The following is a 57671-nucleotide window of genomic DNA, read 5'->3' as shown; positions in this document are numbered from 1 at the left end:
TGTTTGTTCCAAGTCATGCCTCCGCCTTTCGTCCAGAGTTCCCAGTTGCCGCGAGGGCTTAGGTATAAAGCGAAGCCATCTTTTTCACGTGCATAAAACACAGCACGGTATTTTCCGTCTTTTTTGATGTCTGATTTTGCATGCGCAAGGAAACTAAAGGATTCGCTATTGAAGTCCTCGTGTGGAGTCACAAGAAGCATCGTGTCTTCTGTGCCATTAAATTGTGCAGCGTATTTAGTTTTTTCGTCAAAGCCTTTTTTGCCAAACTTAGCAGCTTCACCAATCATCTTGAGTGGATGTTGACCTGAACTGTAATCATCAAGTTTACGTTTGCTACTATCAAACTTCCAGCTTGCAACTGGGCTTGCAAGAACTTGAATGCTCAAACTCGCAATGAGTAAAGTAATTAGATAGAATTTCATTATTCGTCTCATGTTTGTGATTTGTTATATAAAATGTTATTCGTATATAAATACGAAGCTCAAAAAGTAATCTTTCTCGATAGATCAAGAAATGTTAAATTTTTTTTAATAAATCAAATATTTCTCATAAAATCATCTCTCCTTCTTTCCATTTCCTCTTTAAACCTTTTCTACAGCTAAGTATATCTATGATCTATTATTGATCAAAAAGAGTTTTGTAAGAAAAAAGTAAAAAGATAGTTAAGAATCTGAAGTGTATAAGCAGACAGAGAGCGAACTTACGATTTTTGATGAAAAAAACGTAAGAGATTTAGCTCTAGGGATGATGAGGCTTACTAGTCAAACAATGAGCATGCAGTCGCCGTAACTAAAGAAGCGCATTTTTTCTTCAATCGCCTGTTCGTAGGCTTTTAGGACTTCCTCTCTTGGGAAAAAAGTCGATATGAGCATGAGTAGTGTTGATTTTGGTAAGTGGAAATTAGTTAAAAGGCAGTCAGTGACCTGTGGTTGTTTGGGCGGGTAGAGAAAAATCTGAGTTTTTCCTTGGCCTGAGCTGATAAAGTTTTTTGGATCTGCACAAGTCTCAAGAGTTCTTACTGAAGTGGTACCGATAGCAATAATGCGTCCACCATTCTTTTTCGCTTGGCGGATTTTTTCAGCTGTGACAGAGTTTAACTCGTAAAATTCACTGTGCATCTGGTGCTCAGATAAATCTTCACATGACACAGGCTGAAATGTTCCAATGCCAGTATGTAGTGTAACATCGGCAAAATCAGCTCCGTTTTTTGCGCATTCCGCAAAAACTTCATCAGTGAAGTGAAGTCCAGCGGTAGGAGCTGCGACTGCTCCTGGTTGATCTGCGAATACAGTTTGATAACGCTTACGATCTTCGGCGTCGTCCTCTCTATTCATATAGGGTGGTAGAGGAATATGGCCAAACTGGTCGAGAATATGAAGTACGTCAGGATTGGAGAATTGGATTAGATAGGTGCCATCTGCGAGTTTTTCTGTGACAGTAAAGTATTCAGTTGCCGAGTTTTCTATGAGCACTTCAGTTCCAGCACGTAAACGACGACCTGGCTTAAGCATAGCTTGCCATAGACCTGTTTTGCGCTCTTCGCAAAGTAGAGCTTGAACTTTTCCGCCAGAGTCTTTTTTGGTGCCGAAGAGACGAGCTGGAATAACTTTGGTGTTATTGCGAACGATAAGGTCGCCTGGCTTTAAAAAACTGGGAAAGTTTTCAAAGGGAACAATTTCTCTTGACGATTTTTGTCTATCAATGACCATCATTCGAGATTGTTGGCGTTGCGCAGGAGGGCGCTGAGCAATGAGTTCCTCTGGTAAATTGAAGTTGTAGTCGCTGAGCTGGGTACTCATAATCTAATCAGTTCCAAACCATTCATTTTTGAATTTCTTCTCATAAATCTCAATGAGTTCTGGAACTGGAGTTTCTTCTAGGCTTTGAGTATCAATTAAACGCGTATTTTTGAGGCAGTCGATTATTGCGTCATTTGCATTGTAGCGGCGTTCTTGATCTTCGAGAAGCCTAGGGTTTCCGTTTGTCGCGGGTTTTCCTGGTGCGAAAGTTGTGCATGAGTCGGAGCACTGAATGTTGGAAACGTCAAAAGTTCCGGCTTTTTCAGCAATAGCAATGACTTCATTTTTATCCATACATACCAGGGGGCGCAAGACAAGGGTGTTGGTCGCTCGGTTGATGGTGTCCATATTGGCGAGTGTTTGAGAGGCCACTTGCCCAACAGCTTCGCCAGTTAAAAGAGCTTTTGTTTTTAGGTGTTCTGCGACAACGGTTGATACACGCATCATGATTCTACGGTAGAGAATGGTGCGGAAACGTTCAGAGCAATCGTCGCGAATCATTTTCTGTGACTCTGCCATGTTACATGCGTAGAATTTGGCTGGATGATCTTGGAACTTATCTAAGATTGTTTGAAGCTTAGCTACTTTATCAATGAGTTCGGGCTGAGTATAAGGGAAACTTTCAAAGGTGATTGAGTTGACATGACTTCCTCTTTGCATGGCTTTGAAGGCCGCAACAGGTGAGTCAATCCCTCCAGAGAGCAGGCATAAAACAGGGGCACTTGAACCAACGGGGAGTCCTCCGAGGCCTTTGTGATCTTGGAAGTGAACAAAAGCAATGTCAGGACGAATTTCAACGCCTACAGTTAGGTGAGCTTTTTTTAGATTGACTTTGAGGTCATCATGATTTGGGAGTATTTTTTCAGCTATTTCCATTTCCATTTCTTTTGAAGTGTAGGGGAATTTTTTCCAACTTCTTCTACAGCGAACGCGAAAAGTATAGTCCTGGAGGGGGAGTAGTTGGTTCTTACCAATTTGGTAAGCTGTCTCAAAGTGTTTAGCTATGAGCTCCAAGATGGTATCTGCGTCAGGGTCAGTAATGATGCCAGGCGCGTACGATTCTAAACCAAAGGTTCTATCGAGAGCTTCGCTAGCTATTTTTATTTCTTTAGGGGAGAAAAAGCTGTTATCTCTTTTTTTGAGGGCAAAGCGTCCTTGGTCACGGTAGTAATTAAACTCACTTCTATTAGTGAGTTGGCGAGAGATGTTGTTGAGTAATTTTTGTTCAAATTGCCAACGATTTTTGCCTTTTGTACCTATTTCATTGTAACGAAGTAGAAAGCAGTTTACGGGAATGTTTGACATAGGATTAATCCTTAGAGGTTCATTAAATTCGCGAAATATAGTCGCATCTATTTAAAAGAACAGTGGGGATTTTAAGTCTATGTAATAACTAAGAGGCGGCAGGGCTTTTTTCATTTTCGAGCGCTAATTCAGGTGGAGGTTCTGAGGACTCTTTGTTGGAAAAAAAGCTTTTGTATATCCTTGGTGAAAGGTACTTGATAATGGAAGCTGCGGGGACACCAAAGATCGCTCCACCAATACCTGCAGTAATACCACCAAGAAGAACAACAATGATGGTTTCAAGTAGAGTGAGTCCGAGAGAAGCTCCTACGAGTTTCGGGTAAAGGAAAAAACCTTCCAGCAAGGTGACAATTAAGAAGTAAACCAAGGCTAAGCCTAGGTAAAAGGCTGGGTCAGTTATGCCATTGAATAGACAAATGACAAAAGTAAGCGCAATAGCGATAATGGGTCCTAGGAATGGTAGCAGAACCTGTAAGCTAGAGATGATGGCGAGAGGGATAGCGTAGGGGACACCCATGATACTGAAGATGATCAAAAATATCGGGAGTTCAACAAGAATGATAAACATACAACCGCGAACCCAGCGTTGCATTTTGTCGATCACTACATCTAAGATAGAGATAGCTTCTTGTTTGGTCTCTTGGTTAAGTGTTGGTGTCCACGTACTATTAAAGATGCCGTCAATTATGTATTGCCCTGTTGATTGGCCTCCTGAAACGAGTTGGAATAAGGCCATTTTCTTAAGGAAAAAGATAAAAAAGAACAGGCCCATAAAGATATCTAAGACAATGTTAATGAAGGTCCCTGCCATAACTTGGAGGGTGCCTAAAAGCCCGCCAGAAGCTTTCGTTAATTTTGCGGCAATTGTATTGAGGTTATCCTTGTCTTCAAGTGCTAGGGCTAATTGTGTAGTGAAAGCGGATAGGACTGGGAACTCTTTAAGTTTTTGTTCTAATTCCTTAACCTCTTGGCGGATCCAATTGACATAAGTTTCAGAGGCTTTCGGAGCCTCGTTTTCAATAGTGCTAGGGTCACTTGGTTCATTATTCTCTTCTATGACCGAGTCAGTCTTTGGTGAGTCCTCAGCAATTTTAGGGTCGTTGGGCTCTGCTAGTTTTTCGTCTGCGACTTTGGGACTATTAGTGTTTTCTTGAATTTGATGATGCTCAAAACGTTCTTGCTTGATATCCACAATTTTTTTCTGTGTATCGCGAAGAAAGCTATAACTAGCTGTGGTGAATAGGCTAATCACAAAAATGAAACCTAAGAAGACAGTGGCAATGGTTAGATTGCAGGCGATGTTCATTTTTTTATTTGCACGTTTTTCAAGAACTTTGTTGTCATCAAGGCTTCTGCGCTGAGGTTTAAGCTCCATAATGCGTTGAACGGCCTTATTGGTCATGAACTTTTTTAGGTAAAATTGCTGAAGTGGCAAGAAGAAGTAGGCAAGTGCCACGCCAATTAGAACTGACTTTAAGTAGATAGCAGTAATGATAAAGAGGATGGAAACTAGGAGGATGGCTAGAAGGCCTGCTAGAGAAAGTGCGCGTTTTTTCTTTTTGTCTTCAGACTCAAAAACTTCTTCTTCAATATGTTTATGCTTAGATTTTGAGACTTTGAGGTGCTGAGCAAGTTTTTTAATGAAAGATTTTTCTTCCGTGGGGTAAACCCCTTCGGAATAAGCGATTTTGATAAAAGACTTGAGTAAGTTAAGTCTGTCCTCGCTAGAAAAAAGTAAAAGTGGTTTACAGGTTTCGTTCCAGTCAAGGTCGTGCTCACGAGTGATTTCTTGTGAGAATTTTTGCAATGCGGCTTCACCAAAACTTTCGTGCAAATAGCTTCGCACAAGTTTAATTTGACTGAGGCGACTGCGTTTTGATTGCTTCATTAGCTCAGCAGCTAAAATAATTACTGAATTAATCGCATCAGTATGTTCCTGGTCGCCAACGGAGTGAAAAGCCAAGGAGTCAAAACTAGCTTCTATGGCGTGGGCGAGTGGCGATGTGAACTTATTGAGTAAATCTGGTTTGTTTTTCATGATCTCAGTTGCAGTGTGAGTCCCTCGCGGGCCCAGATGACCTGCATGGCTGGGGTTAATGATTCGTATTGATTCATGTACTTATGTGACAAATCTTCCAAAATACTATCAGTATGCATGGGATCATGGTGATATATGATAAGATTTTTCACTCCAGCTTGATGAGCAATTTTGTGAATGAGGCTTAATGAAGTGTGACCCCATCCAACTTTGTCGAGGTATTCTTCGTCAGTGTATTGTCCATCGGCAATGAGGTAGTCGACTTCAGAGATGAATTTTAAATAACGTTCACCCATTTTATCTTTTGGAGAGCCATCGCGGTGAAACTGCAAGTCTAGCTCGTTGTCTGTAGCGTAAACTAAAGTGCGCCCTCCGTCTAAGCTCGCTTTGAAAGCTGTGGATCCACCGGGGTGGTTTTGGTCTGTAGACGAGACTTTTACGCCACTAATGTCTAGCGCTTGGAGATCTACATGTACGTTGAGTTCTGAACTCAATTGAGACATTGGGACAGGGAAGTAGACTGAGTTCATTTGGCCAGAAAGTGTTTTTTCTAGCATGTCATCTTTCTTTTCAGAGCCATAAATGTTGAGCTTAAATCGAGAGTCGTATGCAGGTTGAAAGAAGGGTAGCCCTTGTATGTGGTCCCAGTGAGTGTGACTAAGAAAGATATTAAGTTCAATCACATTGCCGTCATAGCTTTTTTCGACTAATTCCATAAGCTCAATACCGAGTCCACGGATTCCTGTTCCTGCATCGAAAATGAAATAAGATTCGTCATGCTTTAAGCACACACATGAGGTGTTTCCACCATATCGTTCAGTTGATCTGCCAGGCGTGGCAATCGAGCCTCTGCTTCCCCAAAAAGTTATTAGTGCATTCTTCATTAGTTAAGAAATGAGCTCTTCACGTTCGTAGTAAAAGAGGTGAGTGTCTCCGATTTCAATGACATCATTGGGATGTAAAACACATTTGGCAATACTAATGCCATTAACGTATGTGCCATTAGTAGATTCTAAATCTTCTATAGAGTAAGTTTCATTTGAAAAAGAGATTTTTGAATGGTGGCGGGAAATGTTTGGGAAAGCGAGTTGGATGGAATTGTCCTTGGTTCGTCCAATGATCGTATCTCCTTCTTTGAGTTTGTAAGTTTGGACTTGTTCGTCAAGTCTTTTGATATCAAGAAAAGCTACGCGATGCTTCTTTATGCCCTTCATGACACTAGATCGAGATATCGCTAAAGTCCTTACGTCGCCTTCTTGGTGATTTGAACCACTCATGTTTATCCCATAATTAAATATCAAACTCTCACTTCTAACTATACACAGGCAGTATTTTAAAATCAATGATATAGCTTGGGGCATATGATAAAATATTGTGAAATATTACTTGCGCACTTATGTGAGAGGCCGGTAGGCGTTGTGAAACGAGTTTTTCCTTTTATCTTTTTGTACATTAGAAAAATGCCTAGCCAATGAGACAAGATCACTTTTTGATTTAACTTGAAGGCAATAATTTAGTATAACTAAGGAAATACGATTTAGTGGATAAAGAACAAAACGTTGAACGCTTGAGTTTTGGTGATCGCGAAGTGATCCTCATTGGTACAGCACATGTATCAAAAACGAGTGCGGAACAAGTGACGCGTGTGATTGAGGAAGAACAACCTGATGCAGTTTGTGTCGAATTATGTGAATCACGCTATCAGAAAATCAAAGATCCAGATTCATGGAAAAATATGGATTTGGTGAAAATCCTTAAAGAAGGCAAGTTGATGTTGTTTATCATTAATTTGATTTTGGCTTCACATCAAAAGAAGATTGCTGAAAAAATGGGGATTAATCCAGGGCAAGAAATGCTGAATGCAATTTCGTCTGCAGAGGAAAATGAGATGAGTTTAGAACTCATTGATCGCGATGTGAAGACGACTTTAAACCGCACCTGGGGACTGATGTCGTTGAGCAATAAAATAAAATTGCTCGCTTCCATGTTGGGGACGATGACTATAGTCGCTTGGTTACTGTCCTTCATTTTATTCATTGTTCATCAATCTAGCCAAATATTTGAGGGCCATGATAAAATTATAAACATCGTCATTGTGGCTTTATTTTTAGTGCCTTTCTTTTTGCCCGAGGGAAATAATAAAGAGGAAGAAGTGACAGAAGAGAGTCTAGAGAAGTTGAAAGAGCAGGATATGCTTGAGAATCTTCTACAGGAAATGGGGGATAACTTGCCCGATGTAAAAAAGCGTTTGATTGATGAACGCGATTTATACATGGTGAAAAAGCTTCAGCAATGTGAATCAAAAAAAATGGTAGCTGTTGTGGGTGCAGGGCATGTTCCAGGTATGTTACGTCACTGGAATGATGAAATCGACTTAGCTGCTTTGGAGGAGTTGCCTCAGCCCGGGATATTATCGAAGTGCTTTAAATACGGTTTCCCTGCAGTTTTAGTGCTTGTGGGAGTGGCCGGCATGTTCTTTTTAGATTTTGATAAAATTAAAGACTTAATCATTTCGTACATTATCATTACTGGTGGTGGAGCAGCTATTGGAGCTGTAGTGGTTTTGAGCCATCCGTGGTCAATATTTCTCGCTTTTATTTCTGCACCTATTACCATTCTTCACCCGGCTTTAGGCGTGGGCATGATAACGGGTGTAAGTGAGGCTGTAAAAAGAAAGCCGACGGCAGGGGATTTTGAAACTTTATTAGATGATTTCGGTTCAGTAAAAGGCTGGATAAAAAATCGTGTAACTCGTGTACTTTTGACTTCAGTGGCGAGCTCGATTGGGGCGATTTTAGGCTTGTTATATTTCTGCCACAAGCACAATGTAACAGGTTTTTTTAAATCGTAGATTCTTTGTTGCAAATGGCGATAAAATTATCGTAAGCATTCGCTAGTTCTGTCCTGATAGGGTCGGCGATTTTCTTTAAACGGTGCTGTTCACTAATGTACTTCTCTCGCCCTTGACTTGTGTCCACAGCGATGGGCTCCATCTTGAATTCACTCATGTCGTATGGAGAGGCTTGCATGTCCAAATATCTACATTGGATAGCTAGCTCAAAGCAGCGTAAAAGTAGGTCTCCAGTCATAAAAGGGTAGAGTTTATAGGCCCATTTATAGAGGTCCATGTTTGCATGGAGGCATCCACTTTGTTCGTATTCTTCCTGATTCTCTCTGCTTAAAGGGTGTTGGATGAGTGGGCTGGCATCATCTGTAAAAAAACGATAGGCATCAAAGTGGGTGCATTGACAAGGGGTGCTTTCAACAAAGTTATCAAGAGTTTTTGTTGACACTCGTAAAGGAAGTTGCTCGTGTCTTTTGGAGTCTGATTTGTAAATCATAGACCATTCGTGAACGCCATAGCAGTTGAAAACCGGAATTCTTTCACTTGTCTGCTTGAGTAGCTGACTGATCCATTTAAAGTTTTTAAGTCGTTGCTTTGGATAGCGCTCTGGGTTGAGTTGACAATGCTTTTTGGATTGTGAGTAATGGCCAAAAAGAAGTGATCCATCATGCTCACCTTCTAATGTTATATCCGGGCCAGGACTCCATAGCCGTAGGCGATTGATTTTTAAATTGTAGTATGAAAAGAGAAAATCTAAAGTGGGGTGTTTCTTGCCAGATGCGCTATATTGTCGCCACTCAGTTGTAAGGTGGTCTACTTTTTCTTGATGTGCTTTGGCGTGTTGCCGCCATGTCGATTCATTTATTAGCAATATTTTCATTCCGATTTCTAATAAGAGTGCGCGCTATTTTTGCACATTCATTTGCTTTAATACTGTAACTTCCTGAGGGAGTTGCATAAGCTAAAGAGATGCCCACAAATTCCCCATTGATAAGGCATATGGGGCCGCCGTGTTGGTTGTGTGCCAGCGGTATGTCGTGTTGAAAAACCATCCTTTTAGGTAAGGTGTTGTATTCTTTAGCTTTTTGGGGTTTGTAGGCGGTTTTGAAGATTTTGCCTTTGCGAATAATGTCGACTTGGATTTTTTCATTAATTCTTAGTGAACGTAATTTTTCAAGAGTGTCACGACCGCTGAACATGAGGTCGCCATTAATGGAGTTGATGATATCTCCAGGTTTTAGGCCCGCCTCTTCTTCAGGTGAATTGGGTTCGACATATAAGATTTTTGGACGAGCCTCAAGGGTGAATCGTAAGCTGTGATAAAAATTACTTTGTATGGCCTCGTAAGGCGCTAAAGAAACAATGCCAAAAGATATCGCACGAGACGAATTAACTGCAGTGAGGAATTTCCCAGTATTAATTTTAGAGCTTCCATATGTTAGAGGAGTGAGTTTGAAAGGAGCGCGTAGTACAGTTAGGTGACTTTTTCTGTCAGTGCCGATCAATTCAACTGGGAAGAGGCTTCCTTTTGAGTCTTTAATTAAAATGCCTTCTTCAAATTTATCTAATGATGTTATGAGAAATCCTCCTTCAGTAAAGGCGCAGGCCAACGCAATTTGTTTATCTTTTAAATGAAGACTAAAGACGGATTTTTGAGTCGGTAAAGTTTTTTTACTTAATATGGGTAGGAAGTTTTCGTCTACCAAAGGAGGTGTGGCCACAGCAAAGCAATTCACTGTAAAAGCCATCAAGAGTAATAAACGTTTAAGCATCAGGCTCTCGCTGGACGGTATTGTTTTCTTAATTCACCTTGGTAAGGACTGGCTTTAATCTTGATAGAGCCAGTGCCAAATATTTCGTTCATTTGATTGATGAAATTCCAGGTGGGAAGGAAGTTTTTGTTTTTGGAGGGTTCCAGCCAAATGTCTTTTTCGTCGGCAGTTAAAACACGAATATAAAGGCGGTGAGTAGATCGAATTTCTTTGAAGAATTGAAGTAATTTTCTTTTTTGATCCTCTTGAAGGAGCGTGTTTTGATTGAAGGTCGCAAATTCAGCCTGAGTTAGAAGCTTTTCTAATTGGAGACGGTTGGAGTTTTGCAGGAAGGTATCCCTAAGATATTTTTCAAATTTTGGGATGAGATCTTTCTGGCTTTTATGAACCATGCGTAAAGCTGTTTGAGTTAAGAGCCTTTGCTCATAATCATTGACGATTCCGATATTTTTAGAACAGAGTTCTTTAAATTGGCTTTCTTTTTCTTGGTCGAGTTTACTCTCGTCTAAAATAATTAAAGTTTGTTCAGTGTGTGCGGATACAGATTCGTGAATGGGGATGGCGTTACGAACAATTAATTGAGTTCGTGGTTCTCGAGAAAATTCAGCTTCTATGAGAATGGTTGAATTGTCTTTAAGGGCCTCGCTATTTTGATCATAATCCCAACAGATACATTCTATGCCATCACTCAAATCTTCGGCATTAAATGAAGCAAAGGTTTTTCCTTTTTTTGTTTTTCTCAAATTGAGGTTGCTGATCATTACACCAAGTCTTGCGACGGCACGATCTTCACTTTGTTTTTTTAAGCCAGTAATTGAGTTTGAGCTAAATTTTTTGATGAGTTGTTTATGTTCTCCAACAGGGTGACCAGTCGCATAAAAACCAAGTAAGGTTTTTTCCATGTCAAGCTTATAGCGCAGATCCCATTCGGGCATGGAGTCATCGGGAGAGATTGTGTTGACTTCTTCCACTTCTGCGAAGAGGCTCATTTGTCCCATGGCTAAATCGTTGGCCTTGGAACTTGAGTGTTCAAGAGCGCGATCAATGAATTGAGTGAGGGCAGAGCGCTTATTTCCAAATTCATCCATGCCACCTGAAGCAATGATGCCTTCAAGAACTTTGCGGCTTACATTGGTATGGCCGACGCGTTCACAAAGGTTCATAAAGCTTTCATACTCGCCTTCCTTTCTAATTCTTACAATAGTTTCGGATGCCGAGGTGCCGACACCTTTAATAGCGCCCAGCGCAAAACGAATGGCGCCATTTTCTACAGAAAAGGTAACTTTACTTTTATTGATGTTCGGAGGAAGAACTTTGAGTCCTAGGTTACGACATTCTTCGAGGAAGAAAGTGACTTTATCTGCATTGCCAAGTTCGGAAGTCATTACAGCTGCCATGAATTCGGCTGGATAGTGTGCTTTAAGGTAAGCTGTTTGGTAGGCGACCCAAGCGTAACAAGTTGAGTGCGATTTATTGAAGGCGTAGGATGCAAATGCTTCCCATTTTTCCCATGTTTCTTCAAGTTTTTTTCTATCGTGGCCGTTTCCTTCACCTTGGTCTAAAAATTTAGGTTTAAGCTGAGCAAGTAAATCCATCTTCTTTTTACCCATGGCTTTACGCAGTGTGTCGGCTTCGCCTTTAGTGAAGTTGCCAAGTTTCTGGGATAGAAGCATTACCTGTTCCTGATAAACAGTAATACCATAAGTTTCTTGAAGATATTCATCCATGCCTTCGCAGTCATAAGTGATTTCTTCGCGGCCGTGTTTCCGTTCAATAAAGGAAGGGATGTAGGCGATCGGGCCCGGGCGATAAAGAGCGTTCATCGCGATGAGGTCAGGGAAAACTGTAGGTTGCAGTTCTTTCATGTATTTTTGCATACCAGCAGATTCGTATTGGAATACAGCAGTTGTTTTACCTTCTTGGAACAGCTTATAGGTTCTTCTGTCATCAATTGGAATGGCTTCGATGTCGATCTCGATGTCGTGATTCTCTTTGATGAGACCTAGGGTGTCTTTGATCAAGGTCAGAGTTCTCAAGCCTAAAAAGTCCATTTTGAGGAGGCCTAAATCTTCGCAAGGACCTGCAGAAAACTGTGTAACAACTTCACCATTAGCACCAGAGATCAGCGGGATGAGGTTGGTGAGTTCCTGGTCACCAATGATGACACCACAGGCGTGGATACCCATATTTCGATTGAGGCCTTCAAGAGGCATGGCGTTATCGATAATTTGTTTAACCCATTCTTCGCTATCGTTAAGCGCAATGAGCTCTTCGCTTTTGATTTTTGGATCAAACAAAGCTTTATGTAGAGTGATCTTGAGGTCTTCGGGAATCAGCTTTGTTATTTGATCGGCACGAGTATGCTCGTAGCCAAGTGCACGAGTCACGTCTTTGATAACCGCTTTCGCTTTCATGGTACCATAGGTGCCGATCTGAGCTACTTTTTCACTGCCATATTTCTTCCTTACGTAATCAATAACTTCGGGTCTGCGACGTTCGCAAAAGTCAATATCGAAATCCGGAGGAGAGATACGTTCAGGGTTTAGGAAACGTTCGAAAAGAAGGTTGTATTTGATGGGGTCAATATTGGTGATCCCAGTTAAGTAAGCGACAATGGAGCCTGCGCCCGACCCGCGGCCAGGTCCGACAGGGATATCGTTTGTTTTGGACCAATTAATAAAGTCCCAGACAACCAAAAAGTAGGAGTCGTATCCCGATTTATGAATCACCCCTAGCTCAAAGTCAGTTCTTTCAACGATTTCTTTCTCGCGTTGATCTTTAGGGTTTTTGTGATCGAGTCCATAGCGTTCTTTGAGGCCACCAACACAAATTTCTAACAAGAATTGTTGCTGAGTACGATCGTCTGACATGGGGTAGACAGGGTAGTGCTCGCTGGTGTCGAATGCTACATCGCATTGATTGGCAATTTTTCTGGTGTTTTCGAGAGCTTCGGGCACGTCAGAGAATAATCCCTCCATTTCTTCTGGCAGATGGAGGTAGTAGTTTTTTTCAGGAAATCGCAATTTCTGAGGGTCATGGACTGTTTTTTCACCTACGCAACATACGATATCGTGGGGGATTGCCATTTTTGCTTCTGGATAATAAACTGTTTGAGAGGCAACTAATCCGATCTCATTGTCTTTAGCAAGCTGAAGAACGAGCGGGTATTTTTCGTCGTCGCCTTCACGCTTGTGTTTTTGTATTTCAAGATAAAAATTTTCTTTGCCAAAAATATCGACATAGAAATTGAGCGCATTTGTGGGGTCAATATTTTTGCTAAGATCAGACGCGATATCACTATCATGAAATGGGGCAATAGCAATGATGCCTTCTGAGTACTGGCGTAAAAAAGAGCGATCAATGCGGGGTTTTATATGAAAGCTTTCTAGATGTGATTGAGCGTTGATCTTACACAAATTTTGATAGCCGACATTATTCTTGGCCAATAAAATCAATCCGTTAAAAGAGCTCATGTTACTAGGGTTTTGAGTTCTAGAATTGTTAAGGTAAGTATAACAGCCAAGAATGGGTTTGATGTTCGCTTTTTTCAAGCCATTAGTAAAGGCAATGGAGCCACACATGTTGGCAAAGTCAGTTAATGCAGCTGCTTCGAAGCCTCCTTCCTCAAGTCTTTTGATAAGGGCTGGCATGGTGCAGGCAGACTGCAACATACTGAAATCTGTATGTATATGTAAGGGTACGTAGGGTGCTTTGCTCATGACTAAAACTTATAAATCCTGGTTCGACTTGATGAATTAAATAAGTTATGATTTTGCTAAATATTTACCAATCCATCCGCACAGGAATCTCAGCTTTATTGAGGTCTTCTTTGATGCTAGAGCAAGTGTGGGTGCCATAGTGTACCATACTGGCAACTAATGCGGCTTCAGCATGAGTTTGTGACAATACGTCAACAAGGTGTGAGGACTCTCCTGCGCCACCACTAGCAATAACGGGGATTTGTACGCCGCTCGATATGAGTTGTGTGAGCTCAAGGTCATAGCCAGATTTCATGCCGTCAGCATCAATTGAGTTAAGGCAGATTTCCCCTGCTCCACGTTGTTCAGCTTCTTGAGCCCATGCTAAGGCATCTTTTTCAGTTTCAGTTCTTCCACCGTGGATGACAACTTGATAGCCACTAGGGAAAGCGTCGCTTTTTTCTACCTTTTGGGCATCCATGCCTAAGACAATGCACTGTTTCCCGAAGAGCACAGCTCCTTGGTTGATGATTTGCGGATCTCGCACAGCAAGGGAGTTGACGCTGACTTTTTCCGCTCCTGCCAAAAGCACATCACGCATGTCTTCAACATTGCGAATTCCGCCTCCTACAGAGAAAGGGATGAAAACGTTTTTTGCAACATCTCTCACCATATCTAGGTCGATTGGGCGTTTTTCAGCAGAGGCTGTGATGTCGTAGAATACGAGTTCATCAACGCCGTCGTTAACATATTGACAGGCCATGTCTACAGGATCGCCGATGTCGACGTTGCCTTTAAATTTGATGCCTTTAGTTACTTTTTTATTACGTACATCGAGGCAGACTATGAGGCGTTTATTAAGCATTGTATGTTCCATCCCATGTTGAGAAGTTTTCGAGTAACTGAAGGCCGTGACGTCCACTTTTTTCGGGGTGAAATTGAGTGGCCACTAGATTGTCTTTAGTTATAGCGCATGTGAAGTCGATTGAGCCGTAATTTGTGGTGGCCATTTCCATGCTCTCGTCGTCGGGACATGGGTAGTAGGAGTGTACGAAATAGAAGTTAGCGGCGTCTTCGATATCTTCAAAGATGGGGTGTTTTTTTGTGAAATTGACTTGGTTCCATCCCATGTGAGGGACTGATTTTTTTTCGTCTTCGGGGAATTCGAAATGAATGACTTTCCCGGGTATGAGCCCTAAGCATTCAGTGCCCTGATCTTCTTCGGAGTAATCGAAGATGATTTGCGTTCCTAGACAAATGCCTAAAAAAGGTTTTCCTGAATCAATGAACTGTTTTATAGATTGTTCGAGGCCTTTTTCTTTGAGGACTTTGACGGCCGATGCAGCTGCGCCAACGCCAGGAAAAATAACTCTGTCGGCGCTAAGAATCTCATCGGGTTCAGAGCTGATTTTCCATGGGATATCAATGCTCTCAAGAGCGAGGCAGACTGAGCGTAAATTGCCTGCGCCATAGTCGATAACTGTGATCATAATTTGTTCCTTAGAATTTTTTTGTAATATGTGCCCACGTGAAAATATGTCATTAGCAATTGCTTGATTATTGAGCTAAAAGAGTGTTTGGGTAGCTTTTTAGGGCAATTTGTTTGCTTTAGCCTTGTTTTTTTTTCTTAAAGTATTGACGCGGTGTATATTTTTTGTCTAAACTAAGTTAGTGTTAACAATCAAAATGAAGGTGTTGTCTCTGTGGATTGGCAGAGAAAGGAATTATGGTAGGATTGTCTAAAACTTTGCGAGCAATATTTCTCGTGCTTATACTACATAGTCTATGTAGTTGGGGACAGGGCTTGGAACCGCGAAAAGAAAGTGAAGTTAAGGCAGCGTACCTATTTACCTTTTTAAAGTACCTAGATTGTGAGGGGAAAGCTAGCGATCCGATTATTATAGCAGTGGTTGGCAAAGAAGCCTTTTCGGGTGAGCTAAATAAATATGCAGGTCGAGAAATTAAGGGCCGCAAAGTTCAGGTCGTTTATTTAGATCATAGCTCTGATGAAGTAAAAAAACCCATAAAATGCCACTTGTTATATATTGATGATAGTGCCCTTCTTTTTCAAAAGGAACTGATAAAATTATACCAGCCTTTTAAACCGCTTACAATTGCAGATAATGAATGGTTCTTAGAATCAGGTGGTATGATTAATCTTGTAGAAGTATCTCGCAAGATACGGTGGGAAGTTAATCATAAAGTTATCAAAGATACTGAGATTGCCATTTCTTCTAAAGTTTTACGCTTAGCCGTAAACAAGGAGAAAAAGTGATGTTTAACAAGAGTTTACAAGCACGCTTTTTTATCGTTATTACTCTAATCGTGTTTTTGGCGACGGTTGTCTCGGTTGCATTAGTTACTTTGAATGGCTATGAGTATCGTAAGAGTAGTCTAGAGACTCAGGCTTATGTTTTGGCGGGTATTATGGGGGAAAATGCAAGTGCAGCTATTGAGTTTGGTAATCATTCTGATGCCACGACGATTTTAAATTCACTAGAAGAGGTGCCATCTATCGACTCTATTGCTATCTATGTTGATGGAGAGAAGTTCGCGCACTATGCATCCACGGTGAAGATGATCCCAGAATTTAAAATATTAGATTTGAAGGGTAAGTTTAATTATTTAAATAATAAACTTTATGTTCAAAGAGATATTATATATGATGGTGAGGTCCTTGGTAGAATTCTTCTAGTTGATAATCTTGCGAGCCTAACAGTTCCTTTTTATAAGAGCCTCAACTTTGTAATCTCTGTACTTGTGATTGTTTTATTGCTTTCCAGCTTTTTAAGCTTCTCGATATTGAAAAAGTTGATTTCTCCACTCGTTCATTTATCAGATACGGCTCGAAAAATATCTCAATACCACACATATAATATAAGGGCTGAGTATAAAGGTAAGGATGAAATTGGTGATTTGACTTATTCATTTAATGAGATGTTAACGGAAATCCAGGCTCGTGAGGATACGATTAATCGTGAAAGGCATAATGCTGAACAGCGAGCTGTAGAGGCAGAAGAAGCCAATAAAAGGGCTAAAGTCGAGTTCGATCAAAGATTAGTTGCGGAGTCCGCAAATAAAATGAAGAGTGAGTTCTTGGCCAATGTGAGTCACGAAATTAGAACTCCAATGAATGCAATTTTAGGTTTTAGTGAACTTTTAGAAAAAGAGGACATAGATAAAAAATCTATGGAGTATGTAGAGGCAATTAATAGTAGTGGGCGCTCCTTACTGCATTTGATTAACGATATTTTAGACTTGTCAAAAGTTGAAGCGGGTAAGCTAGAGCTCATTTATACAAAAGTTGACTTGAGGTCTTTGGTAAATGAATTTGCTTCAGTGTTCTCTCGTGAGTTTGCTAAAAAGAACTTAGACTTTCTTGTTGAAGTTGATCAAGTGGTTCCTGATTTAGTCTCTTTAGATGAAGTGCGAATTCGTCAAATACTTTTTAACCTTATTGGCAATGCAGTGAAGTTTACTGAAGAAGGTTATGTGAAAGTCGCAATTAAAGCAGATCTAAAAAGGAATGGGGTAGTTGATTTGGATTTTGTGGTATCTGACACAGGTGTGGGGATAGGTGAGGAAGCCAACAGAAGGATTTTTGGTGCTTTCAATCAAGCGTCTGCGGAGATTAGCAAGGAGTATGGTGGTACTGGTCTGGGCTTAAGTATTTGTAAAGAGCTTTCACAGTTAATGGGTGGTTCAATTAATTTAGTTTCTGCTAAAGGTGAAGGCTCTGAATTTACCGTTAGCTTGAAAAATGTTAAAGTGGAATTGTGTACTACACGTATGAAAATTGACTTGCCTGTAGAAAACAAATATAAGTTTGAAAATGCAAAAGTATTGATAGTTGATGATACTCTGTTAAATCGAATTCTCTTGAAAGAATTTTTAAAAGAGTTCCCGTTTGAGTTGGAAGAGGCCGAGAATGGTCAGGTGGCCTTAGATACCTTAGAGGAATTTGATGCTGATCTAATTCTAATGGATATGAAGATGCCTGTGATGGATGGTCGCCAAGCGACAGAGAAAATCAAATCTAATCCAAAGTTAAAAGATAAGCCTGTAATTGCTGTCACGGCTTCGGCGATGAAGGCCAGTGAAGATGAGTTGAGTAAGCTTTGTGATGGCTTCTTAAGAAAGCCCTTCAAGATGGAGGATCTTCTAGTTCTTCTACAAAAATACCTGAAGCATTCATGAATAAACAAATCCCCTTAGTATTGGTGAATATTTTGTCGGATTTAGTTTTTAATTTTCTCGAAAATCCATAAAACCTCCGTGTTTTGTAAGATACCTGTACTATTTTTTCAGAATCCGGCAGTTTTTGTGTGTGTCATAGGGGGATTTACTTCAAAATGATTGCGTTTTTTTTGATTTTGCTCATTGGAGTGCTTTAGTACGGTCAAAATTAAATATAAATGTGGAGTATCCATTGAAAATTAAGAAGTTCAAAAAGCTTTTAGTAGCCAATAGAAGTGAGATCGCGATTCGCGTTTTTCGAGCAGCAACAGAATTGGGAATACGCACGGTAGCCATTTATTCACATGAAGACCGTTTCGCCTTACATAGATTTAAGGCTGACGAAGCTTACCAAGTTGGGACGCCAGGAGAGCCGGTAAAAGCGTACTTGGATATTAAGGGCATCATTGCTCTCGCAATTGAGAAAGAAGTTGATGCGATTCACCCAGGTTATGGTTTTTTATCAGAGAATGCGGAATTCGCAAAAGCTTGTAAAGAAGCAGGTATTGCTTTTATTGGCCCAGCAGTAAGCCTCCTTGAAGGTCTCGGCGATAAAATGGAAGCTAAGAAAGTAGCGAAGAAAGCTCAAGTGCCAATTCTTAGTGGTGGACTTGAACCTCTCAGAGATATTGCAGCTGCGCGTGCAGTGGCGGATGATCTGGGTTTTCCTGTTATTGTTAAAGCAGCTCACGGTGGTGGTGGTCGCGGTATGCGCGTGGTCAATAGTGCCCATGAATTACAACAAAAATTAGAAGAAGCTCAGCGTGAATCTTTAACAGCATTTGGTTCTGATGAATGTTTTATCGAGAAATTCATTGTTAAAGCGAAACATATTGAAGTTCAAATTCTTGGTGACTTACACGGTAACCTAGTTCATTTGTATGATCGAGACTGTTCGCTTCAGCGCCGTCACCAAAAAATCATCGAAGTGGCACCTTCTGTGGGGCTTCCTGAAAAACTAAGAGAAGATATTTGTCAGTCTGCCGTTAGTATCTGTAAATCGGTTGATTATCAGAATGCAGGTACAGTCGAATTCTTACTCGATACTGAGACAAACAAGTTCTTCTTTATTGAGATTAATCCACGTATTCAAGTTGAACACACTGTTACAGAAACAGTCACGGGTTTAGATATAGTAAAGCGCCAAATTTTAGTCGCTCAAGGTCACCCACTAGATTCTACTGAAATTGGTATTACTGAACAAAGTGATGTTAAAGTGCATGCTTATGCTTTCCAATGCCGTATTACTACGGAAGATCCAGCTAATAACTTCATTCCAGATTATGGTAAAATTGAACACTACCGTTCTTCAGGTGGTATGGGTATCCGTTTGGATGCGGGTACAGCTTTCTCTGGTGCCTTAGTGACTCCTTATTATGACTCGATGCTGGTAAAGGTGACTTCTGCAGGTTCCTCTTTCGAAGATGCTGTCCAGCGCATGAATCGTGCTTTGCAGGAATTTCGTATTCGTGGTGTAAAAACTAATATTCCTTTTGTAACCAACTTAGTGAATGAGCCTGACTTTCTAGAGGGTAAATGCACAACTCGTTTCATTGATGAAAAACCACAGTTATTCCACTTTCCTAAAAAGCGTGACCGCGCAACTAAACTCCTAAGATTCTTAGGTGAGGTTTCAGTTAATGGTAATCCACTGTTAAAAGGTAAAGATGAGCCGAAAGAGGTCGTTCGTCGAATTGCTCCCGTGCCTGCAATGGATCTTTCTAAAGAGCGCCCGGAAGGGTCACGTGACCGTCTATTGAAGTTAGGTCCTGAGGCTTTTACACAAGAAATTTTAAAAGAGAAAAAACTTCTCGTTACAGATACAACCATGCGCGATGCTCACCAATCGCTTTTCGCGACTCGTATGAGAACACACGACATGCTCAATGTGGCTGAGCGTTACTCTCGCGAACATAGCGATTTATTCTCTATGGAAATGTGGGGTGGGGCGACTTTCGATACATCAATGCGTTTCCTTAAAGAATCTCCTTGGGATCGTTTACGCAAATTGCGTAAAGCTTGTCCAAATATCTTATTTCAGATGCTTTTCCGCGGATCAAATGGCGTAGGTTATACGAACTATCCAGATAACGTTGTACGCGAATTCATTCAGCGTTGCGCTGCAGAAGGTATGGATGTATTCCGAATTTTCGACTCACTTAACTGGGTTGAGAATATGAAAGTTGCGATTGAAGAGACTCTAAAAACAGGCGCAATTTGTGAAGCTACAGTTTGTTACACGGGTGATATTTTAGACACGAAGCGCACTAAGTATACTCTCGAATACTATGTGAAAATGGCTAAAGAGCTCGAGTCTTTAGGTGCGCATATGATTGCTCTTAAAGATATGGCAGGTTTGTTAAAGCCTTACGCTGCATCTGAATTGATTTCAGCTTTAAAAGCCGAAGTCAACATTCCAATTCACTTACACACACACGATACAAGTTCAGGTCAGCTCGCGACTTTAGTTAAAGCCGCTGAAGCAGGTGTTGATATTGTTGACTGTGCCTTCGGTCCTCTTTCTGGTTTGACTTCGCAGGCGAACTTAAATACTCTTGTAGAAATGATGCGTTATACTGAGCGCGAAACGGGTATGGAATACGAAGCACTCGAGCGTACAGGTGAATACTGGGGCGTCGTTCGTCAATACTACTCAGCTTTTGAAACCTCGCAGCGTTATGGCGCGGCAGATGTTTACCGTCACGAAATGCCAGGTGGTCAATACACGAACTTATTCCAACAAGCATCTAGCCTCGGCTTAGCAGAGCGTTGGTTCGAAGTTTGTGATCGCTACCGTCAAGTGAATGAAACTTTTGGTGATATCGTAAAAGTAACACCTTCCTCAAAAGTAGTCGGCGATATGGCTTTGATGCTTGTGGCTAACAATTTACAGGCAAGTGATCTTATTCAAGGTGGTAAAGACGTTGCTTTCCCGCAGTCAGTTGTCGATATGATGCAGGGCTGGTTAGGTCAGCCTGAAGGTGGCTTCCCAGATGATATACGCAACAAAGTCTTGAAAGACAAAGATTACTTCACGGATCGTCCTGGTCTTCACAAAGATCCAATGGATTTAACTGTTGTTCGTGCCGAAGTCGAGAAAAAATTAGAGCGTAAAATTACTGATGCTGAATTGATGGCTTATGTAATGTACCCTGATGTTTTTGTTGATTTTGCGAATCACAAGCGTATTTATGGCGAAGTGATGAATATCCCAACGCCAGTTTACCTCTATGGTTTACCAATGCACGAAGAAGTTCAGATCGAACTTGATGAAGGTAAAACTCTCTTTATCAAACTTGTGGCTATTGGTGGTGAAAACCAAGATGGCGAAGTTACTGTATACTTTGAGCTTAATGGTCAGCCGCGTTCAATCAATATAATGACAGAAAGTGCTGCAGCTAATTCTACGGCTCGTCGTCAAGCTGAGCTTGGCAATGAGGATCACGTTGGTGCTCCAATGCCGGGTTTAGTAGTGAACGTTCACGTTAAAGAAGGTGATGAGATTCTCAAGAATACGCCTATCGCAGTTATGGAAGCTATGAAGATGGAAACGACTATCATGTCCGAGCGCGATGGTGTGGTTGGCGAAGTCTTGGTAGTTGCTGGAGACAATGTGAAAGCTAAAGACTTACTTATGGTTTATAAGTAATTTTTTCCTTTCAATTAAATTGAGGAGTTTCTGCTCCTTGATAAAGAAAGCCTAGTGATATTTCACTAGGTTTTTTTGTTAAGCTTATGGACTAAAAAAGCCTTCACTTGTGTTAGTGAAGGCTTTTTGTGTGAGGTGTTATGAAGACTAAGCTTTACTGGTGTGTTCGACATAAGAGCCGTAGAGGGCGTGTTGTGTGGCGCGCTCAATTTTGATGTTGATGAGATCGCCAACTTTGACATCCTCTTGTGGATCGAAAATCACAATTTTATAATTTGTGGTTCGTCCAGTCCATTTATCATCATTGCGTTTACTGACGCCTTCCACCATAATTTCTTCAATAGTGCCGACGCGTTGTTCATTTTTATGGGTCAGTCTTTCTTCGAGGTCTTTAAGTAAAATCTGATTGCGCTCAATTTTTGTTTCTTCATCTAACTGATTCGGCATTTGAGCAGCAGGGGTATTCTTACGCGTTGAGTAGCGGAAGATAAATTGTTGATCAAAATCAATTTCATTACACATGTCACGAGTAGCTTTGAAATCTTCTTCTGTTTCGCCAGGGAAGCCCACAATGAGGTCAGTTGTGAAAGTGATGCCATCGATACGTTCTTTCATTTTATTGATCCAAGAAAGAAACTCTTCAGCTGTGTGACGACGACGCATAACTTTGAGAAGGCGGTTCGAACCCGATTGCAGAGGGAAGTGGATGGCGCGACAGATTTTTGGTTCTGCTGCAATGGTGTCGATTAAGTCATCGTTGAAGTAGCGCGCGTGAGGTGAAGTAAAACGAATTCGTTTGATACCTTCAATTTTAGCTGTTTCACGAAGTAGTGCAGCAAAAGGAGAAACTTCCTTGTTGAAAGTGCGATCTCGTCTGGCTTCGATAAGTCCATATGCCGTGATATTTTGACCGAGGTACATGATCTCGCGAACACCTTTTTCGGATAGAGCTTTTACTTCGGCAATGATTGAGGCAATTGTGCGGCTTTTTTCTTGGCCACGTGTGAATGGGACAATGCAGTAGGTGCAGTATTCATTACATCCTCGCATGATAGCTACGGATGCGTTCATCTGACCTTCGGGGTGATTGTCGAGACGTTCCATAATATCTCTAGATAATCCAGTTTCGATAAGAGCATCTTCTGTATCTTTAGATTTTTCTATGAGTTCGGGGATCTTGTGGAGTTGGTCGGTGCCAGCAACGAAGTTGACGTGAGCATTTTTTTCTACTATATCATCTGCGCGACTTTGCGCCATGCACCCAATAACGCCAACTTGTAGCTTAGGGTTTTTGCGACGTAATTTTATGAGGCTCCCAACTTTACCGAGAGCTTTACGTTCGGCTTGATCGCGAACAGAGCAAGTGTTGAGGATGATGACATCGGCATCTTTTTCTTCCGTAGTGATTTCGTATCCACTCTTGAGTAGATCCATTTCAACGGCTTCGGAATCACGGTCATTCATTTGACAACCGTAAGTTTTGATAAGAACTTTTTCTTTGGACATGTGGGGAGTTAAACTTGTGGGGTTACTTATTTAGAGACGGCAATGATTTCGAATTGCGCTCTTCTATTTTTTGCATGGTCTTTGATGGAGTCACCGAGACTTGCGGGTTGTTCTTCTCCCATACCAATCGTGTGGATTTTATTCTTTATATCGTAGAATGAGATGAGCTTTTCTCTGACGGCAAGAGCGCGTTTTTCACTTAGGATTCGGTTGTATTGTTCAGAACCTTTTTCGTCAGTGTGTCCAGATATAACTAGGTGGAAGTCTTTGTTGTCGGCAATGTACTTGGCTAGGATTTTTAAAGGTCTTAGGTTGCTCTTGTCAATTGAGGCTGAATTAAAACCAAAATAAACGGGGGAGAAGTTGTGGTGGATTTTTTCACCATCTAAATCAAAAGGGTTTTTACCACCTTTTGAAAATAGGCCATCACTAATACTAGTTGATGGGTTGAGCTCGGGAGATTGATCCTCGGGTGAGAAAACTTTACTTGAGGGGTCGGCTTCTTGGGTATTTGGGGAGTTCGCAAGATCACCAGAGCCAGAAGTTCCATCCTCTGTGGATTGACAAGCAGTCATTAAACTAATGACTGCAAGGAAAGTGCAGATTTGTAAAGTCTTAAATTTCACGATTAGTTAGCGTCGTAAACTTCGAATTCAGCACGACGGTTTTTTGCGTATGACTGACTATCGGCACCAACCACAGCGGGTTTTTCTTCGCCGTAGGCAACGGTTTCGATACGCATTTCTAAATCTGGAGAAGCACTAAGGAGTGATTCTTTTACTGATAGAGCACGCTTTTCAGAGAGAGTGCGGTTGTATTCGTCGCTACCGCGTTCGTCGCAGTGGCCGCCAATGACGAGAGTGAAGCTCGGGTTAGAAGTGAGGAATTCAGCAATGGCTTGGATTTTTGCGTCTTCCGCACTGCGGACAGCTGCACTATCAAAAGCAAAGTAAACGGGCTCTATGTCGTGAGCAACTGGAGTGCCATGTTCACTGTTGTTAAGTACAGCACCTATATCACTGTCATTAACGAAAGTGCCATCTTCAATTGGAGGGAGGCCATTATCTATGGTGTCGCCGTCACCGTAAAGAGGTCCTGATCCACCTGGAATGTTCATGTTAGGTTCACGTGACTCAGAGCGTGTGTAGGTGTTGTCGTCACTGGCGCAACTTGCGAGTAGGGCGAGGAGTGAGGAGTAAGTGAGGTACTTAAAAAGTTTCATGGACAGCCTTGTTTTGAGTGTTTTTTATTATAAAGATGCGTGAATATAGGAGGTCTCGACAAAAAATCTTCTGCGAATTTTAATTCAATCGAAAAAATCACATTTTTTTTAATGAACTGTCTTGATAAAAGGTAAATACTTTTTATACTGATGGCGCTTAACAGGCACCCATAGCTCAGCTGGATAGAGCGTCTGGCTACGAACCAGAAGGTCTCAAGTTCGAATCTTGATGGGTGTACCACTTAAGCAAAATGCACCCATAGCTCAGCTGGATAGAGCGTCTGGCTACGAACCAGAAGGTCTCAAGTTCGAATCTTGATGGGTGTACTTGAGGGCTTAATCCTTAATCGGATTAGCCCTTTTTTTATGTAATAATAGGCGTGCTGATTTTTGAATTCTGATCTTAGCACATTAAGTTTGATAGTAAGTTCTAAAGTATAGGATTGAGAAAATTGGAAATAATTGAAACTGCAGTATTGGGCGGAACTTTTGACCCAGTTCATAAAGGTCATTTAGCCTTGGCGCATGATATTCTTGAAAGAGAGTTGGCGCAAGAAGTGATGTTTGTTCCCAGTGCTCGTCCACCCCACAAAAGCGGTCAAAAAATCACCTCTTCGGAAGACCGTTTAGCGATGTTAGAACTAGCTATACAAGATGAAGAAAAGTTTTTGATCTCGGATTATGAAATCGAAAACAACTATCGTGAATCTTACACTATCCATACTTTAACCGCTTTGAAGACAGCAATGCCTTCGAGACGTTTTAAATTAGTCATTGGTATGGATAATTTAGAGATTTTGCACACTTGGTATAAATACGCCGATATTATTAGAGATTATCCAGTGATTACTTATGGTCGTCCTGGAGTAAAGAAACAATTCCAATTTAACTTGATTGAACGCTTTGCGGGTCGTCAAGTTGAGAACTTGATGCGCGGGATCATTGACGATGGACCACAAAATAACATTTCTTCTACAGAGATTCGCCAAGGAATTGCGACAGGAAAAGTTAACGAAAGCCTTGTGATTCCCCAAGTCATGGAATACATAAAGGACAAAGGATTATATAATGAGTCAAATTAGTTCAGAAGAAAAAGCAAAGCTCATTGCCGACCTTTGTGAAGAGTTAAAAGCTGTTGATATTAAAACAATTGATGTGAGAGAAACCTCAACGGTCACAGATTTTTACGTTGTGTGCACAGGTAATTCAGAGCCACATTTGAAGGCAATTGCAACACGAGTTCACATGGACTTGAAGCATAAAGACATGGATTATAATACAGTCGATGCTGATGAACAGAGTCATTGGGTTGTGCAAGATTATGGAAATGTCATATTACATATTTTTCATCCTGATGCTCGTCGTCACTATAACATCGAAGAATTTTGGATGCGTAACTCACAAGATACTCCTTGGGATTGCCCTGAGAATCAAATTCTCCGTGATGAATTAATGCGTCGTAATACGTATTAATTAATGAAGAGAGGGTCTGCGAAGTTTATATTTTTGCTTGCAACTGTTTTTCCAATAGTTGTTCAAGCACAAATTAAACTCAAACCCGAATCTGTAAGTATTCTTGCTTACAACCTTTATAATTACAACCCTTCCGAATCATCTTATCAGCTCAAAAGTTCTGTATCGCGTCAGGCTACGGCTAATGTAATCGCACAGATTGATGCCGATATTGTTTTGTTGTCGGAATTAGGTCACGGTGATTCACTCGATGAATTGCTTAAGGACCTAGCTGAAAGGCAAGTTCATTACACCTTTAAATCAATTGTTGAAGGCCCCGACTCCCTAAGAAGACTCTGCATTTTGGCTAAATTCCCACCAGTGAAAGTTGATCATAGAACACGGGTGAAGTTTAAACTCAAGAGTGAAGAAGTTTTTGTGTCCCGGGGATTTGCCTATTGCATCTTTGAATGGCAAAATTCTTATAAACTCCATTTTATTGGAGCGCATTTAAAATCGAAGATTCCAACGCCCTTGGGACAGACCGATATGAGGCGTTATGAGGCCAGGCAATTGCATTACTTGGTAGATGAAATTTTGAAAAAAGAGCCAGAAGCGAACATTATTGTGGCAGGGGATATGAATGATACTTTCGATAGTTCTCCTATAAAAGAAATTCAATACCGACGCTATAAAGCAGAAAAGCGTTTATATGATTTGCGTCCCTACGATAAAAGTCATGCTTCTTGGACACATTATTATGATAAAAGTGACGAATATTCACGGATTGATTACTTTTTCTCCTCTTATGCGATGTTAAGCGAAATTAACTATGATACTTTGGTAATTCCTCATTCACCTCATTGGTTCATTGCTTCGGATCACCGTCCAATGCTTTTGAGTTTTACACCAGAAAATAAAGATCCAAAGCCAGCGCTAAAACTTTTTGAAAATGCTACACGAAAAAATATTAAACCTCAATATCAAAATAAAGAACATTTTGAAGGCCCCCGTAAAGCGAGTAAAGAGAAGTAATGAAATTTGAGAACGCTTCAGCGGAATACGAGTGCCTTTTGTTGCATGGGCTCTGTGAACATGAAGGCCGCATGTATGATTTGGCCAAGTTTTTACAGTCTCATGGTTGCCAGGTTCATGTTCCAACTCATTTAGGTCATGGTGAGCGCGGTTTACAGAGCTCAGCGTTTAAAGAAATCCAAAAATTTTATCTTGATGGTTCAGAAAACTTAGATTTACTGAGACATGATTTGGTAGGCTCTGAGTTGGAGAGAGAATATCATCAGAGTAGAGAGACGGTGAGTATGTTCTGTCATTTGAAGGAGCTAGAGGAGGATCTTCGCTTGATAGAATTACAATCGGATAAGCCGATCATTATTGTAGGGTTCAGCATGGGGGGCTTGTTAGCTTTGGCTTTATCTGAGCGTTATAACTCGCCACGGCTGAAAAAAACTCTACTTTTAAGTCCTGCACTTCGAGTCAATATTCCGAAGGCGAGAGGCTTACTTAAACCGATGAGCATGATGTTTAATGGTATTTTGCAGCTCGTCCACGAAATGCGCTATCTAAATTTCCCAGGAACAAAAATGCTAGGTAAGTATTTGAGTCAAGCTAAGTGGAGTATACCTTGTAATGAAGTGAGCCCTAATGTGAGTGAGTTGCGCAAAGAGCAATTCATATTTCAGAATGACCCTTTGATTGCTAAACGAGTTCCTTTGTCTTACTTGAATGCCATTCAAGAACTCATGTTAGAATTGCGCGCTAAAGATATGTCTAGCTTGAGTGAGCGAGTTAACTTGGGTTTAGCATGGTCTTCGGGGGATAGCATTGTGAACCCCAAGGAAATAAAACGTTTTGCTAAACACTATAAAACAGATAACCTCTGTGTAGATGATTATGACTGCCACGATTTACTGAGGGCGCAATGTAGTGAAAAAGTCTATGAATTTATTGAAGATTTTGTTAAGTCATGAGTGGCCCGCAGCACGTTAAATTTTTGTATGAAGATGAATATTTAGTTGTTGCGAAAAAATTAGCAAAAATCAGTGTGCATCGTTCTGAGATGTGCCGTGATCGTCGAACTTTACTGACGATGGTGAGAAATAAATTAGGTGGTCAATACGTTTATGCCGTACATCGCTTGGATCGCCCAGTTTCTGGGCCGCTATTATTTGCAAAAAGTCCAGAGATGTGCCGCGAGCTTCAGAAACAATTTAATGAAAAAACAGTTGAGAAAAAGTATATTGCCCTCGTTCGAGGTTGGCTTGAGGGGAAGGGCAAAGTCGATAAACAACTTCTTAAAAAAAGCAATGGCACCATACAGGATTGTTTGACTCGTTATCGCGGTTTGGCAACAGCAGAAATTGATGAGCCTTTAGGGAAGTTCCCAACAGTACGCTATGGGCTGGTTGAACTAGAACCTGTAACAGGGCGTTATCATCAACTACGTCGTCATATGCGTGATTTGGCTTATCCAATTATTGGTGATAGTACAGATGGTGACTCACATCAGAATCGCTTTTTTAGAGAAAAATTTGAATTGCGTCGTTTAATGTTGCACTGTTTCTATCTTTCATTCAAACACCCTGTTAGTCAAGAATTAATCAAAATTTATCTGGAACCAGATAGAGATTTATTGAGAATCTATGAACAGTTAGGGATGTACGAACAGTTTAAACAACTTGAGCGAGAGTATGAAGATGAAATATAAACTTTTGATTTTTGATTTAGATGGCACTTTAGTTGATACGCGAGAAGATCTAGCCGCTGCAGTTAATGAGATGCGAAGATTCTATGAGCTACCAAGTTTACCTTTAAGTCAGGTGATTTCCTATGTGGGAGATGGCGCTGTGAAATTAGTAGAAAGATCTATCGATGGGCATGATATTGAAATAACTAAAGCGGTCGAACTTATGCTAGCGGCGTACAAAAGAAAAATTTGTATTTTCAGTCGAGTTTATGATGATTGTCGAGGCCTTTTAAAATTCATGAAAACACAAGGTGTAAAGATGTCTGTCTTGACGAATAAACCTCAAGCAATGACAGATATAATTTTAAAAGAATTAGAGCTCGATCATTATTTTACCCCGATTTTGGGGCCAGAAGGAGCAGGCTGTCACAAGCCAGATCCCGGTGGTATTTACAAGTGCTTGGAGCTCAATCACGTTTCTGCGGAAGATGCTTTAATGGTAGGTGATCACCATACCGATTTGCGAGTGGCGCAAAATGCTGGCGTCGATAATGCTTTCTTTACTGCGGGTATGGGAAATGATGGTGGACTTAAACCCACCATTATTTTTGATGATTACCTTTCCCTGAAATCATTGCTTTCTACTTAGTTTTCTAAGACAACTCGATAGCGGGCTTGCCCAGATTCAAGGTGAGCAATGGCTTCGTTGGCTTTGCTCATAGGGAAGATTTCCACCTGGGCTTCAATGTTATGAATTTTTGCAAAATCTAACATCTTTGCGATAGTCGCAGGACTTCCTACGGGAGAGCCAGATATTGATCTTTGGCTCATGATCAAAGAAAATGCTTGGACTTCGATGGGTTCAAGGGTGGCGCCTACAAAATGGAGTCTACCTTTGGCTTTTAGGGTGTTGATGTAGAGTTCCCAGTCAAGTTTGACGTTAACAGTAGAGATAATTAAGTCAAAGCTACCAGCTGCTTTTTCGATTTCCTCTGCATCGCGAGAGTTTAAGGTATGATGAGCGCCGAGGGTTAGAGCTTCTTGTTTTTTACTCTCGCTCGAAGTGAAAGCAGTAACTTCACAGCCCCAAGCATTGAGGAATTGTAGGGCAAGATGACCTAAACCACCGATGCCAATGACAGCTACTTTTGCCGTTGGAGGAATATTATATTGGACCAAGGGGTTGAAGACGGTGATTCCGCCACAAAATAGGGGGCCAACTTTTGATAGATCAAGACCATCAGGTATCGGTACAACGCTGTTAGCTTGAGCTCGAACTTTATCAGCAAATCCTCCATGATGAGCTACGATAGTCCCTTGCGCGCTTCCGCATAAATTATGATCTCCCTCGCTACAGTGATTACAAGAGCCGCAAAAAGCTGAATGCCAACCTAAGCCGACGGCTTGGCCTACTTTTAAATGTGTAACGGATTCGCCTACCTGAGAAATGATTCCAGTCACTTCGTGTCCTGGCACTAATGGGTACTGACTGATGCCCCAATCATTATTCATCATACTGAGATCGCTATGGCAAATACCACAGTATTTAACGTCAATTTCGACTTGGTCTTTTTCTAATATTCCAGGATCATAAGAGATTTTTTGAAGTGGCTCTCTTGGATTATTGACTGCATAAGCATTAATCATTTTTTTGAATTCCTTATGTGATGATTTTGATACACATAGGAAGTATAGCCTTAAAGCTTGAGCAAAACAAAATAATTAAAAAAAATCACAGGAGTTTAAACGAAACGCCTGTGATTTTTATTTACATCATTAAGTCAATGAAAAGCCTCTTTAGAGATCGCCAAAATAATCGTCTTCAAAGAGTTCGGCATTTTCCGCGATAAGATCACTCACTTGATAAAGGGGGATTTGGTAGCGAGTGGAAATGACCTCCGCTTGTTTGGAATTCATTGCTTTGCCTTCGGCGTCAATAAGACTTTGGCAAATGGCTGCATGAGGGAGTTTGCTCTTAAAGCAAAGAGCGACTGCAGCTTCGGGCAAGCCAGGTTGAGAAGATGAGTTAGCACCAAAAATTTGTAGTGGGTTGATGTTCCCCGGAGTCATCCAATCATCAATGCTAAGTTCAGATGAACAGAAAAGTCCAATGGACCTTTTCATTGCTTTAGTTGAATAATCGTGTAAAGAGTTTTCTTTGTGGTTCACCGGTAATAAGAAACGACGTTCTTCAGCTTTAGTGTTAATGACGGGGGCTGGGATAAAAAGTTTTTCTGCCAAGCCTTCAGTAACGGCCACTGTGCATGGTGTGCGAGACAAGGAGAGTGCAAAAGTTAGATTTTTATCTGTGATTGTTTCAGCTGATGAGCAAAGAGCAAAATCTGCGCCATCTTGAATCAAAATGAGTCCACCGTTTTTGTAGGTGTCAATTGCAGCTTCTAACTTATCCACTTTATTTGAGATTGTTGATGATTCATTCGCTAAATGGATCATGCCAGATTCATCTTGTAATGCGCGACTACTGAAATCGACTTCAATATTGACTTGGCTGCCTTCTGTAAGTGCGTCAAGGTGAGTTAAACGAAGTGTTTCCGGAATGAGTGAGATGGCAAAGCGATCGCTTTCTCGTCCGGTTATTGTAAGGCTGACACCATCGACTGCGATGGAGCCTCGCGCAGGAATTAAGCTCGAAAATTCTTGGGGTAGACTGATCCAGATTTTGAGTTGACTTGCTTCGTCGACTTGACTCATGGAAAGGATTGAGCCGACGTAGTCAACGTGGCCAAGAACGGGGTGGCCTCCAATAAAGTCATTAGCTTTGAGGGGGAGATCGACGTGAACTTCTTGGTCAATTTTTAAATCTACTAAGGTCGTGCGTTGGAGGGATTCCGGCCAGATGTCAAATTTTAGTACCGTGTCTGATACGATTTCTGTGACAGTTAAGCAGACGCCATCAACTCCGACAGAGTCTCCGATTTGTACTTGCTCGACAAGGGAAGTGTTGAGCTCGAGTACCATGCCATCAACTTCATTACCACTTATGGATTGAACTGAACCCTTATATTTGATTATTCCACCAAACATTTTATACCTCTTTTTTTAAGTTTTTTGCCCGTTCGTTTTGTTGTCTCTTGGCGCGTTTTTGAATGACTTTCTTCTTTGTCCAGAAATAAGCGAGTGTGCCTAAAATGAATCCTAGAATAGCTCCGCCTGTAATGAACATGAGGATGGTGCTTCCTCCCAATTTCCACCAATCTAAGTTGATCCAAAATGACAATTCAAAAAAATGTTTCTGGCAGTCAGCTAAGAATTTCTCATTACCTGAGATGAAAAACGAGCCAATATACAAGGAGCTGAACCAAAATATGGGGTAGGAAAGTGGGTTGGAAACAAATGTGGCAAGTGAAGCAATTGTTTTATTTGCTTTGAAGATCCAAGCGACGAGTATGGCTAGCGGGATTTGAAGGAGGGGGACTGTAAGCCCGGAGAAAACACCACAAAAAACAGAGCGAGCAATATACTCTGGGGTTCCTCCAGAACGAAGGATTTTAAAGAATTGTATGCGGTAGAATCGCGGACTAAGAATGCTCATGTAATGCTATTAACTGGTGCCTTGTTTATGACTTACTTTCGGGGCTAAGAATATAATCGGAAAGTACTGTTGTTAAAGTGGAAAAATAAAGTTTCTTATTGAAGATAATTGAGGACGAGTTAGTGTCTGTCTCATTACATGAATTTATACATTTTTATAGGAATATTATTGTGCAGCTAAAAGCAAATTTATTAGAGTTACTGAACTGCCCTGTATGTAAATCTGGAGAGGGTTTAGAGCAGAAAGGAAAAGAGTTGCATTGCCTATCATGTAAACAAGTATTCAAGCTGAAACAATTAGATGGCCCCGATGGGCAAGGTGTATTAATGCCTGATTTTCTTGAGTTTGAGGAGAAGTAATGCGCTGTCCAGAATGTTCTAATACATCTAATAAAGTTTTAGAAACTCGCCTCTCGAAAGATAGGAATATTTTGCGTCGACGCCGTCAATGCAACTCTTGTAATACACGCTTTTCAACACAGGAGGAGATGGTTCGGGGAGATTTGATGGTGATTAAATCAGGAGGAAGAAAGGAAGATTTTAATATACAAAAGGTTCGTGAAGGTCTTCAACTTGCTCTGCGTAAACGTCCGGTGGGTGATGATGCAATAAATGAGGCAGTAGAAAATATTAAGTTGAGTGTTTCTGATCGTTTGGATAGAGAAGTCTTCTCTCACGAAATAGGCGAGATGGTTATGATCGAGCTTAAGCGTCTCGACGAAGTTGCGTATGTACGTTTTGCATCGGTCTACAGAGAGTTTAAAGATGCTTCAGAGTTTATAGAGACAATTCAGTCTATGCAATCTGTAGATTATGATTCAGATCAACAATAAGCTTATTCCCGTTGGAGAAAACGGTCAGATTATCAGTCTCGATTTAGGTGATTATAAACCCGTTTTAGAGAGTAGTTTTAAAAAGTGTGGTTTTCACGACTCATTTATTATAGATGACATACTTCTAGCAATGAGTTTTTTTGCTAAGAATAAACTTGTCGAAAAAGATGATTTAGATGATTTACTCTTCAGAGTTCTCATAGATAATGGTTTGACCGATGTTGCGGCACATTTTCGCGAGTCCTGTAACAAAGAAGCTCCAATCTTATCAGAAAGAATAAAAAATAAGTTGCTCGATTTGGATGAGGCTTTTGATCAAAAATTACATGAGCGCATAGAGCAAAGAATTGATGGTGCGGCTTACGCAAAAGATGATGTGAGTGACGCATTTATTCATGCCTTGTGTTTAGAAGAGTTGCGCTTAAGTAAAATAGAAAAAAGACCCTATCGTTTGGGGGAAGGCTTGTTGATCCCAAATCAAAGCTTTCGAGCTGTTCTCAACCTGAGTGCAGATCAAGTTGATTGGAATACTCAGCACCTACAAATTGATTCTGGGGGCTATTTATTCCAGTCGATTCATATAGAGGTGTATCTGGATGAAATTTCAAAGAGCCTCTCAATGCCCCCCCTAGTGGACTTGGCATTTTATGATCATATCGAAGACTTGTTTGATAAGTCGTCTAATTACCTCCAAAAAGCTATAGGAGATTACCTTAAAGCAGGTGGTGAGTACGATTATTTATCGATAAAAGTACGTACAGTTCGCGATAAAAAGTTGCGCAAAGATTTTAAAAAAGCCTTTTCGAGAGATTTTGAGCGAATTTTGAAGGAAAAATATCAAGCTTTTTCTGACTTGGGACAAGTGATCTTTCATTTAGATTAATTTTAGGCCTATATTAATCTGAATTTAAGAATTTAAGGAGTTTCAGTGAGTCATACTGAAGTCATGTTGCACTTTATTGCAGGTCCATCTGCAGGTAAAAGCGTTTCGGTAAAAGATAGTACGACAGTTGGAAGGGCGCTTGAGTCGAGTATTCCAGTTGCCGATAGACGAATGTCTAGAACACACGTTAGAATATTTTCTAAAGATGGATTGTGGTGGATTGAAGATTTGAACAGCTCAAATGGGACTTGGTTGGGGACAGAGCGAATCACAGGGACTCATGAGCTAAAAAATTTACAGCATATTCGCATTGGTTCATCTGTTTTAGAAGTGGATTTTCCAGATAATGATCCAAGATCCAACTTAAGGATTTTACATAGTATAGATCCTCTGCATTTACGTAATTTGTCGATGGCAGAAGATGAAATGATGTACCCTTCTGAGCATAGGCGTTTAGCGGCGATTTATGGACTTACTGACCTTATTAAAGGTGTACAAGACGAAGAAGAGTTGTTCACCTTGGTTTCGCGCTATTTGATACAATCAGTGCCTCATGCTGAAAAGGCTTGTCTTTATTTACTTAATGATAGTGATGAATATTTATCTCCTACAATAGGCATAGATGATCAATATCAGCGTTTGGATAGTTCAGAGTTTCCAGTTAGTAGAAAAGTTTTGAACTATGTGTCGATGAATCTTAAGGCAATTCTATGTGTATATAACATCCGCGAGATTAAGGATGCAACACAATCAGTCGTCATGGGTAGGAATCAGCAGTTTTTAGTGGCTCCGCTTATCCATGAAAGAGAACTTCTTGGTATCGTCTGTTTAAGTTCTTCTTTTATTGGTGATGAACTAAGTTTTACTGAGGCAGATTTACAGTTTTTAACGGGAGTTGTCTTTACAACGGCAAGTCATTTGTTTAGTTTACGTTTGAATCAGCGTACAGTCGAATCGGAACGTTTGGCTTCTTTAGGTAGTACGGCTGCAAGTTTATCTCACTATATCAAAAATATTCTAACAGGTGTGGATGGCTGTCTTTATCTCATGAGAATGGGCATTGACGAAGAAGATTCGAGTTTAATGAATGATGCTTGGGGAGTTCTTTCTAGAAATCATAAACGCTTATCTGGTTTAATGCTGGATTTGCTCAATTTAGCTAAAGAGTCTAGCCTCAATATCCAACCCCATTCACTAACCGAAATTATAATTGAAGTGGTTGAACTAATAAAGCAAGGCTTTGAGAATCGCGGGATAGAGTTAAAAGTTAGCGATCAGATTCGTTTCAAGAGTTTAGTTGTCGATATTGATTCAATGGCGATTCATCGTGTTCTTTTGAATTTACTTAATAATGCCGCAGATGCGATAGTGGGTAAATACAAAGGAGCTGAAGGTGGCGTGATTGAACTCCGTGTCGATTTATCTCAGTCTGAGCAATTGTTAGAAATCGACGTCATAGATAATGGTGAAGGCATTCCTGAAGAAATGAAATCTCGAGTTTTTGAGGTTTTCTTTACTGGTAAAGGGGATGAAGGTACAGGTTTAGGCTTAGCTGTTTCGAAAAAAATCATTGAAGGCCACAAAGGGAATATAAGCTTCTCCTCGGATGCGAATGGGACGGTTTTTTCTATACGCTTGCCAATTCATCAGAGGCAAAACAATACGCGATTGATTGATTTACCAGAGGATTTTTTAAGTCATATGAATGAAATTGCGTCAAAGCCCCGGGGTAGTACACAAGTTGAATAGCGTGTAATCTTTACTTCATAAAACCATCAATGAGTTTTTGGTAGAGTTCATACAATGAATTATATTGAAGGAGCTCAATTTTGGCGTCCTTGCTTTTGGGGGAACTAAAGCAAAGATAGTGAAGAAACTTAGAGATAGAAAAGTTTTCCATCAGTTCGCTATAGAGCTCATGTGGCATTTTTGGAAAGTTTTTTTTTATTTTGACCTGAAGGGCTTTTTTGATTTCTATTTCTTCCTCCTGTAAAATGAACTCCTCATCCACGTAATTAATGATTTGATAGTCTTGGGTAGTTAAAGGTAAATCCATGGGGTTCACATGAGCTAGTAGATGAATGCGCTCGTAAGCTTTTATAATAAGTTCCCAAACTCCTGAGCTTTGTAAATTGAAGTCCTCTATGCATACGAGACTGGCTGTGCTGTATGCGGTGTTTTCTTCGTCTTCTTTTGGGTAGGCAAGGATGAATTTCCCAGGGGAATCGAGCAGTCTCGTTATTGTGGTGTTATATTTTTTAGGGATATAAATTCGAGCTTTAATTCCTGGGAAAATAATAGCTGATTGTGAGGCGATGATGTCGAGTGAAGGCTTCGCTATATCCATAGGTGTTTCTTTATTCTTTCGCGTATTCTTGTGCTAAGAATTGATCCTTATAAGCTTGGATAATCTCAAAAATTTCTTCTAGATTATGTTTAAAGACGTCTATTTTTAAGTGGCTGGCGTCGGCGTAGAATTCTTCTCGAGCTTTCATCATACTTTCGATCTCTTCTAAGCTCTTCTCTCCCTTTAGTAAGGGGCGATTACTGCGTTTTGCCGTGTATTTTTGTACATTTTCTGGTGATGTGTTAAGCCAGACAACTAAGCCTGCTTGTTTGAGTGCATCACGGTTTTCTTTGCGAAGTATGCAGCCACCGCCAGTCGCAACAATAGTATTATGGTAATTTTTGCAGAGCTTAGTGACGTAGCTTTCTAGATCTCGAAAAGCTTTTTCCCCCACGGTTTCAAAGATTTTTGGGATACTCATTTGAGCTTTTTCTTCAATCTCGTGATCAAGGTCAATCACTTGTCGTTTTGTTCGCGTGGCCATGTATCTTCCAAGAGAGCTTTTCCCACTGGCCATGAAGCCAATTAGTATAATATTCATATTAGGTCTCTATGGAAATCTGCTCTTTTTTATAGAAGGCTTTTACTAAGTCAATGACTTCCTGTTGAGTCGTACATTTCAAAGCTTTCTGGGCTAATTTAGCGCATTTCTTTGAGTCGAGTTGTGAAGTCAAGTGTTTTATTTTTCCGATTTGCATGGGGGTCATGGAAAAGTCAATTAAGCCAATTCCGATCAGTATCGGAGTCGCTAAGGGGTTGCTGGCAATTTCACCACAGATAGAAACTGGTTTTTCTCTACTGTCACAGGTATCGATTATTTTTTTGAGTACGCGTAAAATTAATGGGTGCATGGGGCAGAAGTAACGAGATACTTTTTTATTTCCTCGATCCACAGCAAAAAAGTATTGGACGAGATCGTTGGTTCCAATGCTGACAAAATCAAAGTAGTCAAGCATTTCCTTAAGCTGGCAAACAGCTGAAGGCATTTCAATCATAGCTCCTAAGGGTGGAACAGTGAATTTACGTCCATAGATTTTTCTTAGTTCAGCAACTTGTTTTTTGATGACTTTTTTGAGTGCCAAAACATCTTCATAATGCGCAATCATTGGAAAGAGAATTTTCATATTTCCACGCTGGGCAGCGCGCAACATGGCACGCAAATGAGGAATGAAAATATCAGGGTGTTCAAGGAGGATACGTATGGATCGGTAGCCGAGCATTGGGTCATCTTCAGTTCCGTGATCAAAGTAAGCTAGAGGCTTATCTCCTCCAATATCAAGGGCGCGAATAACAACTGAATTGGGTTCACCAAGTTTAGCCACTTGCCGAAAAATTCTATACTGTTCATTTTCTACCGGGAAGTTTTCATGCATCATGAACATGAATTCAGTTCGGTATAAACCGACGCCATCATGCTGTACTTTTTCGAGTAACTTAAAGTCACTTACCATGCAGATATTGCCACGCATTTTGACGGATATCTCATCCCTGGTAATTGTAGGGAAGTTTACGCTAGGGTACTCTATGTTGATTGTACCTGCTTCAAGGCGTTCGGCATACATTTTTAAAATTTCGTCGCCAGGATTAATGACGATCGAGCCGTCGTCACCATTAACTAAGAAGCTATCTCCAGCTTGGCAGAGTTCGTCAATATCATTGACTCCCATAACAGCTGGGATTTGAAGTGAACGAGAGAGGATAGCAGTGTGTGAAGTCGTGCCACCATGAGAACAAACAATCGCAAGGATGTTTTCATTAGGAATTCTAACTAGATCAGAAGGCATAATTTCTGGAGCGACGAGGATAACCTTTTGTTGGCTACTTTCTTGCTCTAATCCAAGTCCCTGTAATTGAAGTATGAGACGAATGCCTACGTCGAGGAGGTCGAGTGCGCGTTCACGTAATTGTGGAAGGCGAGCTTCTTGGAATTTTTTTATGTATTTTTCTACGGTATTCTTAACTGCAGCCTCTGCAGTGTAGCTATAAAAATCGATGCCAAAGTACATGTCCTTGATGAAATTTTCGTCTTCGAGTAGAAGCAGCTGTGCAAAGAAAATAGAGGCGTCGGCTTCGATAAAGACTTTTTGAGCACGTTCTTGGATGTGTACAGTTTCTTCGCAGGCAAGTTTTATGGCCTCTTCTAAGCGTCCTGTTTCTATTTGGCGGTTATCGCCTGTTTCTAAAACGATGCGGTCCCAGATTTCACGTGAATTGAGCATGCGGATTGGACCATAGCTAACACCAGGTGAAACTGCTGAACCTTCAAGTTGTAAGTCGCTATGACTATCAGGTTCTTCATTTTCGAGGGCTTGAGCGATTTCATCTTGTTCCTGAATCGTGTGATCTGAAAGGACACGTTGAAGACCTTCTTGCGAAACAAGGATGGCCATTTGTGAGGCTAAAGTGTTTGCTAGGTCAACAACCTTTTCATCAATCATTTCACTAGATCGAGTTTGGATAACTAAGCAGCCCAGAGTTGAGCCGCTACTGTCAATCATTGGTACACCCAAGTAGGATTGAAATTTTTCTTCACCAATTGAGTTCACCAGTGTGAATGCTGGGTGAGCCATGGGCTTTGTGAGGTTGATCGTGTTCTGTTCCCTGAAAACGAGTCCCGTTAGACCCTCATTAATGGAAAAGGAAACTTTGGCTTTTTTAACAAAACCAGTATTGGCACGCAAAGTTAATACCTTCTTTTTGTTGTCGTAGGTGTAGATACTACAGACATCTAAAAGCAACTTGTCACATACCAGTTCAGTCACTTTCTGCAAGGTTTTTGCAGTCGGCTCATGCTTAAGTATTGAGTTAGTTACTTGTTTTAGTATGTCAACTATATCGCTCAAAGTTCTCTCGTGTTGATTTGGTCTTAACTAGATAAAAATTATTATGCTAATTATAGCATTTCTTTCCTTAGAAAAAAGAAGTTCCTACGGCCTTATGCCTTAGAAAGCCCTAGATTTTCTAGGTAAAACTGAAGAAATATGTGTGTTGAGTTGTTTTTTAAGTGCTTTTACATCCACTTTTATCTATACGTTTCAGTATAAAATGTTACTGCCATTCATAATTGATGAAGAATAAAGCTCGAAATTGCTTTTGTGAACCTGTTTTTGAGTAGTCGAAAAATACAGGGCGGTCAAAAACTCTTGGAAGCACAGAAATATAATAGTGCTTGTCGCTAGAAGATTTGTTCATGAGCAGGCTCCAGAGTAGGGAAGTAGAGGAAAAGTTTTTCTTTTCTACGCCTTTTATGGTGGCGAGTAAAAATGAATACTCTGTTGATGTTTGATCATTGTATAAGTAGGCAATGAGGGGGATGTAAAACTGATTTGTATTTTGGGTTTTTGTAGGATGAAAGTTAATGGCTTTTAACCATTGATCAGGAGAATTCTTGACGAAACCCTTGGAAATTAGCTCATTCTCAATCTCGGGGGAATGAGCAGCTCCCCATGGGACCAGTATGCTTTGAATGGTGTCCTTTTTTAACTCTGCTTCTAATAAATTAAAGAGTTTCTGGTTGCGGCTAGATAGGATGCCTGGTAAAATGGCATGATCTTTATCATCTACTTTTCTCATATGGCCAAAAAGTAATTTTCTATTTCGACTCAGTTCACTTAATTTGAGTGATTCCATTAAGCCGGCGCCGCTTAACTGGTACTTTGTATAAAGGGCAAGATTATTTATTTCACCACCTACTATAATAATAGGCAGTGATAGCAATTGCATAAATGAAGTGAACAAGCTGCTTTCTTTCGATAATTCTTTTAAGCTCATATCAGCATTGAGCTCATTACCTCCATCTTGTAGATGAAGATTCTGAGGGACTAAGTCATTGTAATAGTTTATACGCGAGAAGTAGGAGCTAATGTACTGGACAATGAAGTTATGAGGTGAGAGGCTTGGGCGACCATGGACGCCTTCTGTAAGGCTAAGATCATGATCAAGCCCGATGTGGTGGACTTGATCATAAAACGAAGCGTCGGCCATGTGCACCATGCCTAAGACAGAGACAGATTTGCCAGTTTCTGGGTGGCTGAAACAAGCGAGTTTACAGGACAGAGCTTCCGGTGCACCTTTTTTACCAAGAGCGTATATGTAAGCCCTTTCCGGTATGTCTTTTAGAGTTTTGGCGTAAAGCTCAGGCTTGCTTTTGCAGGATGAGCATAAGGATACAGCTATACTCAGTAATGCAAGAAGTTTGAACATGATTAGGCTTAGAGGCCGCCACTGACTTCGAGAACAGTTCCTGTGATATAGCTCGCTTGCTCCGATGCAAGGAAGCTCACGCCATTAGCGACTTCATCGACAGTGCCAAAGCGTTTCATGGGGATTTGCTGTTTGTATTCATCGACGAGTTTTTCTGGGAGGTCTGCAATTAGATCTGTTCCGATAAAACCGGGGGAAATGCAATTCACAGTGATTTTTCTCTTTGCAACTTCTTTTGAAAGTGAGCGAGTTAAGCCTATTTGACCTGCTTTTGAGGCCGCGTAGTTGGCTTGACCCGCAAAACCGAAGTGAGAACAGGGAGAAGTAATGTTGACGATACGACCATAGCGTTGACGTGACATCTTCATGACTGCAGCCTTACACATGTTGAAAGTCCCCGTAAGGTTGATGTCGAGAACTTGTTGCCAGTCATCTTTTGGCATCATAGCAACAATATTGTCTTTGCGAATTCCTGCGTTGTTGACGAGTACGTGAACTTTTTCAAAGGGAAGGCGTTCAAAGAACTCTTCGCAGGCAGAAGCATCAGCTACATTAAAGCAGTCGGTGAAAATATTATCTTTGTATTCTTCATTGGTGGTCAAGAATTCATCTGCGGCAGCCTTGTTGCCGCTATAGGTGACGAGTACATTCGCGCCTTGTTTGAGAAAGTTTTCAGCAATACCTTTGCCAATACCACGTGTGCCACCAGTAACGATGACGTTTTGGTCTTTAAATTGCATTTTTAATCCTGTTGTTCCGATTTTATTATTAAATCCATAAGTGCTGGCGGAGTCAAGAGAGGTGGACCACTCAGCATTTTTGAGTCGATATTATGAGCGGATAAAGAAGCTCGTAATATTCTAGTTTTGAGAGAGGCATCAATACTTGAAACACTTTTGATCTCGTTAAGTTGAATGAGTGTTTCGGCTATGCTTTGTTTTTGGGCTTTGCTATAAAGCTGCAAAATGAGGTCGCTAATTGAAGCAGGTTTGCTTTTATGGTTGGTAGTTAGAGTGATAATGCTGTTGGCGAGTTGCCTTTCTTTAGTAGAGATTTTCTTTCCGCGACTGAGTTGATGGTAGTAAATCTCAGCACCACTTTTACTATCGAGTTTAAGATGAGCATTAAGTTGGTCGATTTGCAGAAGAGCAATCATGCGCAAATCTTCAGCTTTTTGATTGTTTTTATGAGCAATGATAGCTCTCTGATTTCGAAACCATTGATGGATTTTTTGGTTGTTGAGATTTTTGCTTTTTGGGAAAGCAAGAAGCATTTCTGCTTGGACTTTTTTTATTGTTTCAAGAGAAGCTACATCATTCTCTAGGTTGATCTTTAAATTTTCAAAATTCTCTAGAGCTTTGAGAGTACGAGACGTGTCTTCTAATGCTTTCGAGAGACCAAACTGCTTTATGTGTATTGCAATGAGTTGCTTAGCTTCGTTAAACTTTTTACCTTTGAGCAATTGATTACAACGAAGGATGAGCTGAACTTCTCCTTGGCGCTTCTGTAGTTTTTGGAGATGAAAATTTTCCTCAACATTCATTTCGTTTAATTGATCCTGGAGCTCGTTAGTTTTGTTTTGCTCAGAAAAATCAAGAACTTTTGAATAGTTTTTAATGGTTTGTGAATGGTCTTGTTCGATCCGTTTTTCTTGCTTACATGAACTGAGTCCAAGCACAAAAAGGCTAAAAAGTGAAAGTAATGTTTTTATGCTCATAGAAGATACGTGGAATCAGTGAAAGAAAATTGGAGTTTCGTGTTTTTTTATTTACCTCGCAACTTACCTTGAGGGGATTAAAAGTCAACTTAAAAGGAATTCTAAAATGAGAGTAGATGGACGTCAAAACGACCAGTTAAGAGAGATTAAATTTGAACTTGGATTTGTTAAGAATTCACTAGGCTCCGCTTTGTCAGCATGTGGCCTCACAGAAGTGATTTGTACAGTTAATATTAAAGATGGACTTCCAGGGTGGAAAAGTTCGGGTTCAGGAGGCTGGCTAACGGCCGAGTACCGCATGCTACCAGGAGCGACTCATACCCGTTCAAAACGAGAAGCGGGAGTTGGGGGGAGATCATCTGAGATTCAAAGACTCATTGGTAGGACTTTGCGAGCAGCAGTTGATTTGGATAAACTTGGAGACCGCACAATTCAGATTGATTGTGATGTGCTAAATGCTGATGGAGGAACGCGTTGTGCTTCAATAAATGGAGCCATGCTGGCCTTGATGAATGCTTTGAAAAAAATGGAAGAACAAGGCGTCGATATTTCTGGGATTATAAAAACGCCACTCTCGGCTATAAGTGTTGGCGTGGTAAAGGGGCAGGCTTTACTTGATCTTTGTTACAAAGAGGACTCGGCTGCCGATGTCGACATGAATGTGATTATGACGGCAAAAGGTGATTTTGTAGAAGTTCAAGGGACGGGTGAAGAGGCGGTGTTCAGTCGCCAAGAACTCAATGAACTTTTAGATGCAGGAGAGAAGGGAACTAAAGAGATTAGTGCAGAGTTGGCAAAAATTTATCCCGAATTTTTCGAATAAATCTAAGCGTGGTAATCTCTAATAATTTCTCCAATAGCGTTTCTGCTACGGAAGGGGCCAGCGATTTCCTCTAGACCCTCGAGGTTGTACATGAACCACTTACCGCGTTTGCGGTAAACAAATACTTGCTCAGGGACATCAAAGGCACCTTCTCTATAGGTAATATAGACAGGAGGTGATTTGATGATTTGGTGCATCTTGCCTTCTGTATATTTCTTTTGAAGTTTTTTATGATCGAGTTGGATTGACTCAAAGCCGTTGCCTTCATAGGGGAAGAATTCAAAAAAACCGAGTTGTTCGGTGTCTTCTTTTAAGCTTTGCGATTTGTGAGTCGCTTTGGCTGCTTTTCTGTGTTCCATGAGTTCCATGCCTTTTGGGTCTAAGTCATTTAAATTACTTAACTGGCTGAAGCGTAAAAGGGGTTGGAGAAGAGGGACCAATAAATCTATGATAGAGGCGGGGTCACTTTGGTGTTTTTCATACATTTCTTCATAGCCAATGTATGACCAGTCGGAGTAGATATTGGAGAGCTGGCTAGGTGTCCATGATTCAAGAGCTTCATACTCACTGCCAGCAATAGCATAAAGAGTAATGCCTTCTTTGATGTCCATGGTCAAACTTAAGCAGGGTTCTAAACTCCAGTGCTCATGATTATTGACTTGCAGTAGTCGAGGGTTTGTCTCGTTATGCCAAGGGCTAACACCCCATACCCAGAATTTCAACTGAGGGCGTCCCAATACATCGTCAGAAACACGTGCAAAGGCAAGTTGGTCATTGAGGCGAAAAAAACCAGATATGTAAAAATTTCCTAACATGATAATATTAATGTATCTCTAATTTACTGGGAGTGTTATGACTTAAGGAGCAAGGATGGTTTTTGCGGCGTCAGCAATGGTTTGCTCAGAAGAAATTTGGTAAAAGTTCCCAACTCCAGCAGCTTCAGAAGCGAGACGGTCACTTTCTTGGTCGCCAAGCATGATGCTTTTACTGAGATCAATATCACCAAAGTCTTCGGCAGCTTTTAGGAGCATACCTGGCTCTGGTTTGCGACATCCACAGTTTTCATCGCGATCGTGAGGACAGTGATAGATTGAATCAAAAAAACCACCTTCATTTTTGAGCTCATTTTGCATTTTATCGTGTAGGGCGTTTAGTTTTTCTTCGCTAAACTTGCCTAAGTTAATACAACGTTGGTTAGTTACTAGGATCAGGCGGTAGCCCGCTTTTTTGAGGGCAGCAATACCTGAGATAGCTCCAGGCATAAATTCAAAATCATCCCAGGTCATGACCCAGTTGCCAACTAAACGAACATTGACACAGCCATCGCGGTCAATAAAAATGGTTTTCATCCTATGGAGCGTCTCCAATTGGACCTGTTTGTGTAGGGCACTGAGCTCTCCAGCGCAAGAGGTGATCGGCAATAACTAGAGCACACATGGATTCTGCGATGGGTGCAAAACGGGGGAGAAGACATGGGTCGTGACGACCACCAGTTGAGATCTCCACAGCTTCACCACTTTGGTTAACTGATTTTTGAGCTCTTGGTAGAGAAGAAGTCGGCTTAACTGCGGCACGCATAATAATGTTTTCTCCACTGGAGATACCACCGAGCATTCCGCCGTGGTTATTTGTGGAAGTGTGGACACCATCTTCTGTAGGTTCGAAAAGGTCGTTGTTTTGCGATCCGCGCATCTCAACTACCGAGAATCCAGCGCCATATTCAAAAGCCGTTACAGCGGGGATCGACATGATTGCTTTACTTAAATCGGCTTTGAGCTTATCGAAGACGGGCTCGCCTAACCCAGGTGGGACTCCAGTGATGACCATTTCGGAGAGGCCGCCAATAGAGTCTTGATCTTTGCGAACTTCTTTGATAAGGTCGATCATTTTTTCAGCAGCTTCGGGATCGGGACAACGAACAATATTTGCTTCCACTTGTTCGAGGGTGATTGTTGCGGGATCCGCAATTTGAGCAGCCACATGACCGACTTGTTTAACGTAAGCAACGATATTGATACCGTGTTCAGCAATAATCTTTTTCGCGAGTGTACCTGCGGCAACACGACTAATAGTTTCACGAGCAGAAGAGCGTCCACCGCCACGATAATCTCGTAAACCATATTTTTTGTCAAAAGTGTAATCAGCATGACCAGGGCGATATTTATCAAATATCTTTGAGTAATCACGGCTACGTTGATCTTCGTTTGGTACGAAAATAGCGATACTTGTACCTGTAGTTTTGCCTTCGAAAACACCTGAAAGTATAGTTGCAGTATCTGATTCTTTACGCTGAGTTGTCACCGAGCTTTGTCCAGGTTTACGACGATCGAGGTCAGGTTGAATGTCGTCCTCAGAGAATTCTATTCCGGGAGGGCATCCGTCAATAATCACAACATTGCCTTTGCCGTGTGATTCTCCGGCAGTCGTAATTCTAAAAGCTTGTCCAAATGAATTGCCAGCCATAATGATTTCCATAAAGTAGATTAAAAAATTGCGCCTACTATAGAGCTGACTTTCTATGCATCAAGGAGCCTATATGGATAGAGTATGAATTCTATTTCATTTGAAAGCTTTACGGGAGTTTTTGAACTTATTTTACAAGTAAAGGAGCAATCTGTTTTTCGAGTTCGCGGGCGAAGTTGGATGCCCCATAGATACCCAAATGCACTGGGTCAGGTGAATCGGGACGTAAATTTTTGACTGAAGTAATGCTCTCGCCGGCAATAAAATGTAAGTTTTTATCACCTTCTTGACGTTTCTGAGCGACAAGTTGTTCAAGAGCCACTCGGTATTCATCGGGAGTTATTTTGGTTTTTGACGACTCTTTTGTTTTTGTGTAGAGTAAACTTATGCAGATGATTTTAGTATGTGGGTGGGCGGATCGTGCTTCGTTGAGGAACTGGTCATAAGCTTCAATATATTGTTTCACTGTTTTACCCTGAAATTTAAGGTCGTTATAGCCAATCAAAATTGTCATTAGCTTTACGTTGTTAAAATCCTTTAAACGCTTTGATAAGGCTGGGGAGATTTTACCTCCTCCAACAGCGAGGTTATATATTTGTAGGTCGAGTCTTTTGGAAAGTAAGAAGGGGTAAGTTTTATATGATTTAGAGTCTTGTCCGACTCCGTGGCTTATGGAGTCGCCAATCGCTAAATACTTCTTTTTTTGTTTGCTTTTATCTGCTTTTAATGATGATTTGTCATCGATGATGAAGTTTTGAAGTATGGGATTGGAAAAACTGGGTAGCACCAATTCATAAGTCGTTTCACTTCCGGGCGATGGATTATCAAAGCTAATGACAATAGGCTGAGTTTTTTTGAAACTGAACTCTTGAACCAGTTTTCTTCCGATGTAGAGAGCAAAGTCAGAGCCACGATTTTCAGCTTCTTTTGGAACGACAAAGTTAAGGGTGATTTTTGAACTATTTGAGGTAAAGGAGATGCTGACGCCAGAACTTGTTTCAGCTTTTTTCATATTGAAACCAAGCTGAGTACTCTTGAGTTTTTGAAATTCCAGAGGGAAGCGACGGAATTCCATTCCCTGCTGAGTCAGTTGACTGTACTGTGCTCCTCGTATGGTATAGGTCATTTTAGAAGCGGGGATTGTTTTTTCGGCCCAGAGTAATGGGCAGAGGATAAATGCGAGGCTTAGAAAAAACTTCATATTCATTTCCTAGAGTTTAATTTCAATAATTTTGTTTTTGTCGAGCTGGATAGTTTTGTTGACTTTCTTTCCTTGGTGGGTGAAACTTACTTTGTAACGCCCTTTAAATACCTTGATTTTGGCAATGCCTAATTCATTTGTTTTGACTGAAGCTTTGGTGGTCCAAAGTGTTTTGAAGAGGTATTTCCATACGAGACCATTAGCGTTTAACGAGCCATCGGCATTAATCATAAAAGACGAGTAGCCCCAACTCGGTTTACCATTTAACATCGCTGTCTTTGAGGATTGAAATATAGTCCAAACGTACAGTCCCTTGACCAGTTTGTGACTGAAATAAGTACTCGCCACTTGGAAGGTGATCTCTGCGCGTTGTTGATCGCTTAGCTTGCGTTTGAGATCCACGACTTCAAATTCAGTGCCTTTGATGGGCAAGTTGAATTTGTTGAGCCGATTTAAATTTTTGTATATTTGTTCAGGACTAATATCGAACTTGAATCGACTTTGTATTCCTAGGCCGTGGAGTGGGGTTCCTTGATCTAGCAGGTCTTGAACATTCTTTTCGTAGCTATCTTTGAATGAATCTTTAACGCCAGAGACGATTTGGTATTCGTTGAGGTAGAGCTTAACATTAGGGTTTTTTGCGGCTTGCTTAGCGAGTTTAAACCATTTGGCTTCTTCGCTCTTGCCCAATTTATCTTGAACCATGTGATTAGCCCTCGGTTCATTAATCACATCCCATTCATAGAGGTCCCATTTTTTTGCCCATCTACGGATCATGTCATTACAGGCTTTACGTAATTTAGTTTTATTATCTTTGTGTTCGAGAACTTCCTTGGGAAGATGTTTTTCTCCTGGCCAAATTAAGGTGTGACCACGAAGTGGGATCTTATTTTCTTTCGCCCATTGGATCGCTTTTGGAAGGTGTTCGGCATGACTTTTTTCTAGTTTTGGTTTAAAAGCATTGTTAAAGCCTGTGGCATTAAATAAATCAAGAAACTTCGAACGGTAAATCTTGGGGTCAATATAGGGCTTCGTGGATTTGCGGACCCCGCTAAATTGCCAAATACTCATGATGCCCCCATGGTGAAAGTCATGACTTTCCAGATTGATTTTTACATCCGTATGGGCGATGCTATTGCCTTGTGAATCCTTTAAAACAAGAACTAAGTCAGATTTCCTATGTTCTTCGACCCGCTTTGTTACCTGTTGAAACCAAGGAGCTTTTTCTTGTTTTTTTATGAGGTAAGCAACGGATTTGTATTCTTGTGGGAGTTTTTTAACTTCAGAACCCACTTCACTGTAGGGGATGTCGGCAATTTGTAGCTCAGATACATCGACCTTTTGTCCAGAATTCCAAAAAATGCAGACTAAAATAAAAGTACTCAGTCCTAGGATCATGAAAATTTTGAGTAAAAGTGAAAAAGAACTCTGTTTTGGTTTTTCTTGTCTTTTTCGAGTATGTGAGCGAGTTTTAGGCATATTATTTGACTTTGAACATCAGTTGGCAGCCCTTGCCATCTTCACGGAGGGCTTGGCTAAGAGTTCTAATAAGTTCCTTTGATTCCTGCTGTGTAGCTAGGTTGATCTTTTCTTGGGGATCGTTTTCGTAATCATAAAGTTCGATAGCCTCAACTTTATTTCCTTTGCTCCACTCAATATAGCGATAGCGCTTGGTGCGGTAGGAATAGCCTTTAGCGCCTTTGCTTTTAAAGAAACTAATCGCCCCATTTTTGTGTTGATCTTTTTCACCGTTGATGACGGGGAAAAGACTGGTGCCTTGGACAACTTCTGGCACTTCAAGACCCGCAGCTTCACATAGTGTGGGGAAGATATCGATGAGCCCCGCAGGAGTGTGGCTTTTTTGAGCTTTTTGCTTAGGAAGCGAAATGATCAGCGGCGAACGCGTGGCTTGTTCTAAGTTCGTGTGTTTTCCCCACATGTTATGATCGCCAAGGTGGAAGCCATGGTCACCCCACAAAACGATGATGGTATTGTCGGCTAGATTGCGTTTTTCCAAATCTTGGATCAAGCGGCCAACCAAGGCATCGATATAAGAAACACAGGCTAAGTAGCCATGATAAGCTTCTTTTTGAAGCTCAATCGCTATGGGGCCTTTCTTGGGAATGCCATCATAACTACGAAGTTCATTACTATCATGCCAACCATAGTCACTCGCACCTTGGGCTTTATCTAGAAAACTAGGGAGAGTGAGTCGTTCACGATCGTAGAGGTCCCAATACTTTTTTGGAGCTACAAAAGGCAAGTGTGGTTTTTTGAACCCCACGGCAACAAAGAACGGTTTATCCTGATTCTGTGCTTGTTCGAGTAAATCGAGGCCATTCAAGAGGATTTGTCCATCAGTCAAGTCTTCGTCATTGAGTTCGGGAGCCTTCGCAAAATGCTTGCCATCCTTGAGCTTAACTTTTCCGTAATTGAGTGTTTTGTAGGGGGTGCTCCATGAAGGGGCATCATCTTTAGTACGGCCATCAACACAACGAGGATCATATATCTTGCCTGTAGCCGCAGTGAAATAACCAGAGTTTTTAAAGTGTTGCGGCAGGGTGAGAACATCTGGGTTAACTGAACGCATGGGAGTTTTTAAATCCATGACACCAGTACTTTCCGGGTAAAGCCCCGTCATTAAACTGGCGCGTGATGGGCCACAAACGGCCCATTGACAATGAGCATTAGTGAAAACACTTGAACGCGAAGCGAGTTTATCGATGTTCGGGCTTTTAACTTGAGTATTACCATAGGCTCCTAGCTCGGGCTTTAAATCATCCACGGCAATAAATAATACATTGGGTTTTTCAGCGGCTAAAATTGTAAATGTAAAGAGTGTACAAAAGAGAGAGCGTTTTATCATAGTGAGTTCCGAATGTTCCGTTTACCTTTCTATATCTGTGGCTAGGTATTATTTGACATGATTTACAAAGAAAAATTTATTTTTATTCCGATGGAAATCTATTTTAAGCTGTCAACATAATTCGATGCTCAGCTATTATGATTGTCGAATGATAAAAAATATACAGGATCACTTTACAATGATGAAGATTTTAGGCGTATTACTTTTTACTTTGACTCTTTTTGGAGCAGAAAAACCCAATATAATTTTATTTTACGTCGATGACTTTGGCGTAAACGACCTTTCTTGTAATGGCAGCACCTTTTACGAAACACCCCATATGGATCAATTAGCGGCTGATGGTGTGAAGTTTACCAACGCTTACACGGCTTTCCCAAGATGTTTGCCGGCTCGTCAAGCATTACTCACGGGGAAATACCCAAGTCGTTTTGATGTTCAGCCTTATCCCAAACAACATTTGCCTTTTGAAGAAGTCACTTTTGGTGAAGCTTTGAAAGAGGAGGGCTACGAGACTTCCTATATTGGCAAATGGCACTTAGGCCACAAGGGACAAGACCCTAGTAAGCAAGGTTTCGATCACATTGTTCACACTGGTCATGCGGGTGCGACAAAAAGCTTCTTTTACCCATTTCCGGTGGAAAAAGGTCACAGTGTAGAGAATCCTGTAAAAGGTAAAGAAGGGGATTACCTAACAGATATCTTGCGTGATGAAGCTTGCGAATTTATTAAATCAAAAGCAGATAAACCATTTTTGCTAGTGATGGCGCATTATGCGGTCCACACCCCACTCGAAGGTCGTCCTGACTTAGTAGAGAAATATCGCAAGAAGCTCAAAAAAATGGGCTTGAGTGAAGGTGGTCATAGCGATGATGCCGATATCGTTCGAGATAAAACGGGTATGCATAAAACCATTCAAAATAACCCTCATTATGCGGCTTTAATTGAAAGTGTAGATACGAGTTTGGGTAAGATTATGCAAACTTTAAAAGATCTAAAGATCGATGATAACACCGTTATTATTTTATCGGCTGACCACGGTGGCTTGTCATCGAGAGGCCTTAATAACAAACGCCCATTAGCAACGACTAATGCACCTTATCGTCAAGGTAAAGGCTGGACTTATGAAGGTGGTATTCGTGTGCCTCATATTGTGAAGTGGCCTGGTAAAGTTAAAGCTGGCACAGTTAGTACGGTACAAACAATCGGCACGGATCACTACCCCACAATGTTAGAAATGGCGGGTTTAAAACTAAAGCCAGAGCAGCATATAGATGGAAGAAGTTACCTCAAAGCCTTAAAGGGTGAAGGTTATCAGCGAGATGGAATGTTCTGGTATTCGCATACGGCTCGTCCAGATAGCACCGGAGACACTCGTGGTATGGCTTACACAGAAGGGAAATACAAAATTCACGAGTGGTTTGATGAAGGATCGCTTGAGCTTTATGATTTAGAAAATGATCTAGGTGAGCAAAATGACCTCAGTAAGCAAATGCCTGAGAAAGCCAAAGAACTTCACGACAAAATGCTGGCGATAGAAGCATCAATTGGCAACTACAGGAAGCAAGGTTTGCGCTCTACGCAAAAGCGTTTAGAGAAGAAAAATAAGTCAAAGAAAAAATCTAAGAAGCATTAATTGGGTTACTGAGCACTATCGAACCATGAACCTCGGTAGTTACTCAATGTAGAACTGATGGCGGATCCTTCGAGCACTTGATAAGAATTCATTTTTTTGGCACTGCCATCCACCATAGAGAAGTTACTGATGCCTTTATCGAAGTGGTTACTGACTTTGAGGCCCGCAACACTCGTTGGATTAAAAATGAACTCGCGATAAAAATATCCTGTAGTGCCATGGGATTGATCACCACCGCTTCCGACGAGGTTCCACTTATTCCAATGTTCGCCCAGAACAATGGTTTTATTTGCCTTAGTCACTTCAGTTACTTTAATTGATTCAGCAACTCGATCTTGGGCAGGGTTGGCGCTACCAGTTTTTTCACGCCCACTGACTCCAACATTCCAATTTCCTGAGGATTTATAATCATTAATGATGTAGGATTTTCTAAATTTACTTGCCGCAGCTGAAGCGACATCGTCTGAAGGGCATTGCAGCTTTGTATAGCTATAGTTGACATTCGACATGCCATTTTCTGCTATTTCATCGTCGGTCCATTGCAGGCCGTAATAAGATGCAACGAGATCATCCCAGCCATAGTTGCCATAAGCGGCAGGGAAATAGCTGTCGTTATCTTCGTTATACATAGTGATTGAGATGCTGAGTTGGCGAGCCGAGCTGAGGCATTGAGTCATCTTGGCAGTTTTGCGAGCCTTGCTGAGAGAAGGTAAAAGCAAGGAAGAGAGGATCGAGATGATGGCGATCACGACTAATAATTCAACCAAAGAAAACTTTTTCATTTTAACTCCGTGTACAATTGAGGTTTTAATAACTCCAGTACGTAAGCTCAATTGGTCATATAACATTAAAATATGATTTATAAGTATTTTTTTTAATGAATATCTTAATTAGCTGTAATGCAAGCTTAGGTTTTGGGGCTGATCTCAATTCCATTTCCATGCCAACGCGAGCCTAAATACTCCGCACTCCAGTAAACCCTTCCTTTGTCAGGGTCCCAAATTTCATAAAACTCATTGACCTTATTCATGATAACTAAGGCGTGCTTTTCTTTTCCTAAAGGTGCATCGACAAAAAGTATCGCTGGGAAGATAATTGCTTCGACAGTTTTATTATGAACGATTTTCGCTTCAAAGTCCAACTTACGTGCACCGAGAACTATTTGCGCAGGAGAACTGCCTTGCACGCTCGTTCCAATGGCATTTACACAAGTGCGTTCGCTTTGAGGCATTTGAAAGTAATGACTAATATTGGCAAGTGAAGCAGCAGCACAACTCATGGGGTCGCTTTGAAGAATCACTCCATTTAATTGACGTTCTTTTATTTGCGGACTTCGCGTGTGATAGAGATAAATACTATTGAGTGACATATAAATAAATAATACGGCTAAACTTGTACTTAAACGATCTTGCTTCTCCTTGAGGGTAATTAAGAAAAGGAACGTTGATGAATATACGACAAGGGAATTGAGCCCAAAAAGAAAGATTTCAATAGCGTAAGCTTGAGGGTATAGAGGCAGTTTATAGGCGTACTCATACTTAAGAGATAAAACCCTAAGCACAAATCCAAGCATAGCAATGATGATGAAAAAAATAAAGCCAGCAATATTTTTGTGGAAGGCATTATGGCGAGTGAGTTGAGTTGCTTTACGAGCATAAACAGTTTTCGCGAGATAAAACGCAAGTAGGCTCGAAGTGATGATTACAATTAAACTCATAAACTTAATATGTAATTCTTAGCTTCAATTAAAAAGTTTTTGTGAATTTCTTGGTAAAAAACTTTTAAAAACGTTCAAAACGTTCATTATTGATTTATGTGTAAATAATGAATGGCTTTGAATGAAAATATTAATTACAGGTGCGAGTGGCTACATAGGCGGACAACTCATGATGTCTTTGTACAAGAAATATGAAATTTCTTGCTTAACTCGAACGAAAAAAGATTACTTAGAAAGTATGTATCCCGAAGCAAACTTTTGCTATGGCGATGCATCAAATACTGAGGATGTGGAAAAAGCCTGTGAGGGCGTTGACATTATTTTTTATTTCATTCATGCAATGGGAAGCAGTGGCGACTTTGAGCAAGAAGACAAAATAAATGCGCTCAACTTTTCCCATGCGGCGCAAGCTTGCGGTGTAAAGAGGATTATTTATTTAGGTGGACTTGTCGAAGCGGACTCGAAGATGTCAAAACACATGAAAAGTCGTGCAGAAGTAGGGAGACTGCTCAAATCTGATGGGGTTCAAGTTTTGGAGTTTCGCGCTTCGGTGGTTTTGGGCGCGGGTAGTCTATCCTTCGAAATGATTCGTGCTCTCGTAGAGCATTTACCGATGATGGTTTGTCCCTCATGGGTACGTAAGTATTGCCAAGCAATTTATATAGGTGATCTCATCAAGTATCTAGTACGAGCTATTGAATTAGGAGTCGAGGGTAGTCATATTTTTGAAATAGGCGGTAAAGATGTCACTACTTATGGAGAATTAATGAAGAGCTATGCCAAGCTTAGATCTCTGAAAAGATATATGATTCCCGTTCCCATATTAACGCCTCATTTATCGAGTTTATGGTTGGGACTAGTGACACCTCTTTATTCTCGCGTAGGTCGCAAAATTATTGATAGTGTGAAACACGATAGCGTTGTGTCAGATCCGGTATCAAAAGAATTATTTCCTTTTGATTGTATTGGGGTGGATGAAGCGCTTAATTTAATCCAAAAGAATGAAGATGAGGGCTACGTGCATACGAGATGGAATGATGCGATGGCGGCTGCTGGAATTAAAAAAGTTGATTGGAAGGGAGTTCACTTTGGAAATCGTTTAGTCGATTCGCGAACACTAGAAGTTAATTGTTCTGCAGAAAAAGCTTTTTATCCCATACAAACTATTGGGGGAGACAAAGGTTGGTACTGTGGCAATTGGCTCTGGTCTATGCGTGGTTTTCTCGATTTACTCATGGGAGGGCCTGGAGTACGACGAGGCCGACGCGATCCTAATACTCTGCATCAAGGAGATGTATTGGACTTTTGGAGAGTGGACCTCTATAAAGCCAACGAAGTCTTGCTTTTAGAAGCGGAAATGAAATTACCTGGGAGAGCCTGGCTCAAATTTGAGGTGACTCCAGTCGATGAGAACAATTGTAAGATTCGACAAACTGCAATTTACGACCCTTTAGGATTTTTGGGTGTGGTCTATTGGTACGCAGTTGTACCCTTGCACGCCTATGTTTTTGGGGGGATGATTAAGGAAATTAAAAAGAGGGCTTTGCAACATGCAAGAGAAAATTAAAATTGGTTTATCCGCCTGCCTATCAGGTGATGAAGTTCGTTATAACGGTCAGGGCTGTAGAGATAAATTAGTCATGGATCAACTCCACGACTTTTTTGATTACGTGAAAGTATGCCCAGAAATGGCCATTGGCTTGGGGACTCCGAGGCCGACGATTCGCTTAGTCCAACACGAAAAAATTCGTCTCCAAGAAACTAAGGGTGATGGTGATTACACCGAGAAGATGGAAGCCTTTGCTAAAGAGGATATGGAAAGGCTTAAAAAGCTGGATCTCTGTGGCTTTATATTTAAGAAAGGCTCGCCTTCCTGCGGGGCTTATCGCGTAAAAATCTACAGTGAAGAAGGTCATCCCCTTATCGAGAAAACTGCGGGCATGTACGCACTGCAAGTCAAGAAGAATTTTCCTTGGCTACCCATAGAAGAAGATGGTAGACTCAATGATGCACCGCTTTTTGAGAACTTCATTTTCCGTGCTTTTGCTCTCAATGATTGGCAACAAATGTTGCGTAAGGGTTTAAGTCATGGGGGCTTACATAACTTTCATCGTCGCCACAAATACGCACTCATGGCGCATAGTCATGAAGCCGTGAACGAGCTTGGAAATTATATCGCCCACAAGGGAGACTTGAGTATAGAAGTTATGGCAGAAAGTTATTTGTCGCGCTTTATGGACTTTATGTCCAAGCCACCAAAACGCTTGCAACATGCCAATGTGCTCTATCACCTTTTGGGCTACTTCAAAAAGGATATCGATGCTTTTGATAAAGAAGATACCGTAAAAATGATTGAGCAGTATCGCAAGGGCTATATTCCTCTCGTTGTACCGATCACAAGGATTTCTCACTATACCCAAAAATATGAACAAGAGTATTTGATGGATCAATCCTATCTTGAAAGACCCGATAAATTAGGTCTTTTAAACAAGCTGTGAGCCGGTAATGATTTTAAATAGAGATGATATTGAGGCAATGGAGAAACGTCATCGTACCTGTTTGATCAATTGCCTCTCAGGATACAAGAGTCCTATGTTGGTGGGAACAAAAAGTCAATCAGGAGTAGATAACCTCTCCTTATTCAGTTCTGTATTTCACTTAGGAGCAAATCCACCGCTCATAGGAATGATAAGTCGTCCTCATACAGTGATCAGAGATACATTAGAAAATATCATAGAAACGGGAGTTTATACACTAAATTTAGTGGATGATTCATTTTTTCAATTAGCACATCAATGCTCAGCGCGTTACCCCCAAGATGAATCTGAATTCGAAGGTGCAGGAATTGAAAGTGAGTTTGTCAACGACTTTCAGGCTCCATTTGTCTTACAAAGTGCATTAAAAATAGCTTTGGAATTGAAAGAAGTGAAGCACCTAGAAATCAACAAAACGGAACTCATTATCGGTGAAATTAAATTCATCGAAATTGATGATGAGATTTTAACTGAGGATGGTTTTGCGGATATCGCAAAAGCGGGAGCCGTAGCAAGTGTGGGCTTAGATGCTTACCATAGAGTCGAATTAGCCAACCGTCTCGCCTACGCTAAATACAGTAAATAAATTATTTAATTAACTCTAAAAGACCGCTGAGGGTAAAGTGCGGCGGGGCAAGTTCTGCATCGGGAAAGTATTTCTTGAAAAACTTGGCGTCGCCACCAGTGAAGACAATGGTCATGTCTGGATAGTGTTTGCTATTGTGCTTAACTAGCTTTTCGATGGCACCAATGAGTCCAATGTCAACGCCGCTCTGTATAGCCTCGATAGTATGACGGCCAGGGCTTTTGGCCAGGGTCGAACTCAAAGGAGCAAGAGGCAGTTGGCCAGTAGCAGATGTCAAAATTTTTCTTTGTAGGAGTCGTCCCGGTAGAATGTTTCCACCCTGAAATTGATTACTTTTATCAATGAGCTCAGTTGTTACGCAAGTCCCACAGTCCACAACCATGACCGGTGTGCTGTAATGTTTTTTTGCGGCGAGTGCATTAGCAATGCGATCAGCTCCAATCGAGAAGTGATCCACATCGGCAAACTTGATTGATTTTGCGAGCTCCGCATTAAGTAAAATGAGTTTTTGACCAAAACGCACACAGAGTTGTCCAGTGACCTTGGGTACGACCGAGGCTACGACCATGCGGTCGATGTCTTTTTCGCGATCAGAAAGCTCTTTCATAATATCAGTGGTTTTGACTATCTCTACATTGACGAGATTGTCCCAAGCCATTTCAGAATGAGTGTTTCCAATATTGACAAATAAGGTTTTCATTAGATCCATTTGTGTTTGTGATAGCGTCGTGATAAAGCGGGCTTAATCTCAGGATATAACCCTGACCAAAAGTTTTCAAGGTTTTTGGTCACCTGAATAGGGCGATGATTGGGTGCTAATATCTCAAAAGTTAGTGGAATACGGGCTGGACCGATCAAAGGGGTCTCTTTTAAGTCAAAAAGCTGTTGGATGAATGCACGTGCATAAATCTCTTTTCCAGATTCATAAATAATGCGTAATTTTTTGCCTTCTGGGAGCTGAATACTTTCGGGTGTGGCTTCGTCAATAAAGCATTGTTCATCCCAAGAAAGTAAGTTTTTTAAATATACGAGGCAATCCATGTCGCGGACTTCCGAAGCCTTAGTTATACCCGAACACATTTCCATGTAGACGATTTCTAGATCTTGGTCGGAGTAAGTGATCAAGTCTTTATCGGGGTAGAGTTCCGCGCATTTGCGGACGCGAGTTATCCAGAGCTCAACTTTTTCATTCCATTTGTTGAGCTTAATCGTTCCATCAATAATTTTTTCGGCTAAAACTTGTTCTGTTTGGGCATTGGCTTCACAAATACTAATTTTTTCTTCGATGATCAGCGATCGAAAAGCGTGTTGCTTGGCTTGACGAACAGATTTAGAACTCGGATCCCAAACCATGCGCTCCTGACTTTGTAATTCACCAGGGAAAGTATGATCGAGCAATTCGGGACTGATACTTGTGAGTTGCGAAAGTTTGGTTTTAGCTCCCAAACTCGATGCGATATCCGCAATGCTCGTGGCTAAAATTAAATCGGCTTTTTTCTGTGAACTCAAGCGATCAATTTCACCTTTTTGTTTGTTGGCGAGTGTGACCTGCAGGGAACTCGTATCTCGACGCTTGGCGAGGTGATCGGGGAAGGCACGCAAGAGACAGCAGTGCGGATGCATATCATTGAAGTCATTAAGGCGAGGCAATTTCTCGCAGAGACGGAGGAATTGCATGCGAGCTAAATCAACTGAGCGGCAATTGTTAGCATTCAAACCATATTTATCACATTCTTGAGGAGCGAACTTTAACGATTTCGCGCTATAGAGCAATTCCGCCATTAAGTCGAGGTCGGAACTGAAATCTACATGCTTCCCTGGAATTAAATCGAGTAACTTCTTTTTGTTGCGATTGAGAATAATCGGCGCTTCAGAAATGAGTGCGGCATAAGTGCAGGCCTTATCCATTTGATCTGCCTGAGTTCCGTAGTAAAGCAGAGCGGCCAATCGTGGTGAGCAAGGCATTTTGGAAGCGTGGACACCCGCCGTACTTAGCCCACGGTGTGCGTTGGTGAAACCTAAATTCGAGAGTAAACCCCAAGCTTGTTCAATATCATCGGGAGCATCAATTAATTCTAGGTCAGAGA

General features: G+C 41.0%; 52 protein-coding genes and 2 tRNA genes (2 of these 54 cut by a window edge). 21 read left to right on the top strand and 33 right to left on the bottom strand.

Annotated features, from left to right (window positions below):
- From LNTAR_RS12545 to LNTAR_RS12520, 6 genes are all read right to left on the bottom strand, one after another.
- A protein-coding gene (locus LNTAR_RS12545) for a LamG domain-containing protein (protein WP_007279087.1) crosses the window boundary here: on the bottom strand, positions 1-422 show its 5' portion. 547 nt of this gene lie to the left of the window's left edge; 422 of the gene's 969 nt are visible here — the first part of the coding sequence; it begins with the start codon at positions 420-422; the stop codon falls past the left edge of the window.
- 339 nt (positions 423-761) lie between these two features.
- Positions 762-1799, bottom strand: coding sequence for a tRNA preQ1(34) S-adenosylmethionine ribosyltransferase-isomerase QueA (gene queA / locus LNTAR_RS12540; RefSeq protein ID WP_007279086.1), 1038 nt, complete (start codon positions 1797-1799; stop codon positions 762-764).
- A gap of 3 nt (positions 1800-1802) precedes the next feature.
- Entirely contained in the window at positions 1803-3104 is a 1302-nt protein-coding gene (gene thiI, locus LNTAR_RS12535) for a tRNA uracil 4-sulfurtransferase ThiI (RefSeq protein ID WP_007279085.1), read from the bottom strand.
- Positions 3105-3192: 88 nt separating this feature from the next.
- Positions 3193-5142 (bottom strand): AI-2E family transporter, encoded by a 1950-nt coding sequence (locus LNTAR_RS12530; protein ID WP_007279084.1) that lies wholly within the window; start codon positions 5140-5142, stop codon positions 3193-3195.
- Positions 5139-6026 carry an MBL fold metallo-hydrolase gene (locus tag LNTAR_RS12525; RefSeq protein WP_040914845.1) on the bottom strand — a complete coding sequence of 296 codons (888 nt, stop codon included), beginning with the start codon at positions 6024-6026 and terminating at the stop codon, positions 5139-5141. The genes LNTAR_RS12530 and LNTAR_RS12525 overlap by 4 nt, the downstream gene beginning before the upstream one ends.
- A 3-nt stretch (positions 6027-6029) precedes the next feature.
- Positions 6030-6419: an FHA domain-containing protein gene (locus LNTAR_RS12520; RefSeq protein ID WP_052607320.1), complete on the bottom strand. Its 390-nt coding sequence runs from the start codon at positions 6417-6419 to the stop codon at positions 6030-6032.
- Positions 6420-6682: 263 nt separating this feature from the next.
- Here LNTAR_RS12520 and LNTAR_RS25720 point away from each other — a divergent pair, with 263 nt between their 5' ends.
- On the top strand, positions 6683-7993 hold the full coding sequence (locus LNTAR_RS25720) for a TraB/GumN family protein (protein WP_007279081.1): 1311 nt from the start codon (positions 6683-6685) through the stop codon (positions 7991-7993).
- Here LNTAR_RS25720 and LNTAR_RS12505 read toward each other — a convergent pair.
- From LNTAR_RS12505 to hisH, 5 genes are all read right to left on the bottom strand, one after another.
- Entirely contained in the window at positions 7983-8867 is an 885-nt protein-coding gene (locus LNTAR_RS12505; protein WP_007279080.1) for a hypothetical protein, read from the bottom strand. The two genes, LNTAR_RS25720 and LNTAR_RS12505, sit on opposite strands and share 11 nt — an antisense overlap.
- Positions 8845-9759 (bottom strand): PDZ domain-containing protein, encoded by a 915-nt coding sequence (locus tag LNTAR_RS12500; RefSeq protein WP_007279079.1) that lies wholly within the window; start codon positions 9757-9759, stop codon positions 8845-8847. The genes LNTAR_RS12505 and LNTAR_RS12500 overlap by 23 nt, the downstream gene beginning before the upstream one ends.
- Positions 9759-13478: a DNA polymerase III subunit alpha gene (gene dnaE, locus LNTAR_RS12495; protein WP_083800030.1), complete on the bottom strand. Its 3720-nt coding sequence runs from the start codon at positions 13476-13478 to the stop codon at positions 9759-9761. Before dnaE ends, LNTAR_RS12500 begins: the two co-directional genes overlap by 1 nt.
- 64 nt (positions 13479-13542) lie before the next feature.
- Positions 13543-14322, bottom strand: a complete 780-nt coding sequence (hisF, locus tag LNTAR_RS12490) for an imidazole glycerol phosphate synthase subunit HisF (RefSeq protein WP_007279077.1) — start codon at positions 14320-14322, stop codon at positions 13543-13545.
- A complete protein-coding gene (hisH, locus tag LNTAR_RS12485; RefSeq protein WP_007279076.1) occupies positions 14315-14947 on the bottom strand; it encodes an imidazole glycerol phosphate synthase subunit HisH in 633 nt (210 codons plus the stop codon). Before hisH ends, hisF begins: the two co-directional genes overlap by 8 nt.
- Positions 14948-15165: 218 nt before the next feature.
- Here hisH and LNTAR_RS12480 point away from each other — a divergent pair, with 218 nt between their 5' ends.
- The 3 genes from LNTAR_RS12480 to LNTAR_RS12470 all read left to right on the top strand — a co-directional run bounded on the left by LNTAR_RS12480 (position 15166) and on the right by LNTAR_RS12470 (position 21342).
- Positions 15166-15732, top strand: a complete 567-nt coding sequence (locus LNTAR_RS12480; protein ID WP_157473541.1) for a YfiR family protein — start codon at positions 15166-15168, stop codon at positions 15730-15732.
- Positions 15732-17654: an ATP-binding protein gene (locus LNTAR_RS25715; RefSeq protein ID WP_007279074.1), complete on the top strand. Its 1923-nt coding sequence runs from the start codon at positions 15732-15734 to the stop codon at positions 17652-17654. The genes LNTAR_RS12480 and LNTAR_RS25715 overlap by 1 nt, the downstream gene beginning before the upstream one ends.
- A 232-nt stretch (positions 17655-17886) precedes the next feature.
- The gene (locus tag LNTAR_RS12470) at positions 17887-21342 is read left to right on the top strand and encodes a pyruvate carboxylase (RefSeq protein ID WP_007279073.1); all 3456 of its coding nucleotides are present in this window, start codon (positions 17887-17889) and stop codon (positions 21340-21342) included.
- A gap of 147 nt (positions 21343-21489) precedes the next feature.
- On the opposite strand, the gene miaB is transcribed toward LNTAR_RS12470, so the two are convergent.
- The 3 genes from miaB to LNTAR_RS25710 are packed head-to-tail and all read right to left on the bottom strand — an operon-like array spanning position 21490 to position 24070.
- Positions 21490-22848 (bottom strand): tRNA (N6-isopentenyl adenosine(37)-C2)-methylthiotransferase MiaB, encoded by a 1359-nt coding sequence (miaB, locus tag LNTAR_RS12465; protein ID WP_007279072.1) that lies wholly within the window; start codon positions 22846-22848, stop codon positions 21490-21492.
- A gap of 26 nt (positions 22849-22874) precedes the next feature.
- Positions 22875-23474, bottom strand: a complete 600-nt coding sequence (locus LNTAR_RS12460; protein WP_007279071.1) for an OmpA family protein — start codon at positions 23472-23474, stop codon at positions 22875-22877.
- Between the two features lie 2 nt (positions 23475-23476).
- A complete protein-coding gene (locus LNTAR_RS25710; protein WP_007279070.1) occupies positions 23477-24070 on the bottom strand; it encodes an OmpA family protein in 594 nt (197 codons plus the stop codon).
- Positions 24071-24234: 164 nt separating this feature from the next.
- On the opposite strand from LNTAR_RS25710, the gene LNTAR_RS12450 reads away from it, so the two are divergent.
- The 8 genes from LNTAR_RS12450 (at position 24235) to LNTAR_RS12415 (ending at position 28875) form a co-directional block, all read left to right on the top strand.
- Positions 24235-24311: transfer RNA gene (locus LNTAR_RS12450), tRNA-Arg, on the top strand.
- A 12-nt stretch (positions 24312-24323) separates the two neighbouring features.
- Positions 24324-24397: transfer RNA gene (locus tag LNTAR_RS12445), tRNA-Arg, on the top strand.
- 125 nt (positions 24398-24522) lie between these two features.
- Positions 24523-25152, top strand: coding sequence for a nicotinate (nicotinamide) nucleotide adenylyltransferase (gene nadD, locus LNTAR_RS12440; protein WP_007279069.1), 630 nt, complete (start codon positions 24523-24525; stop codon positions 25150-25152).
- Complete coding sequence (rsfS, locus tag LNTAR_RS12435; protein ID WP_007279068.1) at positions 25139-25543, top strand: ribosome silencing factor; 405 nt, start codon at positions 25139-25141, stop codon at positions 25541-25543. Before nadD ends, rsfS begins: the two co-directional genes overlap by 14 nt.
- 3 nt (positions 25544-25546) lie before the next feature.
- The gene (locus LNTAR_RS12430) at positions 25547-26557 is read left to right on the top strand and encodes an endonuclease/exonuclease/phosphatase family protein (RefSeq protein WP_007279067.1); all 1011 of its coding nucleotides are present in this window, start codon (positions 25547-25549) and stop codon (positions 26555-26557) included.
- Positions 26557-27510, top strand: coding sequence for an alpha/beta hydrolase (locus tag LNTAR_RS12425; RefSeq protein WP_007279066.1), 954 nt, complete (start codon positions 26557-26559; stop codon positions 27508-27510). Before LNTAR_RS12430 ends, LNTAR_RS12425 begins: the two co-directional genes overlap by 1 nt.
- A complete protein-coding gene (locus LNTAR_RS12420; protein ID WP_007279065.1) occupies positions 27507-28247 on the top strand; it encodes a pseudouridine synthase in 741 nt (246 codons plus the stop codon). Before LNTAR_RS12425 ends, LNTAR_RS12420 begins: the two co-directional genes overlap by 4 nt.
- Positions 28237-28875 carry an HAD family hydrolase gene (locus LNTAR_RS12415; protein WP_007279064.1) on the top strand — a complete coding sequence of 213 codons (639 nt, stop codon included), beginning with the start codon at positions 28237-28239 and terminating at the stop codon, positions 28873-28875. The genes LNTAR_RS12420 and LNTAR_RS12415 overlap by 11 nt, the downstream gene beginning before the upstream one ends.
- Here the strand turns inward: LNTAR_RS12415 and ahr are convergent.
- The 3 genes from ahr to LNTAR_RS25700 all read right to left on the bottom strand — a co-directional run bounded on the left by ahr (position 28872) and on the right by LNTAR_RS25700 (position 31779).
- Positions 28872-29873 carry an NADPH-dependent aldehyde reductase Ahr gene (gene ahr / locus LNTAR_RS12410; protein ID WP_007279063.1) on the bottom strand — a complete coding sequence of 334 codons (1002 nt, stop codon included), beginning with the start codon at positions 29871-29873 and terminating at the stop codon, positions 28872-28874. The genes LNTAR_RS12415 and ahr overlap by 4 nt on opposite strands.
- A 150-nt stretch (positions 29874-30023) precedes the next feature.
- Entirely contained in the window at positions 30024-31271 is a 1248-nt protein-coding gene (locus LNTAR_RS25705) for a riboflavin synthase (RefSeq protein WP_007279062.1), read from the bottom strand.
- A 1-nt stretch (position 31272) separates the two neighbouring features.
- Positions 31273-31779, bottom strand: a complete 507-nt coding sequence (locus LNTAR_RS25700; protein WP_007279061.1) for a DUF2062 domain-containing protein — start codon at positions 31777-31779, stop codon at positions 31273-31275.
- A gap of 170 nt (positions 31780-31949) precedes the next feature.
- Between LNTAR_RS25700 and LNTAR_RS12395 the strand changes: the two genes are divergently transcribed.
- From LNTAR_RS12395 to LNTAR_RS12380, 4 genes are read left to right on the top strand one after another with little or no spacing between them, the layout of a single operon-like run.
- Positions 31950-32138: a Trm112 family protein gene (locus LNTAR_RS12395; RefSeq protein ID WP_007279060.1), complete on the top strand. Its 189-nt coding sequence runs from the start codon at positions 31950-31952 to the stop codon at positions 32136-32138.
- Positions 32138-32611 carry a transcriptional regulator NrdR gene (gene nrdR / locus LNTAR_RS12390; protein ID WP_007279059.1) on the top strand — a complete coding sequence of 158 codons (474 nt, stop codon included), beginning with the start codon at positions 32138-32140 and terminating at the stop codon, positions 32609-32611. Before LNTAR_RS12395 ends, nrdR begins: the two co-directional genes overlap by 1 nt.
- Positions 32592-33494 (top strand): hypothetical protein, encoded by a 903-nt coding sequence (locus LNTAR_RS12385; protein WP_007279058.1) that lies wholly within the window; start codon positions 32592-32594, stop codon positions 33492-33494. Before nrdR ends, LNTAR_RS12385 begins: the two co-directional genes overlap by 20 nt.
- A 45-nt stretch (positions 33495-33539) precedes the next feature.
- The gene (locus LNTAR_RS12380; protein ID WP_040914840.1) at positions 33540-35243 is read left to right on the top strand and encodes an ATP-binding protein; all 1704 of its coding nucleotides are present in this window, start codon (positions 33540-33542) and stop codon (positions 35241-35243) included.
- A gap of 10 nt (positions 35244-35253) precedes the next feature.
- On the opposite strand, the gene LNTAR_RS12375 is transcribed toward LNTAR_RS12380, so the two are convergent.
- From LNTAR_RS12375 to LNTAR_RS12350, 6 genes are all read right to left on the bottom strand, one after another.
- Complete coding sequence (locus LNTAR_RS12375) at positions 35254-35841, bottom strand: LON peptidase substrate-binding domain-containing protein (protein ID WP_007279056.1); 588 nt, start codon at positions 35839-35841, stop codon at positions 35254-35256.
- A 10-nt stretch (positions 35842-35851) separates the two neighbouring features.
- On the bottom strand, positions 35852-36382 hold the full coding sequence (locus LNTAR_RS12370; protein WP_007279055.1) for a shikimate kinase: 531 nt from the start codon (positions 36380-36382) through the stop codon (positions 35852-35854).
- Position 36383: 1 nt separating this feature from the next.
- On the bottom strand, positions 36384-38684 hold the full coding sequence (gene ptsP / locus LNTAR_RS12365) for a phosphoenolpyruvate--protein phosphotransferase (RefSeq protein WP_083800028.1): 2301 nt from the start codon (positions 38682-38684) through the stop codon (positions 36384-36386).
- A 205-nt stretch (positions 38685-38889) separates the two neighbouring features.
- Positions 38890-40044 (bottom strand): hypothetical protein, encoded by a 1155-nt coding sequence (locus tag LNTAR_RS12360; protein ID WP_007279053.1) that lies wholly within the window; start codon positions 40042-40044, stop codon positions 38890-38892.
- Between the two features lie 8 nt (positions 40045-40052).
- A complete protein-coding gene (fabG, locus tag LNTAR_RS12355) occupies positions 40053-40784 on the bottom strand; it encodes a 3-oxoacyl-ACP reductase FabG (protein ID WP_007279052.1) in 732 nt (243 codons plus the stop codon).
- A 2-nt stretch (positions 40785-40786) separates the two neighbouring features.
- Positions 40787-41761 (bottom strand): hypothetical protein, encoded by a 975-nt coding sequence (locus tag LNTAR_RS12350; protein ID WP_007279051.1) that lies wholly within the window; start codon positions 41759-41761, stop codon positions 40787-40789.
- A gap of 106 nt (positions 41762-41867) precedes the next feature.
- On the opposite strand from LNTAR_RS12350, the gene rph reads away from it, so the two are divergent.
- Positions 41868-42584 (top strand): ribonuclease PH, encoded by a 717-nt coding sequence (rph, locus tag LNTAR_RS12345; RefSeq protein ID WP_007279050.1) that lies wholly within the window; start codon positions 41868-41870, stop codon positions 42582-42584.
- Between the two features lie 2 nt (positions 42585-42586).
- Here the strand turns inward: rph and LNTAR_RS12340 are convergent, their stop codons facing one another.
- The 6 genes from LNTAR_RS12340 to LNTAR_RS12315 form a co-directional block, all read right to left on the bottom strand.
- Positions 42587-43399 (bottom strand): hypothetical protein, encoded by an 813-nt coding sequence (locus LNTAR_RS12340; protein ID WP_007279049.1) that lies wholly within the window; start codon positions 43397-43399, stop codon positions 42587-42589.
- A gap of 42 nt (positions 43400-43441) precedes the next feature.
- On the bottom strand, positions 43442-43933 hold the full coding sequence (locus tag LNTAR_RS12335) for a D-glycero-alpha-D-manno-heptose-1,7-bisphosphate 7-phosphatase (RefSeq protein ID WP_007279048.1): 492 nt from the start codon (positions 43931-43933) through the stop codon (positions 43442-43444).
- Between the two features lies 1 nt (position 43934).
- On the bottom strand, positions 43935-45047 hold the full coding sequence (gene aroC / locus LNTAR_RS12330) for a chorismate synthase (RefSeq protein ID WP_007279047.1): 1113 nt from the start codon (positions 45045-45047) through the stop codon (positions 43935-43937).
- 127 nt (positions 45048-45174) lie between these two features.
- Complete coding sequence (locus LNTAR_RS12325; RefSeq protein WP_007279046.1) at positions 45175-46248, bottom strand: SGNH/GDSL hydrolase family protein; 1074 nt, start codon at positions 46246-46248, stop codon at positions 45175-45177.
- A 9-nt stretch (positions 46249-46257) separates the two neighbouring features.
- Positions 46258-47727, bottom strand: coding sequence for an endo-1,4-beta-xylanase (locus tag LNTAR_RS12320; RefSeq protein ID WP_007279045.1), 1470 nt, complete (start codon positions 47725-47727; stop codon positions 46258-46260).
- A gap of 1 nt (position 47728) precedes the next feature.
- Entirely contained in the window at positions 47729-49114 is a 1386-nt protein-coding gene (locus LNTAR_RS12315) for a sulfatase (RefSeq protein WP_007279044.1), read from the bottom strand.
- 178 nt (positions 49115-49292) lie between these two features.
- Here LNTAR_RS12315 and LNTAR_RS12310 point away from each other — a divergent pair, with 178 nt between their 5' ends.
- A complete protein-coding gene (locus tag LNTAR_RS12310) occupies positions 49293-50747 on the top strand; it encodes a sulfatase (protein ID WP_007279043.1) in 1455 nt (484 codons plus the stop codon).
- A gap of 5 nt (positions 50748-50752) precedes the next feature.
- Here LNTAR_RS12310 and LNTAR_RS12305 read toward each other — a convergent pair whose 3' ends face one another.
- Positions 50753-51529 (bottom strand): type II secretion system protein, encoded by a 777-nt coding sequence (locus tag LNTAR_RS12305; RefSeq protein ID WP_007279042.1) that lies wholly within the window; start codon positions 51527-51529, stop codon positions 50753-50755.
- A 125-nt stretch (positions 51530-51654) separates the two neighbouring features.
- Complete coding sequence (locus LNTAR_RS12300; protein WP_007279041.1) at positions 51655-52464, bottom strand: cysteine peptidase family C39 domain-containing protein; 810 nt, start codon at positions 52462-52464, stop codon at positions 51655-51657.
- A gap of 121 nt (positions 52465-52585) precedes the next feature.
- On the opposite strand from LNTAR_RS12300, the gene LNTAR_RS12295 reads away from it, so the two are divergent.
- From LNTAR_RS12295 to LNTAR_RS12285, 3 genes are read left to right on the top strand one after another with little or no spacing between them, the layout of a single operon-like run.
- Complete coding sequence (locus tag LNTAR_RS12295; protein WP_007279040.1) at positions 52586-54031, top strand: SDR family oxidoreductase; 1446 nt, start codon at positions 52586-52588, stop codon at positions 54029-54031.
- On the top strand, positions 54015-54962 hold the full coding sequence (locus LNTAR_RS12290) for a YbgA family protein (protein WP_007279039.1): 948 nt from the start codon (positions 54015-54017) through the stop codon (positions 54960-54962). The genes LNTAR_RS12295 and LNTAR_RS12290 overlap by 17 nt, the downstream gene beginning before the upstream one ends.
- Before the next feature lie 7 nt (positions 54963-54969).
- Entirely contained in the window at positions 54970-55584 is a 615-nt protein-coding gene (locus tag LNTAR_RS12285; RefSeq protein ID WP_007279038.1) for a flavin reductase family protein, read from the top strand.
- 1 nt (position 55585) lies between these two features.
- On the opposite strand, the gene LNTAR_RS12280 is transcribed toward LNTAR_RS12285, so the two are convergent.
- Positions 55586-56284, bottom strand: a complete 699-nt coding sequence (locus LNTAR_RS12280; protein WP_007279037.1) for a type III pantothenate kinase — start codon at positions 56282-56284, stop codon at positions 55586-55588.
- A protein-coding gene (gene hrpB / locus LNTAR_RS12275) for an ATP-dependent helicase HrpB (RefSeq protein ID WP_083800025.1) crosses the window boundary here: on the bottom strand, positions 56284-57671 show its 3' portion. It continues 1096 nt past the right edge of the window; 1388 of the gene's 2484 nt are visible here — the last part of the coding sequence; its start codon lies beyond the right edge, outside the window — the gene reads right to left on this strand; it ends in the stop codon at positions 56284-56286. Before hrpB ends, LNTAR_RS12280 begins: the two co-directional genes overlap by 1 nt.

It is taken from the genome of Lentisphaera araneosa HTCC2155, from assembly GCF_000170755.1.
GTDB classification, from domain to species: domain Bacteria; phylum Verrucomicrobiota; class Lentisphaeria; order Lentisphaerales; family Lentisphaeraceae; genus Lentisphaera; species Lentisphaera araneosa.
This window is presented reverse-complemented; position numbering and strand designations above follow the sequence as displayed.

Excerpts from the sequence above, each read along its gene's own strand:
- dnaE (WP_083800030.1), bottom strand. The coding sequence starts at position 13,478 with ATGAGCAAAGCACCCTACGTACCCTTACATATACATACAGATTTCAGT.
- LNTAR_RS12310 (WP_007279043.1), top strand. The coding sequence starts at position 49,293 with ATGATGAAGATTTTAGGCGTATTACTTTTTACTTTGACTCTTTTTGGA.
- LNTAR_RS12375 (WP_007279056.1), bottom strand. The coding sequence starts at position 35,841 with ATGGATATAGCGAAGCCTTCACTCGACATCATCGCCTCACAATCAGCT.
- hisH (WP_007279076.1), bottom strand. The coding sequence starts at position 14,947 with ATGATCACAGTTATCGACTATGGCGCAGGCAATTTACGCTCAGTCTGC.
- LNTAR_RS12350 (WP_007279051.1), bottom strand. The coding sequence starts at position 41,761 with ATGAGCATAAAAACATTACTTTCACTTTTTAGCCTTTTTGTGCTTGGA.
- LNTAR_RS12415 (WP_007279064.1), top strand. The coding sequence starts at position 28,237 with ATGAAATATAAACTTTTGATTTTTGATTTAGATGGCACTTTAGTTGAT.
- miaB (WP_007279072.1), bottom strand. The coding sequence starts at position 22,848 with ATGTCCAAAGAAAAAGTTCTTATCAAAACTTACGGTTGTCAAATGAAT.
- queA (WP_007279086.1), bottom strand. The coding sequence starts at position 1,799 with ATGAGTACCCAGCTCAGCGACTACAACTTCAATTTACCAGAGGAACTC.
- nrdR (WP_007279059.1), top strand. The coding sequence starts at position 32,138 with ATGCGCTGTCCAGAATGTTCTAATACATCTAATAAAGTTTTAGAAACT.
- aroC (WP_007279047.1), bottom strand. The coding sequence starts at position 45,047 with ATGGCTGGCAATTCATTTGGACAAGCTTTTAGAATTACGACTGCCGGA.
- LNTAR_RS12360 (WP_007279053.1), bottom strand. The coding sequence starts at position 40,044 with ATGTTCAAACTTCTTGCATTACTGAGTATAGCTGTATCCTTATGCTCA.
- LNTAR_RS12335 (WP_007279048.1), bottom strand. The coding sequence starts at position 43,933 with ATGAAAACCATTTTTATTGACCGCGATGGCTGTGTCAATGTTCGTTTA.
- LNTAR_RS12505 (WP_007279080.1), bottom strand. The coding sequence starts at position 8,867 with ATGAAAATATTGCTAATAAATGAATCGACATGGCGGCAACACGCCAAA.
- hisF (WP_007279077.1), bottom strand. The coding sequence starts at position 14,322 with ATGCTTAATAAACGCCTCATAGTCTGCCTCGATGTACGTAATAAAAAA.
- LNTAR_RS12300 (WP_007279041.1), bottom strand. The coding sequence starts at position 52,464 with ATGAGTTTAATTGTAATCATCACTTCGAGCCTACTTGCGTTTTATCTC.
- rsfS (WP_007279068.1), top strand. The coding sequence starts at position 25,139 with ATGAGTCAAATTAGTTCAGAAGAAAAAGCAAAGCTCATTGCCGACCTT.
- LNTAR_RS12530 (WP_007279084.1), bottom strand. The coding sequence starts at position 5,142 with ATGAAAAACAAACCAGATTTACTCAATAAGTTCACATCGCCACTCGCC.
- LNTAR_RS12280 (WP_007279037.1), bottom strand. The coding sequence starts at position 56,284 with ATGAAAACCTTATTTGTCAATATTGGAAACACTCATTCTGAAATGGCT.
- LNTAR_RS12370 (WP_007279055.1), bottom strand. The coding sequence starts at position 36,382 with ATGAATATTATACTAATTGGCTTCATGGCCAGTGGGAAAAGCTCTCTT.
- LNTAR_RS12430 (WP_007279067.1), top strand. The coding sequence starts at position 25,547 with ATGAAGAGAGGGTCTGCGAAGTTTATATTTTTGCTTGCAACTGTTTTT.
- LNTAR_RS12525 (WP_040914845.1), bottom strand. The coding sequence starts at position 6,026 with ATGAAGAATGCACTAATAACTTTTTGGGGAAGCAGAGGCTCGATTGCC.
- LNTAR_RS12385 (WP_007279058.1), top strand. The coding sequence starts at position 32,592 with ATGATTCAGATCAACAATAAGCTTATTCCCGTTGGAGAAAACGGTCAG.
- LNTAR_RS12325 (WP_007279046.1), bottom strand. The coding sequence starts at position 46,248 with ATGAAGTTTTTTCTAAGCCTCGCATTTATCCTCTGCCCATTACTCTGG.
- LNTAR_RS12500 (WP_007279079.1), bottom strand. The coding sequence starts at position 9,759 with ATGCTTAAACGTTTATTACTCTTGATGGCTTTTACAGTGAATTGCTTT.
- LNTAR_RS12425 (WP_007279066.1), top strand. The coding sequence starts at position 26,557 with ATGAAATTTGAGAACGCTTCAGCGGAATACGAGTGCCTTTTGTTGCAT.
- rph (WP_007279050.1), top strand. The coding sequence starts at position 41,868 with ATGAGAGTAGATGGACGTCAAAACGACCAGTTAAGAGAGATTAAATTT.
- LNTAR_RS12285 (WP_007279038.1), top strand. The coding sequence starts at position 54,970 with ATGATTTTAAATAGAGATGATATTGAGGCAATGGAGAAACGTCATCGT.
- LNTAR_RS12420 (WP_007279065.1), top strand. The coding sequence starts at position 27,507 with ATGAGTGGCCCGCAGCACGTTAAATTTTTGTATGAAGATGAATATTTA.
- LNTAR_RS25715 (WP_007279074.1), top strand. The coding sequence starts at position 15,732 with ATGTTTAACAAGAGTTTACAAGCACGCTTTTTTATCGTTATTACTCTA.
- LNTAR_RS25710 (WP_007279070.1), bottom strand. The coding sequence starts at position 24,070 with ATGAAACTTTTTAAGTACCTCACTTACTCCTCACTCCTCGCCCTACTC.
- LNTAR_RS12305 (WP_007279042.1), bottom strand. The coding sequence starts at position 51,529 with ATGAAAAAGTTTTCTTTGGTTGAATTATTAGTCGTGATCGCCATCATC.
- fabG (WP_007279052.1), bottom strand. The coding sequence starts at position 40,784 with ATGCAATTTAAAGACCAAAACGTCATCGTTACTGGTGGCACACGTGGT.
- LNTAR_RS12290 (WP_007279039.1), top strand. The coding sequence starts at position 54,015 with ATGCAAGAGAAAATTAAAATTGGTTTATCCGCCTGCCTATCAGGTGAT.
- thiI (WP_007279085.1), bottom strand. The coding sequence starts at position 3,104 with ATGTCAAACATTCCCGTAAACTGCTTTCTACTTCGTTACAATGAAATA.
- ahr (WP_007279063.1), bottom strand. The coding sequence starts at position 29,873 with ATGATTAATGCTTATGCAGTCAATAATCCAAGAGAGCCACTTCAAAAA.
- LNTAR_RS12315 (WP_007279044.1), bottom strand. The coding sequence starts at position 49,114 with ATGATAAAACGCTCTCTCTTTTGTACACTCTTTACATTTACAATTTTA.
- LNTAR_RS12295 (WP_007279040.1), top strand. The coding sequence starts at position 52,586 with ATGAAAATATTAATTACAGGTGCGAGTGGCTACATAGGCGGACAACTC.
- LNTAR_RS25700 (WP_007279061.1), bottom strand. The coding sequence starts at position 31,779 with ATGAGCATTCTTAGTCCGCGATTCTACCGCATACAATTCTTTAAAATC.
- LNTAR_RS25705 (WP_007279062.1), bottom strand. The coding sequence starts at position 31,271 with ATGTTTGGTGGAATAATCAAATATAAGGGTTCAGTTCAATCCATAAGT.
- LNTAR_RS12340 (WP_007279049.1), bottom strand. The coding sequence starts at position 43,399 with ATGTTAGGAAATTTTTACATATCTGGTTTTTTTCGCCTCAATGACCAA.
- LNTAR_RS12320 (WP_007279045.1), bottom strand. The coding sequence starts at position 47,727 with ATGCCTAAAACTCGCTCACATACTCGAAAAAGACAAGAAAAACCAAAA.
- LNTAR_RS12520 (WP_052607320.1), bottom strand. The coding sequence starts at position 6,419 with ATGAGTGGTTCAAATCACCAAGAAGGCGACGTAAGGACTTTAGCGATA.